The following is a 56895-nucleotide window of genomic DNA, read 5'->3' on the forward strand; positions in this document are numbered from 1 at the left end:
CGAACGCATTAAAGCGCTGGTACTGCCACCCGCGTGGACCAACGTCTGGATTGCCAAGAAGAAAAATGCACACCTCCAGGCCACAGGCATCGATGCCGCAGGCCGTAAGCAATATCGCTATCACCCGAAGTGGACCTCCAGACGCTCGGACAGTAAATACTTCCGCCTACTTGAATTCGGGAAGGCGCTTCCAGAAGCCCGCAAACACATTGCTAAAGACCTTCGTCGGAAAGACTTCGACGAGCGTAAAGTGCTTGCCATCTGCGTACAGGTGATGCAGAAAACCCTTATCCGTATCGGAAATGAATCCTACAAAGACCTTTATGGAACCTATGGTTTAAGCACCCTTCGGGACAAACACGCCAAATTCACCGATAGCAAACTTACACTCAGCTTTGTCGGCAAGAAAGGCGTTAAACATGATGTGAGTCTCACCGATCGCTCTTTGATCAAACTGGTTAAAAAATGCAAGGAGATTCCTGGTCAGGAGCTGTTCCAGTACTATAACAAAGATGGAGAACGCCGTTCTGTGGATTCTGGCAAAATCAACAATTACATCAAGGAAATCACCGGAGCAGATTTTACCGCTAAAGACTTTCGCACCTGGGGTGGTACATTGGAGGCTTTACGCCAGCTGGCGATCTGTACGGCAGATCCAATAGAAGTCATCAAGAAGAAGAAAGTGGTGGTTCAGGTACTCGACTGCGTCGCAGGGAAGCTCGGTAATACCAGAGCCGTTTGCAAAAGCTCCTATGTGTATCCGCTACTCTTAGAAGCTTTTGAAAACGACGAACTTGGTAAATACCTCAAAAAAATACACCGTGAAAAACCAAACTCCATCACAGCGATGGAGAATGATGAAAAGGTACTCATGAAATTTTTAAAGCAGGCACAACGGGATATTAAGAAGCGGGAGGCGTCTTAATCGGGTTCACCGGTTGCTCACCCGTTTCCTTGCGCTTTGCCGGGCCAGACATATCTGCATTTTCTGCCTGATAGTCTTTGTCCTCGGGCTGCACTACGGCATGGTCTGTTGATGGTGCAGCATCCTTAGGCACTTCCTCCTGGAAATTACTATCCGGACGCTCATTCGTTTTTTTAGGTGCATTGTTCATATTAATCTTGCTTAGGGGTAAAGTAAATACTTCAGGCGCATCTCTTTGTAGGCACTTAGTCCGGGTTCCCAGCTTGCTCTGATCTCTTTTTCAGATTTCCCGGCAATAATCTGCTGCTTCAAACTGCTTACACCTGCAAGCTTGTCAAAAACAACCATTTCCTTGCTCAGCTTATTGTTAAAGAAGTCACCCTTATTTGGATAGGCCTTGTACAAATCAATCAACCACTTAAGCTTTAACGTTTTTTCTTTTCTAATGTTTGCGATGTCGTATTCACGAAGGTCAATCCCGTAGCATGCCTGATCCATGTGCAAAGGCGTCTCTGCCATACCTTTAATGCTCTTGGGCGTGAAGTTAAACTTGTATTTACCCTTCAACGCAGGTGCACCCAGGACAGTAAAAGGAAACATCGTTCCGCGGCCCTGACTCAGGAATGTGCCTTCGAATAAGCATACTGTTGGATACAGCATGATGGATTGCTGAGTATTCAAGTTTGGAGAAGGCTTCACCGGTAGCTCATAAGGCATGTCGTGGTTATAATTCGCGACCTTAATGATGTTGATCTTGCATTTCACTTTATTCTTCATCCAGCCTTCGCCGTTCAGCATTTGTGCGTATTCACCCACGGTAAGTCCATGTACAATTGGAATGGGCTGCAAGCCGATGCCCGATACCAAAGATGGATCAAGGATTGGTCCGTCAATGTAAAAGCCATTCGGATTCGGGCGGTCCAGAATCAACAACTCCTTACCATTTTCCGCACAGGCTTCCATCACATGCTGTAAGGTGTTGATGTAAGTGTAAAAACGCACACCCACATCTTGTATGTCAAAAATCATGATGTCTACATCCGCCAGGTCTGCCGTTGTCGGCTTCTGGTGTTTACCGTATAGTGAAACGGCTTTAATGCCGGTCTTCGCATCCACATCATCATCAACCTTTACGCCAGCACTTGCATTACCTCTGAAGCCATGCTCCGGGCCGAAGATCTTCACAATGTTTACCCCTAAAGCAACCAGGCTATCCACGGAAGTTTGCGAGCCGATAATAGAAGTCGGGTTCACAACCACGCCCACGCGTTTTCCTTTAAGCATAGGCAGGTACAGTTCCGTTTGTTCCGCACCAGTGCGAATGCCTGCAGCAGGCTTGTCATCATTGATGACCGCAGTTTCTTTCGTTTGCTTTGTTGGAGCAGTGGCAGGCTTTACCGGCGTATTCCCGCAGGTCTTAAATGCACTCAGTGCGATGCTTAGGTTTAAAAGGCAGACAAGGGTGATCTTCATGTTGTGGTTTTTAAATAATATACTTTAATTCGGAATGGAATGACCATTTTTGCTAAGGTAATCATATTGCAAAAATTTGAACACAGAATATTTCATTGCCAGGCGCATCGCTATAAAATCTGAACGTACATTCTCTAAGCTGATTGTCCGGATCGCCATCTCCGGCGTAATGCTTAGTCTTGCAGTCATGATGCTATCCATCGCCATCATCAAAGGCTTCAAAACGGAAATTCAGGAGAAAGTACGTGGTTATGTCGGCGACATCCGCATCTATAAGCTCGACCTGAACAACTCCTTCGAACTATCGCCTTTTGTGCCCGAAGCAAAAACCTATGCAGACCTTAAGGCCAACAAAGATGTCGTTTACTTTCAGCCCTACGCCACCAAACCGGCAATCATTTCCGCGAATGATGAGATTGAGGGCATAAACTTTAAGGGTGTCGACAGCACCTATAATTGGGATTATCTCAAGCAACACCTTGTAAGTGGTAAGGTGCTCGACTTCTCTGACCCTACAAAAACATCCACGCAGATTATGATTTCGCAGTTCACGGCTAACCGCCTGAAGCTGAAAGTTGGGGACGACTTCATCATGCATTTCCTCATGCAGGACAGCAACCAGCCTCCAAGAAGAAGACCGCTCAAGATTGTGGGTATTTACTCCATCGGGGTAGACGAAGTGGATAAGAGCTTTGTTCTTGGCGACCTGAACCTCATCCGCAGATTAAACAAATGGAGTCCTGAAGAGGTTGGTGGCATCGAGATTCGAATTAAAACATTCAGCGAGCTGGACCGCGTCACAGACAACATCTACGAGAATCTCGAGATGAAGCTCAAAGCGGAAACCGTTACGGCATACTTTCCAAATATATTCACCTGGTTATCGCTACTTGATGTAAATACGAAGGTTTTGCTTGTCCTGATGATGACAGTAGGGGTAATCAACATGATCACTGCCCTCCTGATTATGATTTTGGAGCGTACCAATATGATCGGTATGCTTAAGGCATTCGGCATGACCAATACCAGCATCATGAAAGTGTTCTTGTACAATGCCATGTATCTGGTTGGTTTCGGATTACTGCTCGGCAACCTGCTTGGCTTAGGCCTGGGCTTCCTGCAGCAGTTTACGCATGTATTCCGCCTGGAACAGGGATCCTATTACCTTTCTTACGTGCCTATAGAATTCCATTTCATGGATGTGTTCCTTTTGAACCTTGCCACTCTGTTCATTTGTTTGATTGTGCTGGTACTGCCATCATTACTGGTGAGTAAAATTTCGCCGTTAAAGGCCATCCGGTTTAAGTAAGCCCGCACGTTCTTGCTCCAGAAACCGCTGAATATCGTTGGTCGGCTGCTTTAAAATGTAGATCTCGGTCTGGTATTCACGGGCATATCTATTTTCAATTTGACTAGCCAACAGCACCTGCTTGAATAACCGGTGTTCATTCTCCAGACGCGACGGGTCCTCACTATATCCTTTGATGCGAATAATGGTCGCAACCGGCCGACTTACATACCAGTTGATGTAATCTGCGTTGAAAGACATGGCACGATAAGCCTTGTTCTTTTTATAGAAATTGATCGCACCTGCCTGTCCATAATTGTCGCATAATACTATCAAACCCTTCTTGTCAGGAATACTTGCATAGACGCTGTCCACCTTTCTGGCAAGCTCGCTCCAGCTCAGCATATCTGCATAATCCTGCTCCAGCATATGTTCCTTGCCATCTTCCCAACGGTGGGTTCGGCCCGTTGCCAAAGCAGACTGCTCATATTCCGCAGGTGTATAGATCGGAAAGGCGAGTTTAACCATCGGGATAAAGATCAGAACTGGGACAATCAGCAGCAGCGGACGCAGGTATACGCGCCAGTGTTGCCGGGTAGCTTGCTCCAGATAAACGGCGCCAAATGCCAGCAGCACGGGGTATAAACCAATGGCGTAATAGCCCTTTGCCCGGAAATACAGAAAGAGCGCAATGGTGAAGACATAGGAAAAGAATACAAACCGATACGGCCGGAAAGGCTTGTAGAATAAGGCCGCAAGTAGTCCGCCGATCAGCACGTAAATGGAACCAACAAAATAGAGTACTTGCTCCTTAAGGAAGCCCGACCGCTCTACATGGACAAGCTGGGTACGTTTTAACTCCTCCATATGCTGCAATACAGGAAATTGATGTTGGTACTGCCAGTAAAGGTTTGGAGCGACCAAAATAAAAGCAATAAGAATCGCGATGTAAACATCTTTCTTCAGCAGCATTCTGTGATGACCGCTGATCAGCAGTGCTGGTAAGGTTCCGAGGAGCAGGAATACAATGTTGTATTTGTTCAGAAAGCCAATGGCGAAGGCTACACCCAGCAGCCACATCCACCTGGGCAGGCTGGTGCTGATGTATTTGAGCAAGAGAAAATAGAGGAGCGTCCAGCTCAATACATCAACTGAATTGGGCTGAAAAAGCGTGTTCAACCTTGTTACAGCAGAAAATGTAATTGCAACAGCAACCAGCAGTAAGGCAAACAGATTCCCTTTCAGCAGCTCCACAATCTTCCATACCAGAACGGTCGTTAGCGCTCCAAATAACGCTGGAAAGAACCTTACCCAGAAAATGGAAAGCTTTCAACACCACTCATCTAAGACTGACAATGCCATCTGTATACAGGGAAGAAATCAACGCAAACATACCTGCGGGTATAGTTAACAGAATTGTGTAATTTTGCAGCAACACTAAAAAAGAAAAAAGCGTGTCTTTAGATAAATTAAAATTAAGTAAGTCGCTGGTAATCGCCATGACTGATGCAGGATACCTGACCCCAAAAGCCATTCAACTTAAAGCAATGTCCAGAATACTTGGTGGTCAGGACATCATCGCTGTTGCACCAGAGAAATCCGGCAAAACAACCACCTATGTGCTTGGCGTTTTAATGCGACTGAAATATACGAAAGACGATGCGCCGAAAGTCCTGATTTTGGTTGCTGATCATGAACGTGGTCAGGCTGTAATTGATCAGTTTGTATCCCTGAGTAAAAACCGTGACTTGAACATCATGGGCCTTTTCGGTACTGGCGGTACAGATGCTGAAGTGAGTGAGCTCGCGTTGGGTGTCGACATTGTCGTTGCCACGCCAACCAGAGCACGAGCAGTGTACCTGAAGTTGGGTTTGAACTTAAGTAAATTGCAGACTTTCATCGTAGATGATGCAGACCTGATCGTTAAACAGGGTATGCAATTACCAACCGCGGAATTGGCACGTAGCGCTGGAAAGTGTCAGCACCTGGTGTTTACGGAAGTTGTACATGATAAACTGTACAAGATGATCGACCAGTTCATGAATTTCCCAACCTTATTGGAAGTGGAAGAATTCGAAAATGACCAGGCCGCCGTAATTACCCAACTGCTGTACCAGGTACCGAACTACAAGACCAAAGTTAATTTGATGCACAACCTGCTACGCGACGATGAAGTGTTCAGCAAGGTGGTAATCTTTGTAAATACGCGATTAAACGCACAGAAACTTGCTAAAGCGCTCGAAAGTCAGCGTGAAGGGGAGTTCTCCATGCTCAGACCATTACACTTCGATGAAAATGGATTTGACGATTTTGAAGATTTCAAAGCAGAACCTGATGCGCGTGTCATTGTTGTTGCAAACGAAGCTGCACCAGAAATCGACTTACATGGTGTTCCTTTTATCTTTCACTTTGAGGTTCCTGAAGAGAAGGAAACGTTCCTAAGCAGAATCATCAAGAATCCGGATGCTGAGGAAGAAGTGGTTTCCATCACTTTTGCAACAGATCTGGAACTTGGACAAATCAAGAAAATTGAGCAGTCTATTGGTCAGAAGATGGAAGTGCTCGACTTACCCGATGATCTGCTTGTCGACAAAGGATCGAAGCCAAAACCGGCAGTAAATAAGAATATGGTTTCCCAGGATAAAGATGAACTACCATCAGGTGGTGGTGCTTATCACGATAAAAAAGATAGCAATGCCAAAAATTACAACCTGGGCATTGGACAGAAATTAAAGATGAACATGAAAAAGAAGCACAGTTAGTGCTTCTTTTTTAATTATAGGTGCGCTACACATTGACAGACTTCATGAAATACCTTCTTCATGAAACAATCGCTTCATTAAACGCCCGCTCAATTACAGGCTTTCATATTGAAATCTTGCTTTACTAACTTTGCAGCCCTACTTAACCAGTTTTGCTTCATTCCAGTAAACGTCCATTTCTGCAAGTGTCATATCCTGTAAAGCTTTGCCGTTTTCTTTAGCCTTCTCTTCCAGGTACTGGAATCGTTTGATGAACTTCTTATTTGTTTTCTCTAGAGCATTCTCCGGGTTGATCTTAATGAACCTTGCATAATTGATCAAAGAGAAAAGCAGATCGCCAAACTCAGCTTCCGCTTTGTCGGCATCTATGGCAGTGTTGTCATCCACATTAAATTCTGCTTTAAACTCCTGCATTTCCTCTTCAACCTTTTCCCATACCTGACTTTTATCTTCCCAGTCGAAGCCAACGCCACGTGCTTTTTCCTGAATACGGGCAGCTTTCACCAAGGCAGGTAGGGAGGTCGGCACGCCACCGAGCACAGACTTATTCCCTTCCTTAAGCTTAATCTTTTCCCAGTTGCGTTTAACGTCATCTTCATTCTGTACCTCAACATCACCATAAATATGCGGGTGGCGGTTGATCAGTTTTTCGCACACGCCATTCAGCACATCCAGAATGTCAAAAGCGCCCTGCTCTTCAGCAATGCGTGCATAAAAAACCAGGTGCATCATCACGTCGCCAAGCTCCTTCTTCACCTCCTGTATATCACCTTCCATGATGGCGTCCGACAGTTCGTACGTTTCCTCAATGGTGAGGTGTCTTAGCGTTTCCATGGTCTGTTTCTTGTCCCAGGGACACTCCGTGCGAAGTGTATTTAATACATCTAAAAGCCTTAGAAAGCCTTCAGCTGGCGTGTTTGCGGCAATAGGGGGTGTAAAGTTTGGCATAATCGTAAAAAATAGCGGCCTGTTAGATTAACAAGCCGCATTAAAGGTAGAAATTAAATCTTAGTTCGATGGCCTAGCAACTACTTCCAGTTGCTTGCGGTGTCCAGAAGCTGGATATCATCCGCACTAAGCTGGATGTTGGCGGCATGTTCCAGATCTTTCAACTGGTCTGTGCTGGTCACGCTGGCAATGGGTGCGGTAACAGAGGGTCTCGCAATCAACCATGCGATAGCAACGCTTGCCGGCTGCGTACCCTGACGTTCTGCGACCTGATCCAGCGCATCCAGAATCTTAAAGCCACGTTCGTTGAGGAAGGATTTAATCCCGCCACCACGTTGACTCTTGTTCAAGTCTTCCTCAGAGCGGTATTTTCCAGATAAGAATCCACTTGCCAGGGCATAATAGTTTGTCACACCCAGTTGGTACTCCTTGATGATTGGTTCGTATGCAGTCTCATACTGTTCACGATTGTAAAGGTTATATTCCGGTTGAAAAACCTCATACTTCGGCAATCCAGTGCTTTTACTTACTTCCAGGGACTCCTTCAATCTTGCAGCTGAAAAGTTGGAGGCACCGATCCAGCGCACCTTACCTGCTTTGATCAATTCATCGTAAGCTTCAAGCGTTTCCGTTGCCGGCGTTTGCTCATCATCATAATGCGAGAAGTAAAGATCGATGTAGTCCGTCTGCAGCCGTCTCAGGGAATTATCAACCTCCTTAAGGATGTTCGCTTTGCTAATATCTTTTCCATTACCCATGTCTGCACCAACCTTCGTAGCAATTATTACCTGATCCCTGTTCTGACGTGATTTCAGCCAGTTCCCAATAATCGTCTCTGACTCACCACCCTGATTGCCCTGTTTCCAACGAGAATAAACGTTGGCCGTATCAATGAGGTTAAAGCCTGCGTCTACAAAGCGATCCAGGATGCCGAAAGAAGTTTGTTCATCAATGGTCCATCCAAATACGTTACCGCCGAAAGCAATCGGTGCAACATGTAAGTCTGTGTTTCCTAATTTTCTTTTTTCCATAATACGTCTTTTGTGGGTGATCTATCCAAAGTTCTGCGTTGCGCCTGGAGATTGAAACTCGCAACCTTCGCCAAAAAAAGGGCAGCAGTTGATTTGAATCGTTACCGAAAACTAAACAGGTGTAGCGCAAATGCAGTTTGCAACTTCTGAAATTATGAAGATAATATGTGAATAGCGCAATGGGACAGCATCAAGTCAGCGCAAACTTAACCTTGTACGAATATACGAATAGGCACATGAACGACATTTTAGCACCCGCGTAAACCGATATAAAGGCACATCTACCTGCACCTACAATCTGGTTGCACGAAGCATCTGCCGTTTACCAGGCGCACCTACTAATTTCTCCACTTTAAACCCGAAACTCGTAAGTGCCCGTTTTAAATTGCCCGTAATGGCATAGGTGACGAAAACACCCCCAGGCCGAAGAAAACTTGCCGTATGCTCAATAACTTCGTTGCTCCACATTTCCGGCTGATACTGCAAGGAAAAAGCATCATAGTAAACCAGGTGGTAATTTGGAACCGACGGCACCTCCGCGATGCCTGTTTTAAGAATCTCCAACGACTGCCCCGGAAAAAGTTCCTGCCGCTGATCGATGCAACTGGAATACTGGCTTGAAAATTCAGCCCATAACTCCGGCTTAACGTATTCCTGATAATCTGTTGATCGTAATTCCTCATCCGTAATCGGAAACGCTTCCACACCAGTATACCTTAAAGATAGCTGATGTTCCAACGCATAATCCATACTGACCAGGAAGTTGAGCCCGGTACCAAAACCAACCTCCAGCACCGAAAGCTCCTCCGCTGGAAACATTGAAGCGGTATGTACCAGCCCCGCCTGCAGAAAAACATGTTTACTCTCCTGTAAAGCACCACGGGTAGAGTGATAGTGCTCACCAATGGTATCATTGAAAAGTGTTTTGGAGCCGTCTTCAGTAAGGATTATCTTATTCATCAGCCAAAATTACCCAAACCTTTATAACTTTATGCAAATAACATCAGCGATTAATTGAAACCCAAGCGTCAGAACAAAATAGGAGGAGAGGAATAGTACTTCAAACCTAAAATCCGCATACACGCAAGCACCAGAATGAAGCATTAATACAACTTTAATACGTCAACGCTAAAAAACGATATACACCAATAAAACTCAACGTTAACATAAAACTGCAACCCAAGATAATGGACATCGAAACACTAAGATCTTTTTGCCTGAGCCTGCCAGGCACCACAGAAGGCATGAAATGGGGTGAACACCTATGCTTCATGATCCATGAAAAACTCTTCGTCATTACCTCCCTAGACGACGGACAAATCACCTTCAAATGTGACCCCGAAGACTTTAATGAGCTCATTGCTCAAGACGGCATCATGCAAGCGGCCCATTTCGCAAAAAGCCAGTGGGTAACCCTACAAAACTTCGATGTCCTTCCAGACAAAGTCCTTAAAGAAAGAATCATGACCTCAAGAGCCTTAGTCATCTCCAAACTGCCTAAGAAGGTACAAGCCGCCATCGCCGAATTAGAATAAAACTGGCATATTCAAAATCTCGCCCTAAAAACCAACTACGCGAAACCCACCCAATAACCCCACCTCTAAACTCCTCTAAACCAACCCTAAAAACCCAACCAACAAAAACCTCCTAAAAAGAAATAACCCCTATCCCTTTCCCGGCTGCTCCCCCTAGTATTACTATAAAAAAAAGGGTAGCACTGTGAAGCAACCTGCAAAACTTTGTTCTTCACAAAGGTTTGAGTTGCTGAACAGTACTACCCTTTTTTAAGTAATTTATTTCAAATTACCACATTCGTATCCGCTCCTCTGGTTTCTTATACAACTTCTCCCCAGGTTTAACATCAAACGCTTCATACCACGCATCCATATTCACTGGCGCACCAATGGTTCTGAACTCCCCTGGTGAATGCGGATCTGTCTTAATCTGCTGTGCAGCACTTTCCGGAAGGATGTTACCCCTCCAAACCTGTGCCCAGGATAGGAAGAAACGCTGATCTGGCGTAAAGCCGTCGATCTTCTCGTTAGACTGCCCTTGTTTAGTCATCTTAAATGCGGTATACGCAGCATTCAAGCCACCCAAGTCCCCGATATTCTCACCCATGGTCAGTTTCCCGATCACATGAACCGTATCCAATACTGTATAAGCATCAAACTGCTTACCTAAAGCATCTGCTTTCTCGTCAAATTTCGCACGATCTTCTGCGGTCCACCAGTTGCGGAGGTTACCATCTTTGTCGTACTGACTTCCAGAGTCATCAAATCCGTGCGACATCTCGTGACCGATAACCGCACCAATACCACCGTAGTTGATCGCATCATCTGCATCAGGTGCAAAGAATGGGAACTGAAGGATACCTGCTGGGAAAACAATCTCGTTCATGGTTGGGCTGTAGTAAGCATTTACCGTCGGCGGGGTCATGCCGAACTGTGTACGATCTACCGGCTTACCCAATTTATCGATCATATCATTATAGCGCCATTCACCACCACTTTTAAGGTTGTCGAAATATGTGGTACGTGTAATTTTCATACCATCGTAGCTTTTCCACTTCTCAGGATAACCAACTTTAGGTCTGAAAGCATGAAGTTTCTCTAACGCCTTTGTTTTTGTTTCCGGGCTCATCCAGTCCAGGTTCTTAATCCGGATTTCAAATGCGGAACGAAGGTTTTTGATCAACTCGTCCATACGGGCTTTTGCTTCAGGTTTGAAGTATTTATCCACGTAAAGCTGTCCCAGAAGTTCACCGATGTTATTGTCTGTCAATGAAGACATACGTTGCCATCTTGGTGTTTGTACACGCTGACCAGTCTGAACTTTGTTAAATTCAAAACTTGCCTGAACGAAAGGTGAACTTAAGCTGCTCGCAGAACTTTTCAATAAGTTCCACTCTAAGTAAGTTTTCCAGTCTGCAACAGGTACAGAAGTCAACATACCGTCTACAGCAGAAAAGAATTTTGGAGAAGATACCAATACAGTGTCCTGACCTTTCACCTTGAACTTGGTCAGTAGGGTAGACCAGTTTAGCTTTGGTGTGGTCTTGCTGAATTCATTAACCGCAAATTTGTTATAGGTCTTATAAGGATCACGCATTTCCAGACGGCTCATTTGCGCTGCGGCAAATTGCTTTTCGATGGCCATCACCTTTTCTGCTTTAGCTTTCGCTTCCGCAGGACTGCTTCCTGTTAATCCAAAAAGCGTCGTCATGTAGGTCATGTAAGCTTCGCGGATTTTCACCGAACGTGCATCATCATTAAGATAGTAGTCACGATCAGGTAGGGTAGTACCACCCTGACCTAATGAAGGCAGATATTTGTTAACGTTCTTGCGATCTTGTGCAACGCCGAAGCTGAACATTGGACCACCCATACCAGAGGTACGCATGTAAACCACTTCATCAATAACGCCAGAAAGATCTTTAATCTTCTTAATTCTAGCCAGGTCAGGCTTAATTGGGTTGTAACCTAGTTTTTCAATCGTGGCGCTGTCCATCGCTGCAGCGTAGAAGTCACCCACACGACGTTTAACGGAACCTGCAGGTGCCGACTTGTCCGCAGCAGCTTCTTCAACCAATCCACGAACGGCGTTGATGTTAAAATCACGAAGTTCGTTGAAACTTCCCCATCTGGTTTCCTTTGCAGGAACGGGGTTGTTTTTTACCCAGGTGCCACTTGCATATTGGTAGAAGTCGTCACCAGGTTTAACACTAAGATCCATATTCGCTGGATCAATTAATTTTTTAGGGGCTTGCGCGCTGGCAGAGTAGCTCGCAGCAATAATACCCAAAGCAGCAAAATAGCTTTTGAGGTGTTGTATTTTCATATGTTTAATAAAAATAAGTTTGTGATTGTGCCCTCATGTGGCAATACAGCTCACAAAGTAGTAATTTGGAATTAACATCAGAAAGTTCTAATGAAAATATTACTTGTTGAACCAGTCGTAGATTTTGGTTAAACCAATCCGGCGAAATAATGATTCTGAAGATAGAAATAATTTAAACGATCTCATCTCTTGTGGTTTGATATGATATTAACATATTTTAACACTTTTTATTGTGCTCAACCGAATTATAATCCATAAGGCCGCAGGAAGACCACAATTTTAAAAGCTGCTCTAGCACCCTTCAAAAGAAATGGATGCTGAACCGGATAATCGCTTTTTTCTTGTTATTTTTGCATTTCAAAAGAATTTTTCCACACGATAATGAGCATATCCACGAAATACGACCCAACATCGACCGAAGACAAATGGTACAGCTATTGGCTGTCTAAGAAATTTTTTCACTCCGAGCCAGACGAACGCGAACCGTATACCATTGTCATTCCACCGCCGAATGTGACTGGTGTATTACACATGGGGCATATGCTCAACAACACCATTCAAGACGTTTTAATCCGCAAGGCCCGCATGCAAGGTAAAAATGCCTGCTGGGTTCCGGGTACTGACCATGCTTCCATTGCTACCGAGGCTAAAGTTGTTGCCATGCTTAAAGAACGCGGCATCAATAAAAAAGACATTAGCAGGGAAGAATTCCTAACCTATGCCTGGGAATGGAAAGAGAAGTACGGAGGCATTATCCTCGACCAGTTGAAAAAGCTTGGTGCAAGCTGTGATTGGGACCGTACGCGCTTTACCATGGAAGAAGATCTTTCCGATGCCGTTATCGAAACTTTCATTCACCTATATAAAAAAGGCAGGATATACCGTGGTATCCGGATGGTAAACTGGGATCCGGCAGGTAAGACCGCCGTTTCAGATGAGGAAGTTATCCGTAAAGAAGTAAATCAAAAACTCTATTACATCAAATATTCCATTGCCGGAGAAAACGGTTCAACTGACGAATCGTTGATCGTTGCAACCACTCGCCCAGAAACCATCATGGCGGATGCTGCGATCTGCATCAATCCAAATGATGAGCGTTACACCCACCTGAAAGGTAAAAAGGTGTTCATTCCATTGATCAACCGTGAGATTCCGATCATTGAAGATGAGTACGTAACTATGGACTTCGGAACAGGCTGTCTTAAAGTTACACCGGCACATGATCTTAATGATTATGAGTTGGGCGTAAAACATAAACTTCCGGTAATCGACATTCTGAATGATGACGGTACTTTGAATGAGCTTGCTGTCGTTTTAGTTGGTGAAGACCGCTTTATCGCACGAAAGAAAATCGCAGTACTACTTGAAGAAGCCGGCCATCTGGACCATGTAGAAGATTATAAATCTCAAATCGGTTTCTCTGAACGTACCGATGCCGCTATCGAGCCAAAGTTATCTTTGCAATGGTTCTGCAAGATGGATGAAATGGCTAAGCCCGCGCTTGAGGATGTATTGAACGGCGATGTGAAGCTGATTCCGGAAAAGTTCGTAAACACCTACCGTCATTGGATGGAGAATGTTAAAGACTGGTGTATTAGTCGCCAGCTATGGTGGGGGCAACGCATCCCGGCCTGGTACGATAATCAGGGCAACTGGGTGGTAGCAAAGACCGAAGAAGAAGCGTTAGAAGAATTCCTACAGCTTAAAGATATTGATGGCGTATTCACAGCCGATGAAAAGGCTGGATTTAAAAATCAGCTTAAACCTTTCGTGCGCCAGGATGATGACGTAATGGATACCTGGTTCTCCAGCTGGTTGTGGCCGATTTCCGTTTTCGACGGCTTCAAGAATCCAGACAATAAAGACATCAACTATTACTATCCGACGAATGATCTGGTAACTGCACCGGAGATCATGTTCTTCTGGGTGGCCAGGATGATCATGGCTGGACATGAGTTTAGGGGTAAAAAGCCCTTCACAAACGTTTACCTGACCGGAATCGTGCGTGATAAGTTGGGCCGTAAAATGTCCAAGTCGCTGGGTAACTCACCTGATCCGATCGGGCTGATTGAAAAGTATGGTGCAGATGGTGTTCGTGTGGGTATGCTTCTATGTTCACCTGCAGGAAACGATCTGATGTTCGATGAAAGCTACTGTGAGCAGGGGCGGAACTTCGCTAACAAGATATGGAATGCCTTCAGATTGGTGAAAGGCTGGGAAGTGGATGCAAATCTGGAGAACCCAAATACACAAGCCATCAATTGGTTTGAAAACAGGTTTAATCAGGCTTTAGTGGAGATTGAAGATAACTTCAAGCAATACCGCTTGTCGGAAGCCCTAATGAGTACCTACAAGCTGGTATGGGATGATTTCTGTGCATGGTACCTGGAAATGGTAAAACCTGCTTATCAGCATCCGATTGATGCAGAGACGATGAAAGTTACGCTAAGCTACTTTGAGCGTATCCTTTCGCTGTTACATCCTTTCATGCCTTTTATTACCGAGGAGATCTATCATGATGAGATCTTCGGCGAAAAAGATGAAATGGATTGCATCATTGTGGCTTCTTACCCTGTTGCTGGAGCGATTGATACTGCATTGCTTAAGGATGTAGAAACCATCAAAGAGCTTGTAGCAGGGATCCGTAATGTTAGAAATACCAAGCAGTTGTCGCCAAAAGAATCGTTGCCATTGAAGATCAAGAGCAACTCCGCAGTAGATTTTGAAAAATGGCTGAACATCGTGTTCAAGCTGGCCAACATTAACGAAGTGGAGTTTGTAAATGATAAAATTCCTGGCGCGGTGACTTTCATGGTGGGCAGTGATGAGTTTTACATTCCACTGGAAGAGAACATCGACGTGGATGCAGAAAGGGAACGTCTTAATGGCGAGCTGAGCTACCTGGAAGGTTTCCTGAAATCGGTGAACGCAAAACTGAACAATGAAAGATTTGTGCAGAATGCAAAGCCTGAAATCATCCAGAATGAACGGAACAAGCAGGCTGATGCAGAATCTAAAATCGCGATCATTCGTGAAAGCCTGAGCAGCCTAGGTTAATAGTTTCAGCGTTTTAATATCTACAGGAAAGCTGGTGTCGTGAAAAACGGCACCAGCTTTTTTCGTTTATGGAATAAAAACACGCAAGAAAAGGGCAAATGGAGCTGGGATTTAAGCACACCTTACACACACCTTGCGCACACCTCGCCCACACCTCGCCCACGTAATGCGTGTGTAAGGTGTGTTTCGGCTGTGATTTGCGTGACATGGAGCCATAGCACCACCCTGTATTTATCGGTTTACAAATCTTGAAATAGGGGCAGTTCTTCACAGAACTTGAAGCTGGACGCCCCATGATCTATCCTGGCGTAGCAATGGCGTAAGCCATTGGTAACCACAAGCCATTCGACCTTGTGTACGGAGTTATATCTTGCCGCCTGATCAAATACCCCCTGCGTAATCTTAATAGAAGGCGCTTTACATTCTACAATCATGATCCGCTCGCCGCTATGGTTAAACACCACGATGTCTGTTCTTTTCTGCAGCTGGTTTAAACTTAAACCACCCTCAACCTGGATTAATGTCTTAGGAAATTTCCGGTCATTGATCAGGTATTGGATAAAGTGCTGACGCACCCATTCTTCCGGTGTTAGCACCAGGTGTTTTTTCCTGATGTCGTCGAAGATGTAGAATTGAGAATCCTTTAACGTAATCTTAAAAGGATGTTCAGGGAGATTAAGTTCGGTAGGCGTAAACTTCATTTCTGCAAAAATAACCTTAATAATTAGGAATTAGCAAGTACATTTGAGCACAATATGAGTGCTTCAGAGATCATAAGGGACATCAAAGCCCGGAAGTTTAAACCTGTCTATTTACTGCATGGCGAAGAGCCGTATTACATCGACCAGATCATTGATTACATCGAAGAAAATGTATTGAATGATATGGAAAAGGGGTTTAACCAGACGGTTTTGTATGGTAAGGATACGGATATGGCCACCATTCTGAATGCTGCCAAACGTTATCCGATGATGTCCGAATACCAGGTGATCATCGTTAAGGAAGCACAGGACCTGAAGTGGAGCAAAGAGACGGAAGGCAGTAGTAAGGCGGCAGAGTTCGTGCAAAACTATTTCGAAAAACCCCTGAGCAGTACCATCCTGGTGCTCGGCTATAAGTATGCAAATTTCGATAAGCGCAAGAAGATTTTTAAAGCCATCAGCAAATCTGGGGTGGTCTTTCAATCAGACGTGGTGCGCGATTATAAACTCGCAGAGTGGATAGAGGGCCTCGTTAAAGAGAAAGGTGCTAAGATCGCGCCGCAGGCAGCAGCATTGATGGCCGAATACCTGGGTGCAGATCTTTCCAAGATTGCCAATGAGCTGGATAAACTTTTGCTGAACATCAGCAGCAATGCGACGATAGATACCGATCTGGTTCAAAAGAATATCGGCATCAGTAAAGAATATAATGTGTTTGAACTCCAGAAAGCACTGGCATTCCGGAACGTGTTCAAGTGCAATCAGATCATCAATTACTTCGCGGATAATCCTAAGAGTAATCCAATGGTTCTGGTCCTTGCGAACCTAAACGCCTACTTCTCAAAGATCCTGAAATACCATTACCTGCCGAATAAACACGACGCCGCAAAGGAGTTGGGGGTGAACCCATTTTTTGTTAAGGATTACGAAACCGCTGCGAAAAACTACAATGTAAATAAGACATTCGACATCATAAGCCTGCTGCGGGAGTATGACTTGAAGAGCAAGGGATTGGACAGCACAGGTAACACAACCGATGGTGCATTATTGAAAGAACTGCTCTTTAAAATGATGCATTAGTGTAACTGTAAAGTTATGTAGCGGCAATTCTTCATGGCTTCCAATCCGTTATATTTACGGAATAAGAATCCATTCATTTCATGAAGAAAACCATACTACTCTCAATGATCGCGGCGGCCGGGGTTTCCCTTGCGCAAGCACAAACGCGACCAACAACAACCAGCACTGCAGCTGCAGATACCAGCAAGCGTGCGTCAAGCATGATGTCAGCAGCCGGAAAAGCCGAGCCAAAACCTTATGCCAGCGTTATTACCAACAAGGCAACGACCCGCAAAGGTATGATCACCACGCATCGCCTGGAAGATAAGTTCTTCTTTGAGATCGCCGACTCTATCCTTGGCCGTGATATTCTGGTGGTAAACCGGATCTCCAAAGCAGGTGCTGAAGTTCGCGCAGCATCAGGTTATGCCGGAGACCAGATCGGAAGCAGCGTTGTCCGCTTTGAAAAAGGGCCGAACAACCGCATCTTCATGCGTAAAATCTCCTACAGAACTTATGGCCCCGACAGTACGACTGCCATGTACCAGAGTTTAAGCAACTCGAACATCCAGGCTATTGCCGCAGCCTTTAACATCGCTGCTTTCTCACCGGATAAAAAAGGAAGTGTAATCGACATGACCACGTTCATCAATTCCGATAATGAAATCTTCAACTTCAGCTCTGCATCTGCAAAATCAAGATTCCGACTTGGCAGCCAGCAGTCCGACCGCAGTTACATCAGCGGCATCCGGAGTTTTCCGATGAACGTAGAGATCAGAACTGTTAAAACCTACTCCTTAACAGCAGCGAGCTCGCCATTTGGTGGCTCTGCGCCAAGTTCAGGTGGTGGTGGTGCCACAGGTTCATCCACTTTGGAGCTGAACACCTCTATGGTGATCTTGCCTAAAGTGCCAATGAAAGCACGTTATTTTGATCCACGTGTTGGTTACTTCACCGTTGGTTATACCGACTTCGATTTGAACCCACAGGGTGTTAAAGAAATTCAGTTGATTAAACGTTGGAGACTGGAGCCGAAACCGGCTGACATGGCGAAATACAAGCGTGGGGAGTTGGTAGAACCAGCGAAGCCAATTGTGTTTTACATTGATCCGGCTACGCCTAAAAAATGGGTGCCTTACCTGATTGCAGGTGTAAATGACTGGAAGGTGGCTTTCGAAAAGGCAGGCTTTAAAAACGCCATTATCGCAAGAGAAGCACCAACTGAAAAGCAGGATTCGACATGGAGTCTGGATAATGCCATGCACTCCGCAATCGTATACAAACCTTCCGAGATCTCTAACGCAAGCGGGCCGAGCATTTCAGATCCACGTAGTGGAGAGATTATCGAGAGTCACATCAACTGGTACCACAACGTAATGAAGCTGGTACGCGACTGGTATATGATCCAGACTGCTGCAGTAGATCCACGTGCAAGAAAAATGCAGTTTAGCGATGAATTGATGGGTGACTTGATCCGCTTTGTATCCTCGCATGAGGTAGGCCACACACTTGGTCTGCGTCACAACTATGGTTCGAGCTCTACAGTTCCTGTAGAAAAACTGCGCGACAAAGGCTTCCTGGAGAAAAACGGACATACCCCATCTATCATGGATTATGCACGTTTCAACTACGTGGCCCAACCAGAAGATAATATTTCGAAAACAGGTTTATATCCAAGAATCGGCGACTATGACCTTTGGGCAATTGAATGGGGTTATAAGTTAATGCCAGAGGCTAAAACGCCACAAGCCGAAGTACCTGCATTGAACAAAATAACCATGGAAAAGCTTAAGAACAAGCGACTATGGTTTGGTACAGAAACCAACCCTGATGATCCACGTTCACAAAGTGAAGATCTGGGCGACAATGCAGTGGTTGCAAGTACTTACGGCATCAAAAACTTAAAGGTCGTTGCGAAGAACCTTCCGGCTTGGACCAGAACTGCAAACGAGGACTATACAGACCTTCAGGGTATCTATACCCAACTAACTTCTCAGTTCAACAGGTACATGGGCCATGTTTCTAAAAACATCGGCGGTATTCTTGAAACACCAAAGACGGTTGAGCAATCTGGAACGGTTTACGAGCGTAACCCGGCAAGTAAGCAAAAAGAAGCAATGAAGTTCTTAGCTGAGCAGTTGTTTACAACACCAACCTGGATTATTGATCAGAACATCCTAAACAATACAGGTGATGATCCTTTAGAGATGATCAACAAGGTGCAATCACCGACGTTGAATCGTCTGGTAAGTAACACCACGCTAGCCAAGCTGATATCTGCTGAGGCTGCTGATGGCAACGCTGCATATAAGATTACGGACTTCTTTACAGATATGGACGCGGCAGTCTTTTCGGAGCTGAAGTCGAACAAGGAAATCGATCTGTATCGCCGTAACCTGCAGAAGGCTTATGTAGAGAAGATGATCGGCTTGATTAAGCCTGCTGATAAAACACCTACATCTTTGACCATGACTTTACAACGGACAAGTACCGGAAGCTCTCTTTCTGCGATGCAGAGTGATGTTGCTTCAGTTGTGAAAGGTGAATTAAAGGCACTTAACACAAGTATTAAGTCGGCTGCTATCCAGGCTTCTGGTGTGAGCAAGTATCACTTAGAAGACCTGTCTGACAGAATAGAGCAGGCGCTGAACCCTAAAGGCTAAGTATTCCTGCAGTTAAACGAAAAAGGCATCCTCCATGAGGGTGCCTTTTTCGTTTCTGGTGGTTTTCATCGATGATGTTCCTGTTCGTCGACGAATTACAGGCATTGGTCTAAAGCTTATTCAAGCTGGTATATTACTGGGTTTTTTGCTGCAACGTTTTTCGTGGGACGGCGTCTTAATAACAAAAAACAAAAAGAAAATTTAAACCATAAAGCCATGAAAACTCTAGCCAAAAACCTATTCGCAGCAGCACTTGTAGCAGTAGTATTAACCTCTTCAGCAATGACAACTTTTGCAACTGAGCCAACTCCGATTGTAAGCAAAGCAATCAAGGCCGCTGGCGTTGACCGAATCTGGGTAAGCGGAAATGTAAAGATTGTATTGACGCAAGGGGACAAGGAAGGTATTGTTGCTGCAGATAACTACGATGCCTCAAAAACATCAGTTGTGACCAACGGAAAAACACTATACGTGAATTCCATGGAAGGTAATGTGGTCACCCTGAATATTACGGTAAAAGACCTGCAGCGGGTTGAGGCCTATGGCGATGCCGAAGTCGTAACCTCGAATAACTTTGAGGTTAAAAACCTGCAGTTATTCCTGCATCACAATGCTGCGGCAAAAATCAAAACCACTACCAAGAGCTTATATACTGTTGTGAAAGATGATGCGACGTTGAAATTGAAAGGCACGGCTGACCAGAGTACAATGGTTACCAACAGCATGAAAAATGTAAAGATGGGCGATTTCGCGAGTTTGAACGCAGAGTCTTATTCTTCTGAGGCCATCATGAATGCACGTCAAACCGCAATGAACGCTTCAAAATAGCACTCGTTTTTAGTTTAGATAGAAACAGCTGCCCCGTAAGGCAGCTGTTTTTTTTTAATCTAATGGCTGTGAACTTTATTGATGTTTTGCCGTTTTTCTTTAGCGGTATCCTGCCTGGATCTTGCGAGCAAACATAAAGTAAATTATCATTATTTCACGGTTTAATGATAGATGTACCTACAAGCTTGAAGTAACTACCTTAGGTAAGATGTATAGTTGTTTAATCCACCGCTAGTTACTTCATCCTGGGGGGATAGGCGGTTTCTATGTAAAATATTCCACAAGTACTTGGCTGAGGTCCAATCGGAGACTGGCATTTTCACAACTTTACATTAAATTTGCTAACAAAATTCTTCAGGAGAATAGAGTGTTCTGTGAGCCGTAAATTCAACTTACATAATTTCTCTTATACTGCCCAATCCGATGAAAGAGTGGGCAGTTTATACAACATAAGCTTAGAGTTTGCTTCTTAGAAATATATCCATAGCCAACAAATACTTATCAGCATCATCTATTGTAATTTCATCTCCATGTGTTGCTGATAAAATTTCTAAAGGTGTCCATTGGTCATACCACTCACCGACAATAGTTTGACAGCTAAACTCACCTGCGTCTAAAGAACTTTCTAATCCATAAACAAGAGTAGTGTACTGAATCTTACCTTTTCGGAAATCTTCAATAGCACTAATCATATTACACCAAAGTCTTTTCTGATGTTCACTTAATTGCATAATATTAAGGACCCCTTTTTGATAATGTCCGCGAATGTTTCAAATTGAAGTTAATGCTATTGCTATGCCCCAACTAAGTATTGAGCTTAGACTTTTTCCAATTGATGTATCGAAATAGTCTAGTAAGTTCAATCAATTCTTCTCTTTCAGAAACGGATGGTAAGTCTTTTATCTCCACATACCCAATATCTAAAGCGTTTGACTTTTCGCCCAAGATATTGTCAAGCACCAGGTAGGTGGCAGTCAAGAAATCATCTTCTATATCCGAGTTATAATTTTCAATATATACTCTTAGGCCTACTCTATTAAGATCCTTTTTATTATTAAGAGGAATGAAATACATACCTTTCGGGTCCAAGATTATATTGTTATATTTAGTAGTGTAGTCTTCTTTCACTGGCTTAAAGGCTATTACGTTCCAGTGCTCTAATCTAGGGGCGTTTTCTACTAGCGTTTCAACCTGGTTAAAAAAATTTACATCCCCTTCAGCTGTAATAATTAAATCCTGCTTTTCATCCGGGAAACCTCCTACTTCAAAAAATAAGTGGTCGCAATATTCATGTAGATGTGAAAGAAAATCCTCCAATAACATTTCTTTCTCGTAATCATCATCAATTTGATTTAGAAAAAAATACCTGGCTTCGTTCCCTTTGAACCAGTCCCAAAATTGTTGTTCTTTAGACATAACTTAGATTTATATTGAGTGCTAATTTGCTATTTTCAAATGATACGGCCAGATTTCCTAATCAATGATTTGTATGGCACAAGATAGAATCCATTTATCAATATTCCCTCCTTATTTGATAATTGATCGTTGTCGCCTGATGCGAGGCAATGCAACATATCAAATCTTTCCCAATTAGGCCTGATCAATCTTTTTCTTTTTTGCCGATTATCAAAAACTCATTCCATCAATCAAAGCTATTTTTGCCATTTTTGATAATGAGTTTTTGATAATAATCTATTACATGAAAATAGGCTACGCAAGGGTAAGTACAGCAGATCAAAATTTGGATCTTCAATCTAGAGTGCTTACAGAATATGGATGCACAACAATCTACCAGGAAAAGATTTCTGGGAAGAATAAAGACAGACCGGAACTTAGGAAACTTCTGAAGAATTTTAAAAAAGGTGATCAAGTTGTTGTGTGGAAATTGGATCGGCTCGGTCGATCGCCTAGAGACCTAGTTGATCTCGTTGCACTTTTCCATGAACAGGATGTGAACTTCGTCAGCTTGCATGATCACATTGACACCACAACGGCTACAGGTAGGCTTACATTCAATATTTTTGCTTCTTTGGCAGAGTTTGAAAGAGAGATTATACGTGAACGCACGAAGGCCGGGCTTGATGCCGCACGAGCAAGAGGAAAAACGGGTGGCAGACCAAAAGGTTTATCTCCTGAAAATCTGAAAGTGGCGTTGACTGCTCTCGATCTACATGATACAGGAAAATATGCCATTTCAGAAATTGACCTGTTATCGATATATTAAACATGTAAAAGAAGCTAACAGTTAATCATGTATCATAGATACAGGTAGCTCAAGTCATTCCATCATCAAAAACCACTTAACGAGACAAGTCTGAACCCCATAGGTCCTCCTGCTAGAAAATTCACATAGCGTTTTGCGGCTTGGCGAATGGTGGTGGTTTGGAAAAGCATTTCCCAAACTTTTGTCATTGCCCTATTATAGCTAGTGCAATCTACAGTTCGATAGAGATTTTCACTTTTCCACCAAGTCCTTTCTCTACGATGTCGAACAATGTCTTTAGGGTCAAATTGCTGCCGTTGTTTTCTATCCTCGAAATGTACTCGCGTTTTCGGTCTACAAGGTCGCCTAGTTCGCTCTGCGTTAGGTGTTTATCCTCTCTTGCCTTGCGCAACATTAGTCCGATTTTAAAACTTTCAAAATCCCTCTCAAGCTCATCACGTCGTTCAGTACCCTTTTGTCCATAGACAGTATTTTTAACCTCTTTCCAGCTTTTAGTTTCCATTCTGCTTGTTTTTTTGTTCGTAGTATTCTGCCATTAGGCGCAATCCCTTTTCAATTTCGCTTTTTGGGGTTTTCTGTGTCTTTTTCTGAAATCCGTTCAGCAGTATCACAAGTTTGTCGTTGTCGAAAAAACAAAATACACGCCAGATACTTGAGCCTAGTTGGATCCTTGCTTCGTAAAGGCCATCAGTTCCCACGAGAAATTTCAGATAATTGGATGGCACACGTTCAAGAGTTTCAATAGCCTCAATGATTTTGAAGATTTTATCCTGAACCTTTGTAGGTTGTTCAAGCAGGAATTTCTCAAAGTAATCTTTAAAAGCTACAACCTCTCTTACTTTCATAAACAAAGGTAACTTATAAGTTACTATAATGCAAGCCAATTTTGCTGTTAAAAGGGGGGAATGCATGCGGATTGATTGCTCTTTTTGTTATAAGTGCAAACTCTCAATAAAGCGTGCAATACAGAATCCGTTTTTTGCTTACTACCAAATAAGGAGGAGGGAATAATGATAAGCGAGCATAATTGTTTTTGTAGAGATAATACTTCAGTATATTTATTCAAGATATATGATCTGAATACTATATGATAGACACTGCACGTAGGAAGAAGCTTGCACTTCATTTGCGTCACTTATCAGTTGGATTAACCACCAATGACGAATTTGAAGAAGCTGTTACGGAAAGTATAACCCACGGTTGGCTACCTGAACAATATTATCGATCGAAACAGGTAAAGAATGATGATCCAATCATACAACCAATGCTTGATCTTTGTTGGGGACTTTATGATGATACAAGGCAGCATAGGCTAACAAAATCAGATAAGCTGACGAAAGAAGCACTTAGGATCATTGCGCGCTCCATTTTATTTTTACACTCTGATAGGGAATATGAGTGGTCTTATTTCGACACAAATAATCCCTTCCTTAAGTTTTCATTGAAAGACCTAATACTAACAATTTTAACTCTCGGCCATCACTACATAAAAAAAAGGAAGGCACATTTAATTTCCTATTATCAATGGCAACAACAGGGAGAATATGATGTATGGCCATTTTTCAGAAAAATTGACTACCAAAATCAGCTTGGCTTTCAGCCTTTCTTAAAACGTCATGAACCAACCCAAACAGCGCTTGCAGCAACCATCAATAATGGCTCTAAACCAACTGCTTAATTTGTTAATATGCTGAAGCTTTTGATTTTGAATCTCATCAAATCAACAGGGTGGTTATCGTAAATCGGTAGAATAATGATAGTTACTTTAAGTTTTATTGCAAAATAAATGGCAAGAAATCAATAAAGTTGCTGTTGTATATATAAATCAGGAATATTTTTATCTTGGAAGAAATTTAACGCCTGAATGAAATACGCTTCTTACTTGTTATTTATCAGCTTCCTCCTCCTGAAGCTGCCAGCTGCTGTATGCCAGCAGACTTACTATCTAAAAAACAGTGGTGAATATGTAAAGAAGAAAGAACAGGCTGATTTCATCCGCGTTGTTCAAAAGCGTATGAAAAATCAAGTCTTGTATCCGATATCAGACTTCTATCTAAGTGGCAATAAAAAAAGTGTAGGCTGGTCTTACATGAAAGTTCCACCAGTATATGAAGGCCAGTATCTTTCATTTTTTGAAACTGGGGCTACTAAACAGGTGATGAAATATGCAGGTGGCAAAATTGTAGATACTGTACAAAGTTATTTTCCGAATGGAAAGCTGTATAAGTCTTTACTGTATACTCAAGTTGGAGACAGCACCAATATTTACGTTATTACAGTTAACGATTCAACTGGAAAAAGCCTCGTGGCTAACGGGAATGGACAGGCAATCTTTTATGATGACGCTTTCAAATACATCAGCGAGCAAGGCCGCATAAGCAATGGCAAATACGAAGGAGAGTGGAATGGTGTTTTTAAGACCAGCGGTTCACTGCGTTTTAAAGAGTTTTACGTTGGGGGCAAGATGCTTAAGGGAGAAAGTGTTGATGAGCAAGGAAACGTTTTTCATTATACTAACCCTGAAGTTCCGCCCAGTTATGAAGGCGGTATAAATAATTTCTACAGGCATGTTGCAAGTGGGATCAGGTATCCACCCGCGGCGGCCGCCCAACGAATACAGGGCAAGGTTCATGTTAAATTCTTAGTTCTTGCTGACGGTAAAATAGGCGGTGTGCATGTTATCAATGATGTACATCCAGCGTTAGCTGATGAAGCAATGCGCATTTTGAAATCCTCCAAAAATTGGATTCCGGGTCGTCAGAAAGGAAGAATTGTGGAGATGACGTATATCATACCCATTTCATTTAGCCTCGGCTATTAATGAACTTATGTTGAGCGCGCATGAGTGTAGCTGCATTTTCATGAGCTTGAAGGAGCGTGTTCGCGCTGAAAAAAGAAATATTACTCAAAACAAATAATGGATTCAAACAAAGTAGACATGTTCATCATGTCAAATTCGAAGTTCTTCGAAAGTCATCAACTTCAATTTATCAGAGAGCGCCTAATCACCATCGATGATTCACACTGGCCGATGTTATCTACCATGCAACTAAAGGATCCAACTACAAGTTTGATCGTTTCCATACTAGCAGGTTCTCTTGGCATTGACAGGTTTATCATTGGAGATACCGGATTAGGCATTGGTAAATTGCTAACCTGCGGGGGTTTTGGCATCTGGGCAATTGTCGACTGGTTTATGATTCAGAAAGCAACGCGCGAGAAAAATATGCAGAAGATTCAGCACCTGATGTATTAATGAACTTAAGCAGAAACAGGCTTTATGCAATGCTTTTCCTTGCTTGTATAGCAGGGTATATTTGGACGTTCATCAACATGCAGGATACACATGCCGGACATTTGTCAGCGGAAGTCTGCCTATTCAAAAACGTCATGAATATACCCTGTCCTTCATGTGGCACGAGCCGCGCGGTTGTTGCACTCTTGCATGAGCACTATTCAGATGCTTTTTACATGAACCCGATCGGGTTCATTGTTGCATCGATCATGCTTCTCGCACCCATCTGGATAATTGCAGATTTACTAAGAAGATCCAGCAGTTTATATCGGTGCTATAGACAAGCAGAGTTTGCGCTCCGGAAGCCACAATATGCTATTCCCATGGTCACGTTAGTTTTAGTAAACTGGATGTGGAACATTAATAAAGGCTTATGAACCATGTATTAGACGAAAATACCCTGCCCACGGAACATGAAGCGGAAGCAGCATCAAGCAGCTACCTCATGTCTCTGATTGCCATTATCGCAGGCCTGCCACTACCCATCGTGAATCTAATCGCGACCCTAATCTTTTATCTGGCAAACAGGAAGTCCACGTACTTCGTCCGATGGCATTGTACACAAGCCCTGCTGTCACAATGCTCCTTGTTCCTCATCAACAGTTATGGATTTTGGTGGAGTATGTCCATTCTATTCAGGGAACCAACCATCACCAGTAATTACATCGCCTATCTGCTTGCCGCATTCATCTTCAATTTAACGGAGTTCATCGTTACTGTTTATACTGCAATTCAGACCCGCAAGGGGATACATGTTGAATGGTGGTTCTATGGAAGTTTGACAAAGCTACTCTGTAAGCCATACCTATGAAAAAAGTAATTCTACAAGGATTTTCCATCGCCCTGCTTTTCTTTGCCAACTGGTTTATCTTGGCTCAAGTTGACTGGGTTGATTTGCTAAACATCAGGAAGGTTTCTGCCAGGAGCGAGGAGCGACTTGGGACCGTGTTTTACAACTGGTTTCGCAAGTCTGATCGGGAGCGCAGCGATCCAGCGTTGAGCAAAGCAGTGGATAGCATTATAAACCAGATCTGCACATCAAATAACATTGACCGTGGTTCATTGAAGGTTCATGTGCTCGAGAATCCGCAGGTAAATGCATTTGCTTTGCCGGACGGACATCTGGTTATATATACAGGGTTGATTAACAGCGTTGAAAATGAAGCGGAACTTGTTGGTGTCGTGTGCCATGAGATTGCCCACATTCAGTTAAACCATGTCATGAATAAGTTGACCAAAGAAATTGGCTTATCCGTGTTGCTGTCTATGACCACGGGAAACAGCAACTCCAGGGTAATAACAAAGGCAGCGAAAGTGCTGTCATCTTCTGCATTTGACCGTGAGCTGGAGAAAGCCGCTGACCTGGAGGGTGTACGATACATGATAAAGGCGAATGTGAATCCCGAACCTTTTGCGAACTTCCTTTCTAAACTGGGCAACGACAAAGAGGAGATGCCTGAATATTTAACATGGGTTAGCACGCATCCGCAGTCTAAGGAACGCGCAGAATATGTTGAAAAATATGGAAAGAATAAGGTTAAACACGGACGCCAGATTTTATCGGCTCAAACCTGGAACAGTGTAAGGGCGTTATTGAAGCAGAGATAATTTAGATTTGATTGTCCGGCTGCTCTTACTGCGACATTGAGGTATCTAATTTCAACATTGACAATTCCTTCAGAAATTCTTACGATTTATTCTATTATTTTGCGGCATGAACTACTTTTTGGTAAAATCAGAACCTTTTAAATACAGCTGGGATAAATTTAACGAAGATGGGCGTACCTTCTGGGATGGTGTAAGGAACTACCAGGCCCGGAACAATATGAAGGAGATGAAGGAGGGCGACCTCGTGCTTTTCTACCATAGCAATGAAGGCAAATGCGTAGTTGGCGTTGCTAAAGTTGTAAAGGAATATTATCAGGATCCAACTACGGAAGATCCGAACTGGGTGGTTGTTGATCTCGCGCCAGTGGAGGCGTTAGCAAACCCTGTGAGCCTTGCACAAATTAGAGCGGAAGAAAGCCTTGCGGATATAGCGCTGATCAAACAAGGCAGGTTATCTGTTATGAAATTAAAAGACACAGAGTTTGACAAAATTCTGGAGATGTCTCAATAATGTTTACTAAAAGCTGACAATTTTAAAACAATTTATTGTATAGTGGGTTTTATTCATATCTTAGGGTACAATCCACTATATGAGAAAACGACTTTATCAAATATCTACTGCCATATTATGTTCTATGGCACTCCATGTTTCCGCTCAGGTAAAGCCATATTTAGCCGTTGTACGTACATCCGGTGAAACAATTAAGGGTATTTTATACCAAGTGTCTCCGGATAGTATATGTCTGAAAACAGATCAATCCCGGATTTCATTCTGTCCGACAAAGGTTAAGACCATCAAGATTAAAGAGATTAGTAAAAATTCTAAATACCTGACCTACCTTGGGCAGGATGCCTATCAGGCGCGATATTTAAAAGTTTCCAGGAAGATGAAGCCAGTTCGGAAATGGGGTGAGGAAACACCAACCATAGAGGAAGAGCTTAGTGGAAGAATCATCACAGGTGTGTATAACGCCGCATTAAATGGCCTAGCATCTTCATTTCGCGTGATGAACGGGCATTCAAAATTCCTGAACGTTAACTATGATAAGGAAAGCTATAACCGGGAACTGGATAACCTGAATGTGTACGCGCTTGAAAAGCAATTAAGCAATCAAGCGGTAGACAATTCTTCATCGCAGTCCCTGGCTAAAGGAAACTAGTTTTTATTCTTTAAAAAACAATGCGCGCAGTTCGGGCGCATCAATAGGATTCATCTTACCTGCAAGGATAAGTCTTAGCTGACGACGTCTTAAAGCGCCATCAAACAACTCAATTTCCTGTGTAGTTTCTGGTACCAGTTCTGGAACGGGTATGGTTCTACCCCCTTGATCTATTGCTACGAAAGTGTAATATGCCTCGTTGGACTTTACGCGTCCTCCGGTTGGGATGTTCTCCGCCCAAACGTCAAGTCGGACTTCTACCGAGGTGTGAAAAGCACGAGTAACTTTTGCTTCTATGGTGATTACATCACCGAGTTTAATAGGCTGTTTGAAAGATACATTATCTACAGATGCCGTAACCACAATCCGGTTGCAGTGTTTTTGAGCGGAAATCGCTGCGGCAATATCCATCCAGTGCAACAACCTTCCACCCATCAGATTATTCAAGGTGTTGGTATCATTCGGTAGAACCAATTCATTCATGATTGTGAACGAATGGCTTGGGTTTTTAGATTTTAAACTCATATTCCCGCAAAAGTAAACAAATTGTAGTACATCATGTTATTGTTTTTGCTTCCCTAAAAGGGAGGATAAACATAAGAATGATCAATCAAACGTTAGTACAATATTTTCATTGGTACTACAATGAAGAGGAAAAGTTGTGGAATAAGGCGAAAAATGAGGCAGCCCACCTGGAAGATTTAGGCGTGACGATGGTGTGGTTTCCACCTGCCTACAAATCGACAGAGGGTGCAAATTCTGTAGGATACGATTGTTATGATCTCTACGATCTGGGCGAGTTTGATCAGAAGGGCACTGTGGAGACGAAATATGGCTCGCGCGATGAATATATTGCAGCGATCAAAGAACTGCAGGCGAAACACATCACGGTGATGGCAGATGTGGTGCTCAACCACAAAGCAGGTGCAGATGAGCTGGAAAAGATTCCGGTGCGTAAAGTGAACCCTGACAATCGTGAGGAATTCGTTTCCGATGTATTCGAGATTGAGGCCTGGACAAAGTTTACCTTTCCCGGCAGAGCAGGAAAATATTCGGAATTCATTTGGGACTTTCATGCTTTTAGTGGCATCGACTGGGCGGCTGATATTCAGGAAGAAGGCATATTTTCCATTCAGAACACCTATGGTGAGGGGTGGGAGCAGGTGCCCTCGGGTGAGTTTGGGAACTACGATTATCTGATGTTTAATGATGTCGATTTCCGTAATCCCGCCGTTCGGGAGGAACTGAAACGCTGGGGCGAATGGTACTACAAAACCTGTGGGATGAAGGGCTTCCGCCTGGATGCTGTAAAGCATGTCTCGGCAGATTTCTTAAATGAATGGATTGACCATATGAACGCGACCTTCAATGAGCAATTCTTTATTGTTGCCGAGAACTGGGTAACTGCGCAGGTTGAAGAACTACATGCCTATATCGAAGAAACGGGCGGTAGAATGCAACTGTTCGACTCGATCCTGCATACGAACTTTTACCAGGCGAGTTTGTCTGATGAAAGCTATGACCTGAGCAAAATCTTTGAAGGCACACTAACGCAAACGCATCCATTTTTATCCATCACCTTTGTGGATAATCATGATTCACAGCCCTTGCAAGCACTACAGTCGTATGTAGAATACTGGTTCCGACCTTTAGCATATGCGATGATCCTTTTACGTGAGCATGGAATTCCATGTCTGTTTTATCCGGATTTGTATGGCTGTAAATACATAGACAAGAACGAAGCAGGGGAGGACGTGGAAGTTGAACTGGTGGGATTACCGAACCTGCACACCATTAGCCGCGTAAGAAAGTTCCTGGCGCATGGCTTACAAAGAGATTACTTTGATCATCCAAACTGCATTGGCTGGACAAGGGAGGGTGATGATGAAAATCAGAATTCGGGACTTGCTGTGGTGATGAGCAATGGTGACGATGGTATAAAACGTATGGAAGTTGGAATTCGTCATGCCGGTAAACCCTTCACAGATGTTTTAGGCCACAGGTCAGAACAGATCATCATTGATGAACATGGCTGGGCAGAATTCCCATGCAATGCGAGAGGAGTGTCTATCTGGACGTCTGGCTATAACCAATAAGTTCTTCCCATCGGCTGCCAGGTTTCTTGTAGTAGACAAAGACCTGGTAGCTGTTGTCCGTTTCGAAAAACGAGCCTTCCAATGTTGTTTCGTCGACAGCTCCGCTTTGAAGATCTTTTAAGACATACTTGTAGTCGTACACACCTTGCTTTAATTTGAGGGTAAGCTGGTACTTGTTGTTGCCACTGCGGTCCTGCAATTGAAATGCTGGTGCGAGTATGTAATTGTTAAATCGGCCAACTACGTACACGGCATTATTGGTTAGTCCCTGACGCAAGTCTAACTGGAACGTGACATTCGCATAGTCACTTTCTGTTTGCTCGTCACGGCCGTCCTGATTGCGAATAAAGAAGTTACCATTCTCATCGAAGGTCCTGACGTACCGGCCCGTGGTTGGCAGATCGGGGAACAATGTTACCCGGTTGATGCTGTCGAGCTGGATATCCTGAACCTGTGCACCTTTGACGCGAAGACTCCTGATGTCGAACTTACGGAACTCATTCCCAGCTGCGAAATCATTCGTAAAAGGGTCTTTGTAGGCCAGTTCTCCGGGCTTTATGGCAGAAGGTTTTTTGGTGGTTACCGCAGCGTAGGGAATTTGATTCTGCATGACAACAACCTTGACATCTGCCGCAGGATTTTGAATGTTGCCGGTATTAAAAAGGCTGACGTTGATCTTCTGATTTGTACTTCTAAGCGGAACCTGCATGCTCGGCAGGACTTCCATTCCAACATTCAGGCGATTATCAGTAACATAAAAGCGCTGAGAAATTACAGGTTTATTCAAGTCGCCATCGAGGTAAACTTTAAGCAGATAATTGCCGGATATCTTCGGGCTGATCTGCTGATTCGGTAAGCTGAGGCTGTAATGGGTGTATTTCTGAAGGGTGTTGGAAGAATAATCGTAATCTACGATCCGGTCTTCGGAAAAGCTTTCCAGGTATTCTATTGGGGATAGGCCTGAAGGCTGCCAGTCACTGCTGTGATGGACTATGGTGTACCAGTAATTCTTACTGCCACCCTCAAGATCATCAAAGCTGAAATGAAGCTTTTCAGCCGACTTCAATGAAATTACTGGTATGGATTGCTCTTTCTGCTCGTTGTAACACATTACCGTCTGAACCTGGGGCTGGTAAATTTTGTTCTCATTGCTGAATGGCGTTTGCGCCATTACGTGCATGCCGGTTACAATCAGAAGGAGCAATCCAGCCAGTTTTCTCATATTTAGCTTTCCAGTTCCATGATTTCAGAAGCAAGCGCTTCCCATGATTTCTGTGCGGCATCAAGCAAATGCTTGTCGGCCTGATATTTCTTGTTGATTTCGGCAAGTTTTGCCTGATCTCCGTAAACGGCATCGCTAGCGAGCTCAGCTTCAGTTGCCTTAACTTGCGCTTCCAGGCTTGCAATCTCTTTCTCAATGTTCTGCAATTTGTCGTTTAGCTTTTTAAGCTGACTTTGCGTGGAAACTGGTTTTTCCTGAATCTTCGGCTTTTCCTCTTTTTGCGCTTTCATCGGAATAGGCGTAGGTGCGGGCTGTACCCGTTTACTGTTCCATTCCTCGTATTCAGCGTAAGTACCAGGGTATTCCTTAATATCCATGTTTTCAATGAACCAGATCTTGTTGGCAACATTGTCCAGGAAGTACCTGTCGTGGGAAACGGCAATGAATGTTCCTTCATATTGCTGCAATGCCTGGATCAGGATGTTTACAGACTGTATGTCCAAGTGGTTGGTAGGCTCATCCAGAATGAGGAAGTTGGAGTCTGTTGTTAATGATTTCGCAAGTGCGACCCTCGATTTCTCTCCACCGGAAAGTACACGTATTTTCTTAAACACATCGTCACCAGTAAAAAGGAAACAGCCCAGGATACCCCGTAGCTCTGTGTCTGTGTGTTTTGGTGCGAATGCCTGAAGTTCCTCAAGGATGGTGTTTTCCAGGTGCAAAGACTCCAGCTGGTGCTGTGCAAAGAACGTTGTGGTTACATTGTGACCAGTTTCACAGGTGCCATCAAATGCTTCTGCACCTGCAATGATGCGGAGTAGCGTAGATTTACCTTTACCGTTGGCACCGATAAGTGCGATCTTGTCGCCCTTTTCAATTAAGCCATCCGCATTTCGTAGAATTTCGATGTTTGGATAACTTTTGTATGCGTCCTCGATTTTGATAACGTGACGGCCGGATGGTTTAGAAAACTTGAATTTGAAGTTCACCGTAGGATTGTCGTCATCAACGTCTTCTACACGTTCCATCTTATCAAGCGCTTTCATACGGGATTGTGCCATCTTCGCCTTCGAAGCTTTCGCTTTGAAACGCTCAATCAGACGCTCCTCCTGTTTAATTTTTGCCTGTTGGTTTTTAAACTCACCTTTCTGAATTTCACCTCTCAAGGCTTTTTCTTCCAGGTAGAAGGTGTAGTTACCTGCATAAGGCGTCAGCTTACCTTTACGTGATTCTACGATACGGTTCACGACTTTATCCAGGAAGTATCTATCGTGAGACACGATTACAATAGCACCTTCGAAACTCATCAGATAACTTTCCAGCCATTTGATGGAAGGTAAATCCATGTGGTTGGTGGGCTCATCCAGCAACAGGATGTCTGGTGTTTGAAGCAGGATTTTAGCAAGCATTACACGCATCCTCCAGCCTCCGGAGAAGGTGTTTAAGGGGCGGTGTTGATCTTCAGCACTGAAACCCAGACCTGCAAGAATTTCATTGGCACGATACTCAATGTTGTAGCCGTCTAAGGCTTCAAATTCCTGCTGTTTATCACTAAGTTTATTTAGAACTTCTTCCGAATAATCCGTCTCGATCTTTTTTAATAATTCTTCAATTTCATCATGCAGCCTATTCTGACGTTCAAAAGCCTCCATGGCAACGTGCAGAATGCTATGATGAGAATCATAGGACAATAAATCCTGGTTCAGGTATCCGATTTTCAGGTCCTTAGACATTGAAATGGTACCTTCAGAAGGGGCGTATTCGCCAACAATTATTTTAAGAAGCGTGGATTTTCCAGTACCGTTAGCACCAATCAGGCCTATTCTTTCTCCTGGTTTGATGTGCCAGTTGGCTTCGTCATACAAGGCTCTGGAGCCAATTCGGAAGGTTAAGTCGTTTATTGAAATCATTTGTGCGCAAAAATACGATTTTTAGCTACAAAATCGTTGGTCATGCCTGCCTGCTAGACGCTTATTTAACAATTTGAAGACGAAGCATATTGAATTTATTATCTTCGTGCCATGTACCGTTTTATAAAACCTGTCTTTTTTCAGCTTGATCCCGAGAAAGCACATTACTTTGTTACCCGACGTTTGAACTGGTTCAATGACCATTTTCCTTTCGGAAAAACGATACTTCGCAGCACTTTTGGTGTGCACATCAAAGGCCTGGAGCGGGAGGTTTTCGGTATTAAGTTTACTAACCCAGTAGGGCTTGCTGCCGGATTCGATAAAAACGGTGAATATATTGAGGCATTAAGTAATCTTGGGTTCGGGTTCATTGAAGTGGGTACCGTTACACCTTTGCCTCAGCCTGGAAATGATAAACCCAGAATGTTCCGCCTAGTGGAAGATAATGCGATTATCAACCGGATGGGTTTCAACAATAAGGGTGTAGATACCTTGGCGGAGCGGTTGAGACTGCTTAAGGCAAAGGATAGCAAGATTGTAATTGGCGGAAACATAGGTAAGAATAAGAACACGCCCAATGAAGAAGCGGTGAACGATTACATTAAATGTTTCGACAGGCTCTTTGATGTTGTCGATTATTTTGTTGTCAATGTGAGCTCGCCAAATACGCCCGGCTTGCGTTCACTTCAGGAAAAAGGCCCCTTGAAAGACATCCTTAATGCGCTGCAGGACCGGAATAACATCAATGGTGTTCGTCGGCCTATACTACTTAAGATTGCGCCTGACTTAACGAATGAGCAGTTGGATGACATCGTGGAAATTGTGCAGGAGACTAAAATTGCGGGTGTAATTGCGACGAATACTACGATAGATCGCTCGGGGCTGTATAGTGCCCCTGCGGTAACGGCAGAGGCCGGAGGCTTGAGTGGAAAGCCACTGACCAAAAAATCTACTGAAGTGATACGATACCTGGCAGATAAATCCGGCCGTTCCTTCCCGATTATTGGGGTAGGCGGGATCCATAGTCCAGCGGATGCAAAGGAGAAGCTTGATGCGGGTGCATCACTGATACAGCTTTATACGGGCTTTATCTATGAAGGACCGGGTCTGGTAAAAAGAATTTGTAAAGCTTTGCTTTAAAAAATAGAAGGCATAAAAAAAGCGGTTAACCAATATGGTAACCACTTTTTTTATGTTTTTAATGCAGATTAACCGTTAGCAGCAACTAGTTGTGCAAGGATTGCATTGTTTTTAGCCAATTGATTGGTAGTCGATTGCTGAGAACGGCTTCCTAATTCAATGTTAGTTGCTAATTTCAAACGTTTAACTTCTAAACGAGAAGTTGTTTTATTTTTTCTGTCTTTTCTTTTTAATCTCGTTACTGCCATGGTCTTACCCTTTAAGTTTTTAAATTCAAATAAATCTTGAGGTCGAGAGCGGATTCGAACCGCTGTAGAAGGTTTTGCAGACCTCTGCCTAGCCACTCGGCCACTCGACCCTTATGTAATTCAGGCTGCAAAAATAGTAATTATAAGTTAGGTTGCAACTTATTTGTACAAATTTCTGCTAACCTCTGCGCAGATAATGGCTGCGGATATGGAAACATTCAGAGATTCAGCGGCTCCCACACGTGGAATGGTTATACGCCGGGTAACAAGTTCTGCCACTTCATCTGAAATACCCTTGCCTTCATTACCCAGCACGATCAGGCCTTCCTGCTGCCAATTAACTTTAAAGATGCTTTCACCATCCAGCATTGCGGCGTACAAGGGGACATTTACACGTGGAAGGTATTCGGTAAGATTTACATAGGATACCTGCACCCGTGCCAGCGAACCCATTGTTGCCTGTGCCGTTTTTGGGTTAAATACTTCTACCGTGTTGGCCGAGCATATGATGTGCTTGAAGCCAAACCAGTCCGCCGTGCGGATGATTGTGCCCATATTCCCTGGATCCTGAACACCGTCCAGTACCAATGAAAAGCTATGTTTTAAGTTTTCCGGATCAACTTCTTCATTGGCTGGAATGGCGATTAGCGCAAGAATGCCCTGGGGTGCCTGAAGGGTACTAATCTTTTCCAGTTCAGCGTTGTTTACTTCAAATAACTTTATATTTGAAGGCAATTTAGGTAGTAAAGATTGGTATTGAGGCAGATAATAGATACTTTGTATCTGGTACTTTGAAGAGAAAAATTCCATTAAGGTTTTCATGCCCTCGACAATAAAGAGCCCATTTTCTTTACGGTACTTTTTTTGGTGTAACGATTTTATAAACCCTATCTGAGATTTTGAAAGCATACCTAAATCATAAAAAGAAGCAACAATTTCCTGCAATATTACTGTTTATTATTCTTTTTGTTACCGCGTGTTCTTCTACAAAATACATTCAGGATTACCAGTCGGTCGTGAAGAACGTCGAAATCGATAGTGTACCTAAACAATATAATGAGGAGGCCCTCAACTACGTGCAAAAGGATATCCGGCCTGCACCGCGTTTCGGTATTAACGTTGGCTTGTATAACCTTTTCTACGGCCTCTTTAAAACTAAGGCAGTGGGCTCTCCGGCCCCCTTGTTGGATAGTGCATTGGTTGAAATCTCCCGTAGCCAGATAGAGAAATTTCTGATGAGTAAGGGTTATTTTAAGGCGAAGGTTGATGCAGAGATTGCAGTTGAAAATCAACGTGCAGACATCCGTTTCAAGGCGCAGCCAGGCGTGCCCTTTTCAGTGAATGCTGTACGCTATGAGATTGCGGATAGCGCAATGCAGAAGCTTTATGTCGCTTCAAAAGAGCAGTTTACCCACCTGAGATCGGGTATGCAGTATGATGATGATTCCCTGGCGTATGAGCGGGAGCAGATCTACGAGCTCATGAAACAGAATGGTTATTACGACTTCCTCAGGCCATATGTAAAGTTCTCCGTAGATTCAAACCTGAATAACAATAAGGTAAATGTTTCTTTGCAGGTGGATAATCCCGAAGGCCGCGACCAGCACCAGATATTTACCATTGGCCAAACAAATATCTTGATCGCACCCACTACAGATGGTTTTCCTCAACGGGATAGTATCCGGTTGAACCCAAATAGCTTCCGGGACATCCGCTTTACCGATTTATCTGGCCACTTTCGAAGAAATCCGATCGTCAGGTATGACTTCCTGAAGCCAGGAGATATATACGACATCCGAAATGAGGCGCTGACTTATGACAGGCTTTATGAGCTTAACGTCTTTAAGAACGTCAAAATCGATTACCTGAAGGCGAAGGATAGCTCCAACAGGGTGGAGCCACTGATCAGGCTTATTCCACAGAAAAGAATGAGCAACCGGATAGAGGGTGAGGTACCTTTTAATGCGGGTACCGTTGGTTTTACATTAAGTAATACTTATACCAACAATAATATATTCAGAGGAGCGGAGCGTTTCGAATTCCAGGTAAAAGGTGGCTTGCAGTCCAGAATTGGGAACGGCAGGTCTCTATTCAGCGAGATCTATCAGCGGGATTTTTCTGTAAGTGCAAACCTTGCCGTGCCGAGGCTGATGGTGCCTTTTGATGTACCACTGATGGGAAAAAGCGGGATGCCATTTACAACCTTCTCCTCCAGTTATGTTTATTCACTGCAAAAGGACTTGTTTGACAGGAAGGTTTTTCTGAGTTCTATAACCTACGACTGGGTGGAGACCAAGTCGAAACGACACTCCTTGACACCACTGAATTTCGAATATCGCTTTGGAGGGTTGTTGATTGACACGACTACCGTTAAGGGACAAGAGCTGATTGCAGCCAACCTGTATAATATAAATCTGCTAGACCGCAGAGATATTACTTTGGGTGTGAAATATACTTATACGGTAAATGCGAACAAACTTTTATCCAACGAAGATTTCATATACTTCCGTGGGAACATAGATATGGCAGGAAATCTTCTTCAGGGGCTAACGAGCATTACAGGTGGTAATCACGATGCTGCTGCTGGTGATTATGCCAAAGTCTTTGGTCTTCCATTTAACCAGTACGTGCGGCCGGAAGTTGATCTCAGATATTACAAGGGATTAGGTGGTGCGCGCCAGTTTGTAGCCCGATTAAATGCAGGCGCAGGTTACGCTTATGGTAACTCGAGGGTGATCCCTTTTGAAAAGTTGTTTTTTGCTGGCGGTTCGAACGGTGTTCGTGCCTGGCAGGCCAGAACATTGGGTCCGGGAAATTACAACCGTGCGGAGCGTATCCCAAATGAGGAGAACAGAAGAACCCTCTACGGTATTGACCAGTTGGGGCAGATGCACATCGAAGCAAATCTAGAGTATCGCTACATGCTGCTGGACAAATTCTTTGGTGCGCAGTTGAAAGGGGCTTTCTTTCTTGATGCCGGTAACGTCTGGAACATCAACTCAAATAATGGGCAACCGGAAACCACCTTCAAGTTCGCACAACTTGGAAATCAGCTTGGTATCGGCACAGGAGTAGGCTTCCGGTACGATGTGGATTTTTTCGTCTTCCGTTTTGACGTTGGGCTAAAGCTGAAAGATCCGCAGTTCCGTGGGAACGACCAGTGGGTGATTAAAAAGTTCTTCAGCGGTGGGCAAGAGTTTAAAGACGAATACTTCAGAACACATAGCCCTGACGGTTACCGGTTTGTACAGTACAACTTTGGTATCGGACTTCCGTTCTAAAGCTTAAAACAATCGCTTTAAAGCGTCAAAGATGGTTTCGAAGAAAGTTCCAATACCCAGTCCGTTGCTGTGGTTAAAATAGAGTAAGATCAGGAATATGATTATCCCTAGTACCAGCAGTTTGCGGAAAAGGAATACGATCACGACAATGATAAGTGGTATGATGACCAGCCACATGGAATTTACGGTATAGGGGCTAAGGCTGCCTTCCTTCTTATAAACATACACGAGTTTACTGTGTGTACCGCTGTCATTTATGTGTTTGATATATACGAATGCAGAACGCTCAAGCTGTAAGGGCACGATGGCTACGCCATCATTAAAGCGTAGGGACTGTGAGAAGCCACTTACGGTGAAGGTATAGATGCCGTTAATTTGTTCCAGTGGGTTCTCTAAAGAATCTGCAGCAATAATTGCCAGTTTGCTGTTTTTAAGCAGACTTTCTTTGACAATAAAGTTGTTGATGTCTAATTTCTGACTGAATGCAGTACTACTGAACGCAATAAAGAGCAGGAGCGAGAGGAATTTTATTTTAAGCATCGTTGGTTTGAAAAATAAATCAAATGTAGTAAAACCGCTTAGTTTTTGATTGTCTGTAAAAGATATTAAAACATGGCATGAGCTGAGGATCAAATTTTTTGTTGCAATTAATGATATGTCCCCGGATTGTATATCTTTGCGGCACGTTCCCGTAGTTCAATGGATAGAATTTCTGATTCCGGTTCAGACGATATGAGTTCGAATCTCGTCGGGAACACCAAGAAGCCTTTCAAATTTATTTGGAAGGCTTTTTTCGTAAATGGGATTTTCCGGGGGGGCTTGCCTTGCAGCTAAGATCAAAATTTTACAAAATGCTTCACGTCTGCACTTTTTTTTAGGTAGGGAATGATTAAAGTCCTAGGTTTGTCTCGAGAGCGTTAATGGATTGGGGCAGCCGGAGGGTTGCCCCTTTCTTTTTTTACTTTGGCATTGTTTTAGAATTGTAGCGTTCATCATTTAAAATGTGAACTAAATAGCGCAAAAACAGGTTTTTTTAAAATAAAAACCCACATTTGCAATCTTGTAAACAGCGAACGATGTAAAAAGAGGTCTATGGAAGAAATGATTGTGGAAGAAGTGGTGGAATTATTAGAGCAGCAAGATGATGCTCAATTGAAAGACTATCTGGACAACCTCAATATTTCTGACGTCGAACATTTAATTGATGAACTTCCGGAACATGCGGTTAAATTCATTGATACCCTCGCCATCAATCGCGCGGTTAACGTTTTCCGAATTCTTGACTTCCCAACCCAGGAGCGCATTCTCAAAAAGCTTCCAGGCACAAAACTCGCTGAGTTAATCAACCTTTTACCGCCCGACGATCGTACCGCCCTCTTCAGTGAGCTTAAAGGTGATGCGGTTAAAAAGCTGATCATCCTGCTTCCGGCAGCAGATCGCCTTGAAGCCCTTTCACTATTAGGTTATAAAGAAAATAGCGTCGGCCGTCTGATGACGCCGGATTATGTGGCGGTGAAGACACATTGGACTATCGCAAGGGTTATTGAACATATCCGATGGTACGGCAAAAACTCTGAAACGATTGATGTAATCTACATCATTGATGAGGAAGGGGTATTGATCGATGACATCAGGATACGTGAAGTTTTATTGGCTGAACCACAAACGAAGATTGGGGATCTTGCTGATAACCGAACGATTGCGCTAAATGCAAATGACCCTCAAGAGGAGGCCATCAATGTTTTCAGGATGAATAATCGCGTTGCTTTGCCCGTAGTTGATGATAGTGATATGCTGCTTGGTATTGTTACCGTAGATGATATTCTATGGCTGGCCAATGAAGAATATACCGAGGATATCCACAAGATCGGGGGTACCCAGGCGCTGGATGAACCATATTTGGATATGCCTTTACTCGGCCTAGTGAAAAAACGCATCGGCTGGTTAATTGTACTTTTTCTTGGGGAGATGTTGACGGCAACGGCAATGTCTCACTTCCAGGCTGATATAGAGAAGGCTGTGATCCTGGCGATGTTTGTTCCATTAATCATCTCCAGCGGCGGAAATAGTGGCTCTCAGGCTTCTACACTGATTATCCAGGCAATGGCACTCGGCGAAATCACGGTTGGTGATTGGTGGCGTATTATGCGCAGGGAAATACAGTCTGGATTAATGCTTGGCATTGCTTTAGGATTTATCGGTTTCCTGCGAATTTTCATTTGGGTTCAGTTTACCGACATGTACGGGCCGCATTGGCTGCTCATTGGTCTAACTGTGGGCGTTGCTTTAGTTGGTGTGGTATTGTGGGGATCTCTGGCGGGCTCAATGCTGCCCCTGATTCTGAAAAGGTTGGGTGCTGACCCTGCGACGTCCTCTGCGCCTTTTGTCGCAACCTTAGTTGACGTTACCGGATTGATTATCTATTTCTCAGTCGCTGTAATGTTCCTTAAAGGCGTGCTGTTATAAACGTAAATTAGATTTTGATTTTCATATAAAAGAAAAGGCAGCTGAACTTCAGCTGCCTTTTCTTTTATAATAGTATATGATTGATTAAACGTTGAAGCGGAAGTGCATGATGTCGCCATCTTCCACTACGTAAGTTTTACCTTCAATGCCGAGTTTACCAGCTTCTTTACACGCCGCCTCTGAACCAAGGGTTACAAAATCATTGTACTTGATTACCTCTGCGCGGATAAATCCTTTTTCGAAGTCTGTGTGAATAACACCGGCAGCCTGAGGTGCGGTGAAGCCTTTAGTAATGGTCCAGGCTCTTACTTCCTGTACACCCGCGGTGAAGTACGTGTATAGGTCTAGCAACCGGTACGCCGCCTGAATAAGCTTGTTTACACCTGATTCTGTCAAGCCAAGATCAGCAAGAAATTCCTGACGCTCTTCATAACTCTCCAATTCTGCAATTTCGGATTCAATTTTTGCGGAGATGATCAGGATTTCTGCCTGCTCATCTTTCACGGCTTCACGAACGCGATCTACAAATTCATTGCCGTTGATCACTGAATTCTCATCAACGTTGCACACATACATAACCGGCTTTTGGGTTAGCAGACCAAGGTCTTTGATGAACTCGAAGTCATCTGCATCAATTGCTGCAGCGCGCACAGATTTACCTACTTCCAGGTGCGATTTGATGATGCTTAGAATGTCAAAAGTCCGCTTTGCTTCCTTGTCGGTCTTAGCCATTTTCTCCACCTTCTGAATGCGTTTGGTAACGGTATCCAGATCCTTAAGCTGAAGCTCTGTGTCGATGATTTCTTTATCACGCACCGGATCCACAGATCCATCAACGTGAATAACATTGCCGTCTTCAAAGCAGCGCAAAACATGTATGATCGCGCTTGTTGCTCTGATGTTACCAAGGAACTGATTTCCCAGACCTTCGCCCTTAGAAGCACCTTTGACAAGGCCGGCGATGTCTACGATTTCAATGGTGTTCGGTTGTACTTTATTCGGTTTAACCAATTCCGCAAGCTTAGTCAGCCTGTGATCAGGAACGGTAATTACGCCGATATTTGGTTCAATGGTGCAGAATGGAAAGTTAGCGGCCTGAGCCTTCGCGTTTGATAAACAGTTAAATAAAGTTGATTTACCTACGTTCGGTAAACCCACTATACCACATTGTAATGCCATGAATGATTTTTTCTAGATTCGCCGCAAAGGTATCAAAAATAATCTTTATGTTTAGCCACATAAATTAAGGCGGAATATAGTATCATGGAAAATTATAATGAGCCTGAAATGGGGCATGAGGAAGTGGATGGACCGATCAGGCTGGTCATAACCGAGGATATCAGGAGCTATATTTATCAGGCTGCTAAATGGGCAAAGTTTCTTTCGATTGTCGGATTTATCGTAACCGGTCTGATGGTAATGATTGCACTAAGTGTTCAATCTGTCATGCAAAGTCTTTCGGAGATACCAGCATACGCAGGGCTTGTGGCTTTAGGTTCTGGTGTAATTATGTTCTTTTACCTGCTTCTTGCACTGTTATATTTCTACCCAAGTTACCTGATGTACAAGTTTTCATCAGCAGCAAAGCTTGCCGTATTGTATGGCAATCAGGAAAGTTTGTCGGAAGCAATGGTTAAGATGAAATCAATCTTTAAGTTTTTTGGAGTGGTGACGGTGATAATCATCTCTATGTATGTGTTAATGGTTGTGCTGTTCAGCATAGGCGCGGGGATCGCTGCTGCCTAATAAAGAGCAAAGCTCCTGCTAGTAGGCAGGAGCTTTGCTTTCAATCTTATGTTTGAAGGTTATGATCTCCTTCTTCAACATTTCTTCAAATACCGGATTTATCATTTTTGAGACGCCTACACCAAGGCCACCTGCAGGTGGACGGTAGGACAGTACAATTTTGAGTAAGGTCCCTGTTCCATCAGGCGTTGGATGAAATTCTACCTTGCCGACATGAGGCAGCATGGAGCCTTTTACTGCACGCCATCCGATGAGATGTCCCGGTTCATCTTTTACAATTTCTGCTTCCCAATTGATGGGCAGGAAACTGCCAAGGACGTTCGACTTCCATTTGGAGAGGTTCTCATCAACCATTTCGACATCCATCAGGTGATTGATGCTTGCCGGGATATTGCTGAGGTTACGCCAGTAGCTATAAACTTCCTGACTTGGTTTATCAATCACAAACTCACCCCGGATGTTTACCGCGTGCGGCTTTCTTGCATCAATGCCAAGCTGATCATAAATCACACATTTACCGGTAAATCCTCGGTAGGTAAGGTATGCTCCGTACCAGAATCTGGATTTAAAAGGGTGTGCTATGCCTTTGCTCAGTAAAGCGCCACCAAGGAATACAGAAACCAGACGTTCTGTAAAGCCAAGATTACGTCGAACTTCCCGTTGAATGGAGAATTTACCAGAGCGTAATTTTAAAGTTTCATCATGAATTACCATCTTTTGTCTGTTTAGTTATCGCTTCACCAATGGTGTTAACATCTTCTTCCGATAGCTCGCCCCACATCTGTTCCCACTTACCTTCAGCTTCCAGACGGATCTGGGTAAGTTCGTTCTCATCATCAAAGACGACGAAATACTCTATGCCATCGCTCGTTTCATCGGGCTTAATATGTAAATTTCGTTCCTGTCCGTTTAACGAAACTCCAATTTTGAATTCGGGATTATTTGTTCCTAAGTCTGCCATGATCGTTGTTTAAGTACAATTATTAACAGATTTATCATTCTTCTGTTTTAAAACTTAATATTTTAGGTACCGCATGCAACTTTTTAATATGATGTACGTCTTAGTAGTAAATCTGAAAAACATGAGAAAACTATATCCTTATTTATTAGCAGCCGTTTTAACCGGTGCTGGTTTGCAGGCAAACGCTTCACTTCCGATCGTCATCAGTAAATCTGAGTTAAAGGCTAACCCGGATGTGCGCAACTTTCAGGGTCTAGCGGTACAAGGCCCGATTCAGGTGTTTGTTAAATTTGGTAATGTAGAAAGTATGCGCCTGGAAGGGGATGAAGATGTGCTAGCATCCCTGGTATCTGAGGTAAGGGGGAATGTGTTGGTCATCCGTCCTAAGCCGAGTGTTACCAGCTGGGCAAAAAAATACGAGAACAAGAAGATTGTAGCTTACGTAACTGCGAAAACGCTGACCAGTATTACCATGAGCGGTAATGGCACAATTGACATTAGTGGTACGGTGGAGGCTGCGGAGCTGACAACAACCCTAAGTGGCAGCGGCCGCGTGACGGCCAATGTAGATGTGGATAAACTCACAACAGTACTTAGCGGTTCGGGCCATCTGGATGTTAAAGGCAAGGCCGAACGTGCAGATATAACCATGAGCGGTGCTTCACGATTTGCAGGAAAAAACCTTAAAGTAGATGTGCTAAACACCAGAATGAGCGGCGCTGGTCAGGTTGAAATTCATGCAGACGAGTCTATTGATGCATTGATCAGTGGTTCTGCACAGGTGAACTACAGCGGGAATGCCAGCGTTAAAAAACGCGTCATTGGCTCTGGCGGGGTAAATAAAATTTAATGCGGAAAGTTACGCTGGTGCCAGTATGGGTAAACCGGCGTAACTGCTGATACCTCATCCAGTCGGGAAATCTGCTCGGCGCTCAATCGCCAGCCGACAGCGCCGAGATTTTCTTTTAGTTGCTTTTCATTTCTGGCACCAACAACTAAACTGCTTATGGTAGGCTTTTGCAGCAGCCAGTTCAAGGAGATCTGGGAAATGCTCTTTCCGGTCTCTTGCGAAATTGATTCCAGTACATCAACAATGTTGAATAGGAATTCCTGTTCAACATCGGGACCCTGGCCGCCACCCTGACTATAACGGCTGTCTGCAGCCGGCATAGGATGTGACCTGTTGATTCTTCCACTTAACCGGCCTGAAGCAAGTGGACTCCATACAATTGTACCCACTTTCTGGTCTATTCCCAGGGGCATCAGCTCCCATTCAAATTCTCTATTGATCAGCGAGTAATATGCTTGATGTGCGACATACCTGCTCCATCCGTAACGCTCAGAAACGGAGAGCGATTTCATGAGGTGCCATCCGGAGAAATTGGAACAGGCAATGTACCGCACTTTACCTTGTGTCACGAAGTTATCAAGCGTGCTTAACGTTTCTTCCACGGGTGTACTGGCGTCAAAGCCGTGCATGTGGTAGATGTCGATGTGGTCTGTATTTAAACGTTTGAGGCTATCTTCAAGTGCTTTCGTGAGATGGTACCGCCCGGATCCGAAGTCATTTACACCTGGTCCCATGCGGAAAGTACCTTTGGTGGAAAGGATATAGTCATGTCTCGAGATGCCTTTTAAAGCTTGGGCAAGGATTTCTTCAGACATGCCATTAGAATAGCTGTTGGCGGTGTCAAACAAGTTCATGCCGGCATCAAGACATAAGTTAATCAGTTGCCTGGCTTCCTCAACCTGGGTGGTTCCCCAAGCCTTAAAGAATTCATTACCGCCACCGAATGTAGCCGTACCAAAGCTGAGGGCCGGAACATGCAGCCCCGAGCCCCCTAGAATTTTATAGTCCACAGTACTTTTTTGCTAATCTTAACCTTATCTGGATTGTTCAATGTATGATGGCTGGGTAATTTCAGATGCAGCACGCGGCGTCTGTTTATTACACTGGCCTAATGCCCAATAAATAAGCACAAAAATGATAATCGTAGAGAAGCATCCTCCCCCCAGTTTCTTGGCACCATAGCCTGCAATCAGCGTCTTGAAAAATCCATTCATGTCTTTTTAGTTTATGTTAATATTAGTTGATTAACACTATAAAAGAATAAAAGGTTTTTGTCTAATGCTGAGCCTACCTGAGCTTTTTAGATCCGGATATGTTGTACCTCAGGAAGAAGGCTTGCTGGTTGTCCATTATACCATCTGCATAATGATATGTGAAGACGAACCTGCCACTGATGTTCTTGAACAGGATTGGTGTCCATCCTAAATCAATACGGTTGTATGTTTTAGCATCGTAGAACTTATCCCCCAGAATCAAATGGTGACCTTCACCAGCATAGAAAGTGTTGGTAATGCTAAATCTTTTGTAGCCAAGATAAAGATCAGCAACAAAGCCCTTTGGTGTTACAAAATCAGAGACACTCCTGGTTCTCTCGAAGGACATCATGCCACCGGCAGCAATGGTCAACGAATCCAGGAAGGTTGATTTAGAAAGGTCCACACCAAGCTTTACAGTCGCCGCACCATTGTCTTGCAAGTTATCGCCTGGCACTTCAATCGCAGCGCCCGCATTGTGGAACATGTAAGCGTGGTGACTAATAAAAAACTTGTTGGGTTGGTATTTACCGGACAGTCCGAAAATAAAAGTTTCCCGGTCGATGTTTGTCTGTCTGCTGGTCCAATCCAGCCAGATGATTTCCCGAAAGGTTGAGGTTTCATACCTGCCCAGCATCCCTTGTACATTCGGGCGATAGTAATTCAGGGTGTCGGACAGTAATGCACGTGGATAATCGTCTACGAGGTTTTGACGAGGGAAGGATCCAATGAAGAAATCAACATTTTTCTTCTCGTATTGGTAGTAGATGACCGGTTCTATTTTGTCGAAGAAATTAGCACGTTGAGAACCGAATTCATACAGCGCGTTGAAGCCCACGCGTAGGCGGTGCACACTATCGATCCTCAATCCGACCTCAGGAGAAATTCTGGTGCCAAAAATCGTTTGTGAGTACCGCCCGGACTTCATGTATTCGCGGTTATCCATGAAGCCGAAGAAACTGAGGTTGCCTTCCAGCTCCTGAGCAAATGTGGAACCTGCGCTGAATATAAGTATGGTTAGGAGTAGGAATCTTCGTAGTGAAGCGATGGTGTGGTTCATATTATTTAACATTGACGTTGATCATGCTGCTGTTTCTGGAGCCGGGAAAGGGAGCTGTTTTTAGGGCAATAAAAAGCTTGTACTTCCCAGGTGTTTTCGGCGCCTGGATTTTAATGGTGAATTGGGTGGTGCCGTGTGCTGGAATCTTCAGTTGCTTATAGGCTTCTGATACGTTGGAAACCTGCACAACCTGTCCGGATTGGTAATAGCCATAGAGTAGTTCTACCGGGCTTTCATCAGCAATGTCTTCAAAGCGTACTTCCTGATCGTAGGGGTTTTCTATTTGAAAGGTAATCTCCCGAAGCTCAGCTGTGTTCCAGTCATCATTGTAATGTAATGGGCTGAATTGAAGTTTCTGGTACAGCCTTACCTTATTGATAAATTTTCCGTAGAACTTCGCCTTGTTAGTCGGAATGGAGAACTGCTCCGCCCCATCAGCAAAGGGATGATCCAGTACATACAGCACCTTTTTGAATTGAAGACTGTCCTCTATTGGCCAGATGTCGAACTGGGTCTTACGGTATCCATAGGAATTGTTGCCAAAGCCATCTAACGTGTTGTTGTAGTAATTGTAATAAGCAGGTGCCTGAAAGCCATCCTGAAATATCACCGGATTGCCCTCTGCTGCCTGTGCGATGCTATTCGCCCAATCCTGGTATCCATAATAACTGGCTACAAACTTAACTTTCTGTAGACCCTCGGGTGCCGCCATCAGGACTAATCGGGCGACTAAAATTAAGCCGATGTTTACGGTAAACAGGATTTTATAGGTCTTGTTTAATCCCCCCCGGGCAATGTGTATATAAGCCAGGATGAATAAGGGTATAAATTCGATCAATGGCCAGTGCGCCTGAACCCTGCCCTTGAAGGTGTTAAGGAAAAAGAAAATGAAGACACCGATCACCAAAAATCTTAAGCCACTTAAGAACAGGTCTTGATTCGCTTTTTGTTTCCATGCACTTGAGATCAGGTACCAGCCCATAATGGGGCCCATCATCAGCAATTGGTCGACAAAGTATTGTGCGGTGTACTCGAACTTGTAAGGACTGGCCGATCGTTCAAACAGGTGATAATGAATAGAAGGGTAGTCGTTCAGGTATTGCCAATAGATGTGCGGGGCAAATAAGGCGAATGCAACAACCATGGCTATCCAGAAAGAGCCTTTGGTAAAGAGCTTTAAATTTGAAAGTAGTACAAAGAATATAACAAGTACACCATGATATTTGCTGAGCAGCAATGCCGCTGCAAGTATACCTAAGGCTAGCGCCCAGCCAAAGTTGTAAGACTTCAGATATTGCTGGTAGGCATACAAGAACAAGATCGTAAATAAGTAGAGCGGCGAGTCAGGTGTGGTAATGAAGCCATAAACATGAAATATCAGCACAGAGCTGAACAGCAGTATAAATAAGGCGCCGTTCTTGGTATAAGGCTTAACAATTTGCCACAACACGAAGATGGAGAGGGTATTGGTGATGACTGTAACCAACCTTAAGCTTAATGGATTATGTATAATCCAGTCGCCTGCCTTAATGTATAAAGCGACCATTGGCGGGTGGTCGAAGTAACCCCAGTCCAGAAACTTGGAGTACATCCAATAATAGGCTTCATCCGGGTGTAAACCGGTGAATAGGGCCTGAAGCAGGTTAATTAGAAACCAGGTGCCAAGGAATACATAAAGTAATTTCGTGGAGGGTCGGCCTTGTTCAAGCCGCTGGAATAAAGGTCCCATGTATAAAATTATGGCGTAAAAGTATCAATTAAAATTGGTAGCGGAAATTATACAATGGCTAACGCGGCCGGGCTGGCTGGTACATGCTCATTTTTTTTATATTTGAGTATAGAATTTAATTATGAGGATAAATCAACCTACCAGACTACTTATTGCATCCGCTTTAATGTGGAGTTTTTCTGCAACAGCGCAGGATAATTTTGGTCCCGTATTCAGCCGAATTAATTCGGAAGTACAGCAAAATTCAAAAGCTTATCCAAACCTTAAATCGGCAACTGAAACCATTGGTCATCGCTTAACAGGTTCGCCCAATGGCGCCAAGGCAGAGTCTTACGCTTACGATCTTTTGAAATCTTACGGGTTTCAGGTGCGCTATCAGCCATTTGAAGTTGAAAGCTGGAATCGCATAAGTGTGGAAACGAAGATTGGCAATGAAGGTCGTTTGGAAGCCGTGAATGCGGTTACGCTGGCACATTCACCAGTAAAAGCGAGTGTCACTGCTGAGCTTGTAGATATGGGTAATGGAACAGCGGCTGATTACCTGGCAAATCCTGATAAGGCAAAGGGCAAAGTTGCGTTGATATTCCTGGGTACTTTGCCGGGCTCTCCTGAAAATACGCCCAGGTTGCATCGTTCGGAGAAGACAGCGCTAGCTACCCAGCATGGCGCCGTAGGTGTTGTCATCATCAACGGTGTTAAAGGTGATGTGCTACTTACGGGTACCGCTTCCGTTACCGGTAAGTTGATTCCGATTCCTGCAGTTTGTATAGGCCTTGAAAATGGAATGCGGATTAAGGAAACCATGAAACAAACCAAACAGTTCGCCAGTATTAACATGACGAACTTCTCGGGGATGATCAAAGCCCGGAATGTTATTGCAACGCTGAAAGGAAATGACCTTGCTGACGAGAAGATTGTGGTCGGCGGCCATCTGGATAGCTGGGATCTTGCCACAGGTGCAATCGATAATGGTATCGGCTCTTTCGCTATCCTGGATATGGCTCGGACATTCAAGAAGCTTAATCTGAAAACAAAACGTACGGTAGAGTTTGTGATGTTTATGGGTGAGGAGCAAGGCTTGCTGGGTTCAAAGGCCTATGTAGAACAGGCGAAAAAGGATGGTACATTGGGGAAAGTGAAGTTCATGCTGAACTATGACATGACGAATGATCCTAAAGGATTTACGACCGGAAGAAAAGAAATGGAAAGTCTGTTTAAGTCCTGGGGAGCGGACATTGCTAAATTAGACACAGGCTTCAAAAATATCTTTGCCGCTGGCGCTGGCTTGCACAGTGACCACCAGCCTTTCATGCTTGCTGGTATTCCTACAGGTGGCGGAACAGGTGGTAAATTGCCGAATAACTCCGGACCATACTACCATTCTAATGGCGATTCTTTCAAACTGGTAGACGAACAGGAGCTTAAGAACACCGTAAGATATAGTGCAATGCTAACATATGCACTGGCAAATACACCACAGATACCAGTAAAGGTGCAGACGGAGGAAGAGATAAAGTCGTTTTTACAGGCAAATAAATTGGAAATACCGTTGCGGATTGCTGGTGATTGGCGTTGGGACTAATCCCTTAATATATAATCAGTTATTAGCTTGTGTGGGAGCATAAATAATCCTACCTTTGCAAACTCGTTTTTAAGGCGTAGCAACACGCTGCTAATAACCACAATATGAAGAAAATCGTCGATTACAGAAAATTATTAGGTGTACAAAAAGATACCGAGTTAAAAGAGCTTAAAACCATTTATAGAAACCTGATGAAGGACTGTCACCCTGATAAATTTCAGGATAATGACGAGGAGAAGTTAGCTGCGGAGCAAAGAAGTAAGGAGATTATTGAAGCTTACCATTTTCTGGTAAGTATTGCGCCGGAAACCCTTTCGCTTTCTATTGAAGAATATACGCAGACCACGGCTACTTGTGGGATAGCGGATTTTTCATGGGCTGGATTGGTGCTAACTGTTCAATTCTTAGATGGCAGCAGCTACGAGTATTTTGAAGTTCCTAAAGCGGTTTACGTAAAGCTTGTTAATGCAGATTCACCGGGAAGATTTGCAAGAAGACACATCTTCAATGTTTATCCATACCGCAATATTGCTAAACTTGCAACAGCTTAATTAAGCCTTGCACAATCAAGTATAAGAATTAGCGTCTTTATTACGAGCGTTAATTAGATGACGGGGAGATCGCGAAAGTGACCTCCCCGTTTTTTTTAGCTCTTTTTCTCCTGTTCCTTAACGGTAGTCGGTTTATCTGCATTTGCCTGCACCGGAGCATCGCCTGTTTCAACTTCAACCTGACGGGTGGTTACCGCATAGTGGTTCGGATGTATCGGAGAGCCAAAATCCATTGCATAAGCTTTGGTAAATTCAGCACCGAAGTATAGTATAATAGAAGAGTAGTAGGTCCAGAGTAGCAGTACCACCAGGGATCCTGCTGCGCCATAGGTACTACCGACATTACTTTTGCTGATGTAAAATGAAATACCAAATTTCCCAATCATAAACAGCACTGCAGTTACGATAGAACCTAGTGCTACATCGCGCCATTTGATTTTTGCATCTGGAAGCACTTTGAAGATTACGCCAAAAATGAAAGAGATCACGACAAGGGTGATTATTTGACCGACCACGTTCACAACAATCACCGAGGTATCTTCGAAATTGCGGAACAACCGATCGCTCAGGCCTTCAATCAACCACGTCACGCCTAGGGAGACTAAAAGAATGAAGACTAAACTCACGATTACGGAAAAAGATAAAAAACGGTTAAGCAACATCTTCATGAGGCCCAGTTTTGGTTTAGGTTTCAAGCCCCATATGGTATTGATGGAGTCCTGAATCTCGGCGAACACCGTTGTGGCACCCACCAGTAGGGTAACTGCTCCTATGATGATGGCAATTGTACTTCCGCCACTTATGGCTGCATTTTTAATAATATCTTGGAGTGATTTAGCGGTGTCTGCCCCCATGAAACCTTCCAGCTGCCGGTAAACTTCACCTTCCATGGCTTCTCTGCCGAGGAAAATGCCGCAGATGGAGATTATTAGGATAAGCAGTGGCCCCATTGAAAATACCGTGTAGTAGGCTAAAGATGCACTAAGCTTGGTAACCTTATCATCTGAGAAGCCGGCGAATGAATCTTTAAGTAGTCGCCATATGTCTTTAAACTTCATTTTTTTCATAGTATGCATTTTTAGGTTGATTATGGAACAATGTTGCAACCTTTTAGTTTTACCGCGATTTTATTCTTCTGTTTAAGCATATTCTTCGCTTTTTGTTTAAAAATGTTCTTGAATAAATAAAATGATATATTTACAGTTATACATTAAAGCTTAGACAATGAAGAGAATATTCAATACATCCTCAAATCAAACTGTTGTGAATGCCGCGCTACTGATTTTAAGAATTGGTATTGCTTGTTTCATGCTTACCCATGGATGGCCAAAGCTTATGAAGCTGCTTGCTGGCGGAGAAATCCAGTTCTTAGATCCATTTGGTCTGGGCGCTATAGCATCTTTTGTGTTGGCGATTTTTGCAGAAGTGCTGTGCTCGTTTTTGCTTCTTTTTGGCCTCGCGACAAGATGGGCAACGATCCCATTGATCATTACCATGCTGGTTGCAATATTTGTGGCGCATGCTGCTGACGGCTTTCAGAAGCAGGAATTACCTGGCCACTATGTGCTGGTGTACCTATTCTTATTGCTCGTTGGGCCCGGCAAGTACAGCCTCGATTACTTTATAGGTAGGAAACTAAGTCGTAAGTACAGGGCTTTTTAAACCTGGGATCAGCGATCCGCCTTTAGCTTGAGTTCAAACTCAATCAGCTTTCCAATTTCCGAAATGTCAAAATCAAGAAAGCGCGGGGCAAAGTCACCGGTGCTCCATTGACCTTTGGAGCCCATAAAAAAAGGACAATTCTCTCCATCTTTGGAGATTTCATAGCCATTAGGGGTACCTTTCATTTCTGAAACATCGTAGTTTGTGCCCTTGGCAGTTGTTATTTGGAAAGGCTTCATCATACTGTTTTCTAGTTAACGATTTAAGCTCTACAATGTTTTATCTCGCTCATGTAAATGCAAATACCTAATATTACCGTTATAATAGTTTAGACATAACATATGAAGAAAATATTAGCCTTTGGGATCGTGCTGTTGGTACTGTGTGGTTGTGGTGTGAATAAGCAGGCGCAGCAGATCGCGGCACTTGAAAAGTGTAAATACAAGTTGCTATCCGCTGAACAGGTTACCCTTGGCGGTACAAACATTGCCAGTTTCTCAAACTTGCAGGACATCAATTTAGCGAGTTTACCAGGACTTGCATTAGGTCTGCTTACGCAGGATGTTCCATTAAAAGCCAGGCTCAATCTTGAAATCACCAATCCGACGAGCACCGCTGCGGCAATCAATGATTTCGAATATAAAGTGCTCATTAACAATCAGGAGCTCGCCACGGGCTTAGTGAATCAACTTGTGGATGTTCAGCCTGGTGGCACAACCGTAGTACCCGTCAATGTGAACCTGAATGCTTACCGCTTTATTTCCAACAAACAAGTGATGCAGGAAGTTGCTGCCTTTTTACAGTCGGGAACGGATTCAGTAGCGCGTAAGGGTATGCTGACGCTGAAGATTAAGCCCAGTATTAAAGTTGCTGGCGCATTGGTAAAGTACCCAGGATTTCTTACCATTGATAAAGAGATTAGCAGTAAAGTGCTTTTCAAATAACCAAAAACCAAATATTTACCGACACCAAGATTCGCGATTGAAGCTGTATGAAAATAAAAGTGCTGCCTTTCTACCTATTTGTTCTTTTCCCATTCTGTCTAAACGCGCAGTCTCAGCGGTCCTATAATGCTGCAGAGATAAAACAGGGGCTGGAAGCTTTAAGTGTTACCGGCAGGGTGTTGTATATCGCAGCGCACCCGGATGATGAAAATACAAGGCTTTTAGCCTATTTGTCCAAAGGCAAGAAGTATAAAACGGCATACCTTTCTTTAACCAGGGGAGATGGGGGACAGAACCTTATTGGTACTGAGCAGGCTGATCAGCTTGGCTTGCTTAGAACGCAGGAGCTCCTTGCTGCACGGCAAATTGACGGTGCGGAACAATTTTTTACCCGTGCCAATGATTTCGGGTTTTCTAAGACGGCAGAAGAAGCACTGCGCTTTTGGGATGAAAAGAAAATTCTGAGCGATGTGGTCTGGGTAATCCGCAAGTTTCAGCCGGATGTAATCATTACCCGCTTTCCCGGCGACGAACGTGCTGGCCACGGAGCGCATGCGGCATCTGCAATCCTTGCTGAAAAGGCCTTCAGCGCCGCTGCCGACCCGCGGCAATTTCCGGAACAACTTGCTTACCTGAAGCCATGGAAGACCGGGCGTATCGTGTGGAATACGTTCAACTTTGGGGGAACCAACACGATTACAGCCGATCAACTTTCGATGGACGTTGGTCAGTACAATGCCTTGCTTGGGCAAAGCTATGGTGAGATTGCAGCAGACAGCCGGTCAAGGCACAGAAGTCAGGGTTTCGGCTCAGCAAAGCAGCGTGGTTCCGCAATGGAATCTTTCCAACATCGTGCCGGTGTACCTGCAAAGAAGGACTTGTTTGAGGATGTTGATGCCAGCTTGAACAAATACCCTGGGCTTAAAGATGTACAATTCCTCATCAACGATATTAATAAACGGTACCGTGTAGAAGCCCCTTACGAATCTATAGCGCAATTGCTTCAGCTAAAGACGGCGACCGCTAAACTGCCGTTTGATCACGTAAAACTGGATGAGCTGATTTTAGCTTGTGCCGGTATCTGGATAGAAGCGGTGAGTGCACATCCGGCATACGGCGTAAATGATTTGATGACCTATGAGTTGCAAGCAATATCGCGCCTGCCAAGCGGATCGCCGCTGAAAGTAGAGCTGCTGGTTGATCGCGAGGATCCAATAGAACTCAAGCCCGGCAATTTAATCCGCTTGAACCGGGCCTTGCCAGACAGTGCCCGAAAACTTACACAGCCCTATTGGCTTGCCAATCCACATGGTATAGGTGCATATGTGTTTACAGGTATCGAAAACTTAGGTGCACCTGAGAATAAAGCACCTTCAGCCGGGGATGTAGCCATTAAAATTAATGGAACCCGCATCGCTGTGGATCGCTCCATCATATACAAATATGCAAATCCGGCGGTCGGAGAGATTTACCAGCCTTTAGTTATCGCCCCGCCGATTACCGCAACGCTTCAGGAAAAAGCTTATGTATTCAACAACCAGACTCCAAGGAAAATATCAGTTTCGATCCGGAGCTTCATCAAGAATGCTAAAGGAAAACTTGAAATTAAAGTACCAAAAGGATGGAACGTTGCTCCTTCCAGTATAGATCTTAATTTAGCTGAGAAAGGCACGGAGGAAATTTTAGACTTCACCGTAACACCGAATGAAAAAGCTACTTCCGGGAAATTGGAGTTGCAGATCGTAACTGCAGGGGAGACATATAACAAGGGGTTCCAGCAGATTGCATATGAACACATACCTGTGCAAACACTGTTCCCGCAGGCAGAAGCAAGGCTGGAGCAGCTGGATCTTAAATTCGCCGGAAAACAGATTGGCTATGTTGCAGGTGCAGGGGATCTCATTCCGCAATCACTTAAACAGGTCGGGTATGAAGTTACCATGTTGGATGCAAATCTGCTGAATGGAGATCTATCCAGATTTGATGCAATTGTAACTGGGGTGAGGTTGTACAACATCAACGAGGATGCAGCAGCAATGCAGGCCAAGTTGATGGCTTACGTTAAGAACGGCGGCACGCTGGTTCAGCAGTACAACGTGAATAATCCATTAAAGATCAGTCAAATTGGTCCGTATCCATTTACAATAACACGCGACCGGGTTACAGAAGAAGATGCGGACGTATCGTTCTTAAAACCTGATCATGCGTTGTTAAACTACCCCAATAAGATTACCCAGAAGGACTTCGAAGGCTGGGTTCAAGAGCGCGGTATTTACTTCGCCAGTAATCTGGATGAAAAGTATACGCCAATTCTACGTATGGGCGACAAAGGTGAGCAGCCTTCCAACGGTTCGTTAATCATCGCAGAGTATGGAAAAGGTAAATACATCTATACCGGCCTGGTATTTTACAGAGAGCTTCCTGCGGGGGTGCCAGGGGCGTATCGCTTGTTTGTAAACTTGCTCTCCGCAGGCGCAAAAAGCACGGACAAAAAATAGTCTTGCCCCGAAACAGGAGAATAATATAAAGTAGGAGGAGTACATAGTAAGATGAGCAAATCAGATATGATTGAAAAGGATAACAAGCAGGAACTACCTCCCTTTGTTAAAACATGGAAGCAATTTTACGTGCTGCTCATCATCTGGTTATTGTTGTTGATCCTTAGTTTTTACCTTTTTACCATCTACTTCCAATGAGCGTACTAGACTGGTGTGTATTGTTTGGTACGTTACTGGCCATTGTTTCTTATGGCGTTTACAAAAGCCGCGGTGCAAAGAACATAGACGGCTATCTGTTGGGGAACCAGTCACTGCCCTGGTATAGTGTGTGCCTCTCTGTTATGGCTACACAAGCAAGCGCGATCACTTTCCTTTCGGCACCAGGACTAGCGTATTCATCGGGCATGAGCTTCGTGCAGTTCTATTTCGGGCTTCCGCTAGCCATGATCGTACTCTGCATCACCTTTGTGCCCATCTTTCATAGACTTAAGGTTTACACGGCGTACGAATACCTGGAACAGCGTTTCGACCTAAATACCAGGGTGCTTACCGCCATCTTGTTCTTAATACAGCGGGGACTTTCAACTGGTATTACCATTTATGCGCCTGCTATTATTCTTTCTACAATTCTGGATATCAATACCGTGTATACAACTTTGTTCATCGGGATCATCGTAGTTTGCTATACCGTATATGGCGGTACCAAGGCGGTTTCTTACACCCAAATGCTGCAGATGAGCATTATCTTTTTGGGACTGTTTGCGGCGGGTTATGTTGTCGTTTCCTTGCTCCCGGGGGACATCGGCTTTGTTAAAGCGATCAGCATTGCGGGCA

The 56895-nt window shown here is 43.9% G+C and carries 57 protein-coding genes and 2 tRNA genes (2 of these 59 running past the window's edge); 31 read left to right on the forward strand and 28 right to left on the reverse strand.

Annotated elements, in window-relative coordinates; genetic code table 11:
- Positions 1–925, forward strand: the 3' portion of a protein-coding gene (locus IEW69_RS12475) for a DNA topoisomerase IB (RefSeq protein ID WP_188627200.1). The gene continues 143 nt to the left of window position 1, outside the view; 925 of the gene's 1068 nt are visible here — the last part of the coding sequence; the start codon falls outside the window, past its left edge; the stop codon is at positions 923–925.
- Here IEW69_RS12475 and IEW69_RS12480 read toward each other — a convergent pair.
- Together IEW69_RS12480 and IEW69_RS12485 are read right to left on the reverse strand one after the other, a co-directional pair.
- Positions 903–1115 (reverse strand): hypothetical protein, encoded by a 213-nt coding sequence (locus IEW69_RS12480; RefSeq protein ID WP_188627201.1) that lies wholly within the window; start codon positions 1113–1115, stop codon positions 903–905. The two genes, IEW69_RS12475 and IEW69_RS12480, sit on opposite strands and share 23 nt — an antisense overlap.
- An 11-nt stretch (positions 1116–1126) precedes the next feature.
- The gene (locus tag IEW69_RS12485) at positions 1127–2398 is read right to left on the reverse strand and encodes an exo-beta-N-acetylmuramidase NamZ family protein (protein WP_188627202.1); all 1272 of its coding nucleotides are present in this window, start codon (positions 2396–2398) and stop codon (positions 1127–1129) included.
- A 76-nt stretch (positions 2399–2474) separates the two neighbouring features.
- On the opposite strand from IEW69_RS12485, the gene IEW69_RS12490 reads away from it, so the two are divergent.
- Positions 2475–3707, forward strand: a complete 1233-nt coding sequence (locus IEW69_RS12490; protein ID WP_188627203.1) for an ABC transporter permease — start codon at positions 2475–2477, stop codon at positions 3705–3707.
- On the opposite strand, the gene IEW69_RS12495 is transcribed toward IEW69_RS12490, so the two are convergent.
- Entirely contained in the window at positions 3684–5006 is a 1323-nt protein-coding gene (locus tag IEW69_RS12495) for a glycosyltransferase family 39 protein (RefSeq protein WP_188627347.1), read from the reverse strand. The genes IEW69_RS12490 and IEW69_RS12495 overlap by 24 nt on opposite strands.
- Positions 5007–5140: 134 nt before the next feature.
- On the opposite strand from IEW69_RS12495, the gene IEW69_RS12500 reads away from it, so the two are divergent.
- On the forward strand, positions 5141–6448 hold the full coding sequence (locus IEW69_RS12500; protein ID WP_188627204.1) for a DEAD/DEAH box helicase: 1308 nt from the start codon (positions 5141–5143) through the stop codon (positions 6446–6448).
- 138 nt (positions 6449–6586) lie between these two features.
- Here IEW69_RS12500 and mazG read toward each other — a convergent pair whose 3' ends face one another.
- The 3 genes from mazG to mnmC2 all read right to left on the reverse strand — a co-directional run bounded on the left by mazG (position 6587) and on the right by mnmC2 (position 9387).
- Positions 6587–7396, reverse strand: a complete 810-nt coding sequence (mazG, locus tag IEW69_RS12505; RefSeq protein WP_188627205.1) for a nucleoside triphosphate pyrophosphohydrolase — start codon at positions 7394–7396, stop codon at positions 6587–6589.
- Positions 7397–7476: 80 nt separating this feature from the next.
- Positions 7477–8427 (reverse strand): aldo/keto reductase, encoded by a 951-nt coding sequence (locus IEW69_RS12510; protein WP_188627206.1) that lies wholly within the window; start codon positions 8425–8427, stop codon positions 7477–7479.
- Between the two features lie 291 nt (positions 8428–8718).
- Positions 8719–9387 carry a tRNA (5-methylaminomethyl-2-thiouridine)(34)-methyltransferase MnmC2 gene (mnmC2, locus tag IEW69_RS12515; protein ID WP_188627207.1) on the reverse strand — a complete coding sequence of 223 codons (669 nt, stop codon included), beginning with the start codon at positions 9385–9387 and terminating at the stop codon, positions 8719–8721.
- 227 nt (positions 9388–9614) lie between these two features.
- Between mnmC2 and IEW69_RS12520 the strand changes: the two genes are divergently transcribed.
- Positions 9615–9962, forward strand: a complete 348-nt coding sequence (locus IEW69_RS12520; RefSeq protein WP_188627208.1) for an MmcQ/YjbR family DNA-binding protein — start codon at positions 9615–9617, stop codon at positions 9960–9962.
- A 268-nt stretch (positions 9963–10230) separates the two neighbouring features.
- On the opposite strand, the gene IEW69_RS12525 is transcribed toward IEW69_RS12520, so the two are convergent.
- Positions 10231–12267 (reverse strand): M13 family metallopeptidase, encoded by a 2037-nt coding sequence (locus IEW69_RS12525; protein WP_188627209.1) that lies wholly within the window; start codon positions 12265–12267, stop codon positions 10231–10233.
- A 381-nt stretch (positions 12268–12648) separates the two neighbouring features.
- Here IEW69_RS12525 and IEW69_RS12530 point away from each other — a divergent pair, with 381 nt between their 5' ends.
- The gene (locus tag IEW69_RS12530; protein ID WP_188627210.1) at positions 12649–15324 is read left to right on the forward strand and encodes a valine--tRNA ligase; all 2676 of its coding nucleotides are present in this window, start codon (positions 12649–12651) and stop codon (positions 15322–15324) included.
- 239 nt (positions 15325–15563) lie between these two features.
- Here IEW69_RS12530 and IEW69_RS12535 read toward each other — a convergent pair whose 3' ends face one another.
- A complete protein-coding gene (locus IEW69_RS12535; protein ID WP_188627211.1) occupies positions 15564–16025 on the reverse strand; it encodes a type I restriction enzyme HsdR N-terminal domain-containing protein in 462 nt (153 codons plus the stop codon).
- 54 nt (positions 16026–16079) lie between these two features.
- On the opposite strand from IEW69_RS12535, the gene holA reads away from it, so the two are divergent.
- From holA to IEW69_RS12550, 3 genes are all read left to right on the forward strand, one after another.
- Positions 16080–17105, forward strand: coding sequence for a DNA polymerase III subunit delta (holA, locus tag IEW69_RS12540; RefSeq protein ID WP_188627212.1), 1026 nt, complete (start codon positions 16080–16082; stop codon positions 17103–17105).
- 80 nt (positions 17106–17185) lie between these two features.
- Entirely contained in the window at positions 17186–19747 is a 2562-nt protein-coding gene (locus IEW69_RS12545) for a zinc-dependent metalloprotease (RefSeq protein ID WP_188627213.1), read from the forward strand.
- Between the two features lie 216 nt (positions 19748–19963).
- On the forward strand, positions 19964–20575 hold the full coding sequence (locus tag IEW69_RS12550) for a GIN domain-containing protein (RefSeq protein WP_188627214.1): 612 nt from the start codon (positions 19964–19966) through the stop codon (positions 20573–20575).
- A 455-nt stretch (positions 20576–21030) separates the two neighbouring features.
- Here the strand turns inward: IEW69_RS12550 and IEW69_RS12555 are convergent, their stop codons facing one another.
- Together IEW69_RS12555 and IEW69_RS12560 are read right to left on the reverse strand one after the other, a co-directional pair.
- Positions 21031–21306 carry a hypothetical protein gene (locus IEW69_RS12555; RefSeq protein WP_188627215.1) on the reverse strand — a complete coding sequence of 92 codons (276 nt, stop codon included), beginning with the start codon at positions 21304–21306 and terminating at the stop codon, positions 21031–21033.
- A 73-nt stretch (positions 21307–21379) separates the two neighbouring features.
- Positions 21380–21991, reverse strand: coding sequence for a hypothetical protein (locus IEW69_RS12560; RefSeq protein ID WP_188627216.1), 612 nt, complete (start codon positions 21989–21991; stop codon positions 21380–21382).
- A 283-nt stretch (positions 21992–22274) separates the two neighbouring features.
- Between IEW69_RS12560 and IEW69_RS12565 the strand changes: the two genes are divergently transcribed.
- The gene (locus IEW69_RS12565; protein ID WP_188627217.1) at positions 22275–22799 is read left to right on the forward strand and encodes a recombinase family protein; all 525 of its coding nucleotides are present in this window, start codon (positions 22275–22277) and stop codon (positions 22797–22799) included.
- A gap of 211 nt (positions 22800–23010) precedes the next feature.
- Here IEW69_RS12565 and IEW69_RS12570 read toward each other — a convergent pair whose 3' ends face one another.
- Entirely contained in the window at positions 23011–23301 is a 291-nt protein-coding gene (locus IEW69_RS12570; protein WP_188627218.1) for a helix-turn-helix domain-containing protein, read from the reverse strand.
- Positions 23291–23644, reverse strand: coding sequence for a type II toxin-antitoxin system RelE/ParE family toxin (locus tag IEW69_RS12575; protein WP_188627219.1), 354 nt, complete (start codon positions 23642–23644; stop codon positions 23291–23293). Before IEW69_RS12575 ends, IEW69_RS12570 begins: the two co-directional genes overlap by 11 nt.
- Before the next feature lie 242 nt (positions 23645–23886).
- Between IEW69_RS12575 and IEW69_RS12580 the strand changes: the two genes are divergently transcribed.
- The 8 genes from IEW69_RS12580 (at position 23887) to IEW69_RS12615 (ending at position 28862) form a co-directional block, all read left to right on the forward strand.
- The gene (locus tag IEW69_RS12580) at positions 23887–24477 is read left to right on the forward strand and encodes a hypothetical protein (protein ID WP_188627220.1); all 591 of its coding nucleotides are present in this window, start codon (positions 23887–23889) and stop codon (positions 24475–24477) included.
- A gap of 186 nt (positions 24478–24663) precedes the next feature.
- Entirely contained in the window at positions 24664–25620 is a 957-nt protein-coding gene (locus IEW69_RS12585; RefSeq protein WP_188627221.1) for an energy transducer TonB, read from the forward strand.
- A gap of 96 nt (positions 25621–25716) precedes the next feature.
- A complete protein-coding gene (locus IEW69_RS12590) occupies positions 25717–26055 on the forward strand; it encodes a TM2 domain-containing protein (protein WP_188627222.1) in 339 nt (112 codons plus the stop codon).
- On the forward strand, positions 26055–26471 hold the full coding sequence (locus IEW69_RS12595) for a DUF2752 domain-containing protein (protein ID WP_188627223.1): 417 nt from the start codon (positions 26055–26057) through the stop codon (positions 26469–26471). The genes IEW69_RS12590 and IEW69_RS12595 overlap by 1 nt, the downstream gene beginning before the upstream one ends.
- Positions 26468–26905: a magnetosome magnetite crystal formation protein family gene (locus IEW69_RS12600; protein ID WP_188627224.1), complete on the forward strand. Its 438-nt coding sequence runs from the start codon at positions 26468–26470 to the stop codon at positions 26903–26905. The genes IEW69_RS12595 and IEW69_RS12600 overlap by 4 nt, the downstream gene beginning before the upstream one ends.
- Positions 26902–27702, forward strand: coding sequence for a M48 family metallopeptidase (locus IEW69_RS12605; protein WP_188627225.1), 801 nt, complete (start codon positions 26902–26904; stop codon positions 27700–27702). Before IEW69_RS12600 ends, IEW69_RS12605 begins: the two co-directional genes overlap by 4 nt.
- A 106-nt stretch (positions 27703–27808) precedes the next feature.
- Positions 27809–28213 carry an EVE domain-containing protein gene (locus IEW69_RS12610; RefSeq protein ID WP_188627226.1) on the forward strand — a complete coding sequence of 135 codons (405 nt, stop codon included), beginning with the start codon at positions 27809–27811 and terminating at the stop codon, positions 28211–28213.
- 79 nt (positions 28214–28292) lie between these two features.
- Positions 28293–28862 carry a hypothetical protein gene (locus IEW69_RS12615; RefSeq protein ID WP_188627227.1) on the forward strand — a complete coding sequence of 190 codons (570 nt, stop codon included), beginning with the start codon at positions 28293–28295 and terminating at the stop codon, positions 28860–28862.
- A gap of 3 nt (positions 28863–28865) precedes the next feature.
- On the opposite strand, the gene IEW69_RS12620 is transcribed toward IEW69_RS12615, so the two are convergent.
- Positions 28866–29387 carry an acyl-CoA thioesterase gene (locus tag IEW69_RS12620; RefSeq protein WP_188627228.1) on the reverse strand — a complete coding sequence of 174 codons (522 nt, stop codon included), beginning with the start codon at positions 29385–29387 and terminating at the stop codon, positions 28866–28868.
- 77 nt (positions 29388–29464) lie between these two features.
- On the opposite strand from IEW69_RS12620, the gene IEW69_RS12625 reads away from it, so the two are divergent.
- Positions 29465–30958: an alpha-amylase gene (locus IEW69_RS12625; RefSeq protein ID WP_188627229.1), complete on the forward strand. Its 1494-nt coding sequence runs from the start codon at positions 29465–29467 to the stop codon at positions 30956–30958.
- On the opposite strand, the gene IEW69_RS12630 is transcribed toward IEW69_RS12625, so the two are convergent.
- Positions 30930–32180, reverse strand: a complete 1251-nt coding sequence (locus IEW69_RS12630; protein ID WP_188627230.1) for a type IX secretion system plug protein — start codon at positions 32178–32180, stop codon at positions 30930–30932. The genes IEW69_RS12625 and IEW69_RS12630 overlap by 29 nt on opposite strands.
- 2 nt (positions 32181–32182) lie before the next feature.
- On the reverse strand, positions 32183–34090 hold the full coding sequence (locus IEW69_RS12635) for an ABC-F family ATP-binding cassette domain-containing protein (RefSeq protein ID WP_188627231.1): 1908 nt from the start codon (positions 34088–34090) through the stop codon (positions 32183–32185).
- Positions 34091–34201: 111 nt separating this feature from the next.
- Between IEW69_RS12635 and IEW69_RS12640 the strand changes: the two genes are divergently transcribed.
- Positions 34202–35230: a quinone-dependent dihydroorotate dehydrogenase gene (locus tag IEW69_RS12640; RefSeq protein ID WP_188627232.1), complete on the forward strand. Its 1029-nt coding sequence runs from the start codon at positions 34202–34204 to the stop codon at positions 35228–35230.
- A 68-nt stretch (positions 35231–35298) separates the two neighbouring features.
- Here IEW69_RS12640 and IEW69_RS12645 read toward each other — a convergent pair whose 3' ends face one another.
- From IEW69_RS12645 to IEW69_RS12655, 3 genes are all read right to left on the reverse strand, one after another.
- A complete protein-coding gene (locus tag IEW69_RS12645) occupies positions 35299–35478 on the reverse strand; it encodes a spore protein (RefSeq protein ID WP_188627233.1) in 180 nt (59 codons plus the stop codon).
- A gap of 39 nt (positions 35479–35517) precedes the next feature.
- Positions 35518–35588: transfer RNA gene (locus IEW69_RS12650), tRNA-Cys, on the reverse strand.
- A 49-nt stretch (positions 35589–35637) separates the two neighbouring features.
- The gene (locus tag IEW69_RS12655) at positions 35638–36387 is read right to left on the reverse strand and encodes a TrmH family RNA methyltransferase (RefSeq protein ID WP_188627234.1); all 750 of its coding nucleotides are present in this window, start codon (positions 36385–36387) and stop codon (positions 35638–35640) included.
- Here IEW69_RS12655 and tamL point away from each other — a divergent pair.
- The gene (gene tamL / locus IEW69_RS12660; protein WP_188627235.1) at positions 36378–38759 is read left to right on the forward strand and encodes a translocation and assembly module lipoprotein TamL; all 2382 of its coding nucleotides are present in this window, start codon (positions 36378–36380) and stop codon (positions 38757–38759) included. The genes IEW69_RS12655 and tamL overlap by 10 nt on opposite strands.
- Positions 38760–38762: 3 nt before the next feature.
- Here tamL and IEW69_RS12665 read toward each other — a convergent pair whose 3' ends face one another.
- Positions 38763–39299, reverse strand: a complete 537-nt coding sequence (locus IEW69_RS12665; protein WP_188627236.1) for a hypothetical protein — start codon at positions 39297–39299, stop codon at positions 38763–38765.
- 145 nt (positions 39300–39444) lie between these two features.
- Here IEW69_RS12665 and IEW69_RS12670 point away from each other — a divergent pair.
- Positions 39445–39519: transfer RNA gene (locus IEW69_RS12670), tRNA-Arg, on the forward strand.
- Positions 39520–39851: 332 nt separating this feature from the next.
- The gene (mgtE, locus tag IEW69_RS12675) at positions 39852–41225 is read left to right on the forward strand and encodes a magnesium transporter (RefSeq protein ID WP_188627237.1); all 1374 of its coding nucleotides are present in this window, start codon (positions 39852–39854) and stop codon (positions 41223–41225) included.
- Positions 41226–41309: 84 nt separating this feature from the next.
- On the opposite strand, the gene ychF is transcribed toward mgtE, so the two are convergent.
- Complete coding sequence (ychF, locus tag IEW69_RS12680) at positions 41310–42404, reverse strand: redox-regulated ATPase YchF (protein WP_188627238.1); 1095 nt, start codon at positions 42402–42404, stop codon at positions 41310–41312.
- Positions 42405–42488: 84 nt separating this feature from the next.
- On the opposite strand from ychF, the gene IEW69_RS12685 reads away from it, so the two are divergent.
- A complete protein-coding gene (locus IEW69_RS12685; RefSeq protein WP_229663612.1) occupies positions 42489–42971 on the forward strand; it encodes a hypothetical protein in 483 nt (160 codons plus the stop codon).
- Positions 42972–42989: 18 nt separating this feature from the next.
- On the opposite strand, the gene IEW69_RS12690 is transcribed toward IEW69_RS12685, so the two are convergent.
- Together IEW69_RS12690 and IEW69_RS12695 are read right to left on the reverse strand one after the other, a co-directional pair.
- Positions 42990–43685 carry a YgaP-like transmembrane domain gene (locus tag IEW69_RS12690; protein ID WP_188627239.1) on the reverse strand — a complete coding sequence of 232 codons (696 nt, stop codon included), beginning with the start codon at positions 43683–43685 and terminating at the stop codon, positions 42990–42992.
- On the reverse strand, positions 43672–43932 hold the full coding sequence (locus tag IEW69_RS12695) for a hypothetical protein (protein ID WP_188627240.1): 261 nt from the start codon (positions 43930–43932) through the stop codon (positions 43672–43674). Before IEW69_RS12695 ends, IEW69_RS12690 begins: the two co-directional genes overlap by 14 nt.
- A 121-nt stretch (positions 43933–44053) precedes the next feature.
- Between IEW69_RS12695 and IEW69_RS12700 the strand changes: the two genes are divergently transcribed.
- Positions 44054–44782 (forward strand): head GIN domain-containing protein, encoded by a 729-nt coding sequence (locus tag IEW69_RS12700; RefSeq protein ID WP_188627241.1) that lies wholly within the window; start codon positions 44054–44056, stop codon positions 44780–44782.
- On the opposite strand, the gene IEW69_RS12705 is transcribed toward IEW69_RS12700, so the two are convergent.
- The 4 genes from IEW69_RS12705 to IEW69_RS12720 all read right to left on the reverse strand — a co-directional run bounded on the left by IEW69_RS12705 (position 44779) and on the right by IEW69_RS12720 (position 48824).
- Positions 44779–45792, reverse strand: a complete 1014-nt coding sequence (locus tag IEW69_RS12705; RefSeq protein ID WP_188627242.1) for an aldo/keto reductase — start codon at positions 45790–45792, stop codon at positions 44779–44781. The genes IEW69_RS12700 and IEW69_RS12705 overlap by 4 nt on opposite strands.
- Positions 45793–45816: 24 nt before the next feature.
- Positions 45817–45996 carry a hypothetical protein gene (locus IEW69_RS12710; protein WP_188627243.1) on the reverse strand — a complete coding sequence of 60 codons (180 nt, stop codon included), beginning with the start codon at positions 45994–45996 and terminating at the stop codon, positions 45817–45819.
- 73 nt (positions 45997–46069) lie between these two features.
- Positions 46070–47095 carry a lipid A deacylase gene (locus IEW69_RS12715; protein WP_229663613.1) on the reverse strand — a complete coding sequence of 342 codons (1026 nt, stop codon included), beginning with the start codon at positions 47093–47095 and terminating at the stop codon, positions 46070–46072.
- Position 47096: 1 nt separating this feature from the next.
- Positions 47097–48824 (reverse strand): ArnT family glycosyltransferase, encoded by a 1728-nt coding sequence (locus tag IEW69_RS12720; protein WP_188627244.1) that lies wholly within the window; start codon positions 48822–48824, stop codon positions 47097–47099.
- A gap of 121 nt (positions 48825–48945) precedes the next feature.
- Here IEW69_RS12720 and IEW69_RS12725 point away from each other — a divergent pair, with 121 nt between their 5' ends.
- A complete protein-coding gene (locus IEW69_RS12725; protein ID WP_188627245.1) occupies positions 48946–50406 on the forward strand; it encodes a M20/M25/M40 family metallo-hydrolase in 1461 nt (486 codons plus the stop codon).
- A 104-nt stretch (positions 50407–50510) separates the two neighbouring features.
- Positions 50511–50957 (forward strand): KTSC domain-containing protein, encoded by a 447-nt coding sequence (locus tag IEW69_RS12730; RefSeq protein ID WP_188627246.1) that lies wholly within the window; start codon positions 50511–50513, stop codon positions 50955–50957.
- Positions 50958–51052: 95 nt separating this feature from the next.
- On the opposite strand, the gene IEW69_RS12735 is transcribed toward IEW69_RS12730, so the two are convergent.
- Positions 51053–52024 carry a YihY/virulence factor BrkB family protein gene (locus IEW69_RS12735; RefSeq protein WP_188627247.1) on the reverse strand — a complete coding sequence of 324 codons (972 nt, stop codon included), beginning with the start codon at positions 52022–52024 and terminating at the stop codon, positions 51053–51055.
- A gap of 157 nt (positions 52025–52181) precedes the next feature.
- On the opposite strand from IEW69_RS12735, the gene IEW69_RS12740 reads away from it, so the two are divergent.
- The gene (locus IEW69_RS12740) at positions 52182–52619 is read left to right on the forward strand and encodes a DoxX family protein (protein WP_188627248.1); all 438 of its coding nucleotides are present in this window, start codon (positions 52182–52184) and stop codon (positions 52617–52619) included.
- 8 nt (positions 52620–52627) lie between these two features.
- Here the strand turns inward: IEW69_RS12740 and IEW69_RS12745 are convergent, their stop codons facing one another.
- Positions 52628–52861 (reverse strand): hypothetical protein, encoded by a 234-nt coding sequence (locus IEW69_RS12745; RefSeq protein WP_188627249.1) that lies wholly within the window; start codon positions 52859–52861, stop codon positions 52628–52630.
- A gap of 99 nt (positions 52862–52960) precedes the next feature.
- On the opposite strand from IEW69_RS12745, the gene IEW69_RS12750 reads away from it, so the two are divergent.
- The 4 genes in view from IEW69_RS12750 to IEW69_RS12765 are tightly spaced (at most 51 nt apart) and all read left to right on the forward strand, a layout consistent with a single transcriptional unit that may run on beyond the window.
- Positions 52961–53563 (forward strand): LEA/WHy family protein, encoded by a 603-nt coding sequence (locus IEW69_RS12750; protein WP_188627250.1) that lies wholly within the window; start codon positions 52961–52963, stop codon positions 53561–53563.
- Positions 53564–53610: 47 nt separating this feature from the next.
- Positions 53611–56061, forward strand: a complete 2451-nt coding sequence (locus IEW69_RS12755) for a PIG-L family deacetylase (RefSeq protein WP_188627251.1) — start codon at positions 53611–53613, stop codon at positions 56059–56061.
- A gap of 51 nt (positions 56062–56112) precedes the next feature.
- Positions 56113–56259 carry a hypothetical protein gene (locus tag IEW69_RS12760; RefSeq protein WP_188627355.1) on the forward strand — a complete coding sequence of 49 codons (147 nt, stop codon included), beginning with the start codon at positions 56113–56115 and terminating at the stop codon, positions 56257–56259.
- Positions 56256–56895 carry the 5' end (the start) of a sodium:solute symporter family protein gene (locus tag IEW69_RS12765; protein WP_188627252.1) on the forward strand. It continues 1058 nt past the right edge of the window, so 640 of the gene's 1698 nt are visible here — the first part of the coding sequence; the start codon lies at positions 56256–56258; its stop codon lies beyond the right edge, outside the window. Before IEW69_RS12760 ends, IEW69_RS12765 begins: the two co-directional genes overlap by 4 nt.

This window comes from Pedobacter quisquiliarum, assembly GCF_014642175.1.
Lineage (GTDB): Bacteria > Bacteroidota > Bacteroidia > Sphingobacteriales > Sphingobacteriaceae > Pedobacter > Pedobacter quisquiliarum.

Excerpts from the sequence above, each read along its gene's own strand:
- IEW69_RS12480 (WP_188627201.1), bottom strand. The coding sequence starts at position 1,115 with ATGAACAATGCACCTAAAAAAACGAATGAGCGTCCGGATAGTAATTTC.
- IEW69_RS12485 (WP_188627202.1), bottom strand. The coding sequence starts at position 2,398 with ATGAAGATCACCCTTGTCTGCCTTTTAAACCTAAGCATCGCACTGAGT.
- mazG (WP_188627205.1), bottom strand. The coding sequence starts at position 7,396 with ATGCCAAACTTTACACCCCCTATTGCCGCAAACACGCCAGCTGAAGGC.
- IEW69_RS12510 (WP_188627206.1), bottom strand. The coding sequence starts at position 8,427 with ATGGAAAAAAGAAAATTAGGAAACACAGACTTACATGTTGCACCGATT.
- mnmC2 (WP_188627207.1), bottom strand. The coding sequence starts at position 9,387 with ATGAATAAGATAATCCTTACTGAAGACGGCTCCAAAACACTTTTCAAT.
- IEW69_RS12520 (WP_188627208.1), top strand. The coding sequence starts at position 9,615 with ATGGACATCGAAACACTAAGATCTTTTTGCCTGAGCCTGCCAGGCACC.
- IEW69_RS12525 (WP_188627209.1), bottom strand. The coding sequence starts at position 12,267 with ATGAAAATACAACACCTCAAAAGCTATTTTGCTGCTTTGGGTATTATT.
- IEW69_RS12530 (WP_188627210.1), top strand. The coding sequence starts at position 12,649 with ATGAGCATATCCACGAAATACGACCCAACATCGACCGAAGACAAATGG.
- IEW69_RS12535 (WP_188627211.1), bottom strand. The coding sequence starts at position 16,025 with ATGAAGTTTACGCCTACCGAACTTAATCTCCCTGAACATCCTTTTAAG.
- holA (WP_188627212.1), top strand. The coding sequence starts at position 16,080 with ATGAGTGCTTCAGAGATCATAAGGGACATCAAAGCCCGGAAGTTTAAA.
- IEW69_RS12545 (WP_188627213.1), top strand. The coding sequence starts at position 17,186 with ATGAAGAAAACCATACTACTCTCAATGATCGCGGCGGCCGGGGTTTCC.
- IEW69_RS12550 (WP_188627214.1), top strand. The coding sequence starts at position 19,964 with ATGAAAACTCTAGCCAAAAACCTATTCGCAGCAGCACTTGTAGCAGTA.
- IEW69_RS12555 (WP_188627215.1), bottom strand. The coding sequence starts at position 21,306 with ATGCAATTAAGTGAACATCAGAAAAGACTTTGGTGTAATATGATTAGT.
- IEW69_RS12560 (WP_188627216.1), bottom strand. The coding sequence starts at position 21,991 with ATGTCTAAAGAACAACAATTTTGGGACTGGTTCAAAGGGAACGAAGCC.
- IEW69_RS12565 (WP_188627217.1), top strand. The coding sequence starts at position 22,275 with ATGAAAATAGGCTACGCAAGGGTAAGTACAGCAGATCAAAATTTGGAT.
- IEW69_RS12570 (WP_188627218.1), bottom strand. The coding sequence starts at position 23,301 with ATGGAAACTAAAAGCTGGAAAGAGGTTAAAAATACTGTCTATGGACAA.
- IEW69_RS12575 (WP_188627219.1), bottom strand. The coding sequence starts at position 23,644 with ATGAAAGTAAGAGAGGTTGTAGCTTTTAAAGATTACTTTGAGAAATTC.
- IEW69_RS12580 (WP_188627220.1), top strand. The coding sequence starts at position 23,887 with ATGATAGACACTGCACGTAGGAAGAAGCTTGCACTTCATTTGCGTCAC.
- IEW69_RS12585 (WP_188627221.1), top strand. The coding sequence starts at position 24,664 with ATGAAATACGCTTCTTACTTGTTATTTATCAGCTTCCTCCTCCTGAAG.
- IEW69_RS12590 (WP_188627222.1), top strand. The coding sequence starts at position 25,717 with ATGGATTCAAACAAAGTAGACATGTTCATCATGTCAAATTCGAAGTTC.
- IEW69_RS12595 (WP_188627223.1), top strand. The coding sequence starts at position 26,055 with ATGAACTTAAGCAGAAACAGGCTTTATGCAATGCTTTTCCTTGCTTGT.
- IEW69_RS12600 (WP_188627224.1), top strand. The coding sequence starts at position 26,468 with ATGAACCATGTATTAGACGAAAATACCCTGCCCACGGAACATGAAGCG.
- IEW69_RS12605 (WP_188627225.1), top strand. The coding sequence starts at position 26,902 with ATGAAAAAAGTAATTCTACAAGGATTTTCCATCGCCCTGCTTTTCTTT.
- IEW69_RS12610 (WP_188627226.1), top strand. The coding sequence starts at position 27,809 with ATGAACTACTTTTTGGTAAAATCAGAACCTTTTAAATACAGCTGGGAT.
- IEW69_RS12615 (WP_188627227.1), top strand. The coding sequence starts at position 28,293 with ATGAGAAAACGACTTTATCAAATATCTACTGCCATATTATGTTCTATG.
- IEW69_RS12620 (WP_188627228.1), bottom strand. The coding sequence starts at position 29,387 with ATGAGTTTAAAATCTAAAAACCCAAGCCATTCGTTCACAATCATGAAT.
- IEW69_RS12625 (WP_188627229.1), top strand. The coding sequence starts at position 29,465 with ATGATCAATCAAACGTTAGTACAATATTTTCATTGGTACTACAATGAA.
- IEW69_RS12630 (WP_188627230.1), bottom strand. The coding sequence starts at position 32,180 with ATGAGAAAACTGGCTGGATTGCTCCTTCTGATTGTAACCGGCATGCAC.
- IEW69_RS12635 (WP_188627231.1), bottom strand. The coding sequence starts at position 34,090 with ATGATTTCAATAAACGACTTAACCTTCCGAATTGGCTCCAGAGCCTTG.
- IEW69_RS12640 (WP_188627232.1), top strand. The coding sequence starts at position 34,202 with ATGTACCGTTTTATAAAACCTGTCTTTTTTCAGCTTGATCCCGAGAAA.
- IEW69_RS12645 (WP_188627233.1), bottom strand. The coding sequence starts at position 35,478 with ATGGCAGTAACGAGATTAAAAAGAAAAGACAGAAAAAATAAAACAACT.
- IEW69_RS12655 (WP_188627234.1), bottom strand. The coding sequence starts at position 36,387 with ATGCTTTCAAAATCTCAGATAGGGTTTATAAAATCGTTACACCAAAAA.
- IEW69_RS12665 (WP_188627236.1), bottom strand. The coding sequence starts at position 39,299 with ATGCTTAAAATAAAATTCCTCTCGCTCCTGCTCTTTATTGCGTTCAGT.
- mgtE (WP_188627237.1), top strand. The coding sequence starts at position 39,852 with ATGGAAGAAATGATTGTGGAAGAAGTGGTGGAATTATTAGAGCAGCAA.
- ychF (WP_188627238.1), bottom strand. The coding sequence starts at position 42,404 with ATGGCATTACAATGTGGTATAGTGGGTTTACCGAACGTAGGTAAATCA.
- IEW69_RS12685 (WP_229663612.1), top strand. The coding sequence starts at position 42,489 with ATGGAAAATTATAATGAGCCTGAAATGGGGCATGAGGAAGTGGATGGA.
- IEW69_RS12690 (WP_188627239.1), bottom strand. The coding sequence starts at position 43,685 with ATGGTAATTCATGATGAAACTTTAAAATTACGCTCTGGTAAATTCTCC.
- IEW69_RS12695 (WP_188627240.1), bottom strand. The coding sequence starts at position 43,932 with ATGGCAGACTTAGGAACAAATAATCCCGAATTCAAAATTGGAGTTTCG.
- IEW69_RS12700 (WP_188627241.1), top strand. The coding sequence starts at position 44,054 with ATGAGAAAACTATATCCTTATTTATTAGCAGCCGTTTTAACCGGTGCT.
- IEW69_RS12710 (WP_188627243.1), bottom strand. The coding sequence starts at position 45,996 with ATGAATGGATTTTTCAAGACGCTGATTGCAGGCTATGGTGCCAAGAAA.
- IEW69_RS12715 (WP_229663613.1), bottom strand. The coding sequence starts at position 47,095 with ATGAACCACACCATCGCTTCACTACGAAGATTCCTACTCCTAACCATA.
- IEW69_RS12720 (WP_188627244.1), bottom strand. The coding sequence starts at position 48,824 with ATGGGACCTTTATTCCAGCGGCTTGAACAAGGCCGACCCTCCACGAAA.
- IEW69_RS12725 (WP_188627245.1), top strand. The coding sequence starts at position 48,946 with ATGAGGATAAATCAACCTACCAGACTACTTATTGCATCCGCTTTAATG.
- IEW69_RS12730 (WP_188627246.1), top strand. The coding sequence starts at position 50,511 with ATGAAGAAAATCGTCGATTACAGAAAATTATTAGGTGTACAAAAAGAT.
- IEW69_RS12735 (WP_188627247.1), bottom strand. The coding sequence starts at position 52,024 with ATGAAAAAAATGAAGTTTAAAGACATATGGCGACTACTTAAAGATTCA.
- IEW69_RS12740 (WP_188627248.1), top strand. The coding sequence starts at position 52,182 with ATGAAGAGAATATTCAATACATCCTCAAATCAAACTGTTGTGAATGCC.
- IEW69_RS12745 (WP_188627249.1), bottom strand. The coding sequence starts at position 52,861 with ATGATGAAGCCTTTCCAAATAACAACTGCCAAGGGCACAAACTACGAT.
- IEW69_RS12750 (WP_188627250.1), top strand. The coding sequence starts at position 52,961 with ATGAAGAAAATATTAGCCTTTGGGATCGTGCTGTTGGTACTGTGTGGT.
- IEW69_RS12755 (WP_188627251.1), top strand. The coding sequence starts at position 53,611 with ATGAAAATAAAAGTGCTGCCTTTCTACCTATTTGTTCTTTTCCCATTC.
- IEW69_RS12760 (WP_188627355.1), top strand. The coding sequence starts at position 56,113 with ATGAGCAAATCAGATATGATTGAAAAGGATAACAAGCAGGAACTACCT.